At 55.2% G+C, this 57,671-nt stretch carries 45 protein-coding genes and 2 tRNA genes (2 of these 47 running past the window's edge); 31 read left to right on the forward strand and 16 right to left on the reverse strand.

Annotated elements, in window-relative coordinates; all coding sequences use genetic code 11:
- A protein-coding gene (gene glgB / locus BBPC_RS03805) for a 1,4-alpha-glucan branching protein GlgB (RefSeq protein WP_004221574.1) crosses the window boundary here: on the reverse strand, positions 1-867 show its 5' portion. It extends 1,389 nt beyond the left edge of the window; 867 of the gene's 2,256 nt are visible here — the first part of the coding sequence; the start codon lies at positions 865-867; the stop codon falls past the left edge of the window.
- 137 nt (positions 868-1,004) lie between these two features.
- Here glgB and BBPC_RS03810 point away from each other — a divergent pair, with 137 nt between their 5' ends.
- Positions 1,005-1,601: a CarD family transcriptional regulator gene (locus tag BBPC_RS03810; protein WP_004221576.1), complete on the forward strand. Its 597-nt coding sequence runs from the start codon at positions 1,005-1,007 to the stop codon at positions 1,599-1,601.
- Between the two features lie 8 nt (positions 1,602-1,609).
- The gene (ispF, locus tag BBPC_RS03815; RefSeq protein ID WP_004221578.1) at positions 1,610-2,107 is read left to right on the forward strand and encodes a 2-C-methyl-D-erythritol 2,4-cyclodiphosphate synthase; all 498 of its coding nucleotides are present in this window, start codon (positions 1,610-1,612) and stop codon (positions 2,105-2,107) included.
- Positions 2,108-2,143: 36 nt separating this feature from the next.
- On the opposite strand, the gene BBPC_RS03820 is transcribed toward ispF, so the two are convergent.
- From BBPC_RS03820 to BBPC_RS03830, 3 genes are all read right to left on the reverse strand, one after another.
- Positions 2,144-2,980 (reverse strand): metal ABC transporter permease, encoded by an 837-nt coding sequence (locus BBPC_RS03820; RefSeq protein WP_004221579.1) that lies wholly within the window; start codon positions 2,978-2,980, stop codon positions 2,144-2,146.
- A 2-nt stretch (positions 2,981-2,982) separates the two neighbouring features.
- Positions 2,983-3,876 carry an ABC transporter ATP-binding protein gene (locus BBPC_RS03825; protein ID WP_004221582.1) on the reverse strand — a complete coding sequence of 298 codons (894 nt, stop codon included), beginning with the start codon at positions 3,874-3,876 and terminating at the stop codon, positions 2,983-2,985.
- Between the two features lie 196 nt (positions 3,877-4,072).
- Entirely contained in the window at positions 4,073-5,161 is a 1,089-nt protein-coding gene (locus tag BBPC_RS03830) for a metal ABC transporter solute-binding protein, Zn/Mn family (RefSeq protein WP_004221584.1), read from the reverse strand.
- A 140-nt stretch (positions 5,162-5,301) separates the two neighbouring features.
- Between BBPC_RS03830 and BBPC_RS03835 the strand changes: the two genes are divergently transcribed.
- From BBPC_RS03835 to BBPC_RS03865, 7 genes are all read left to right on the forward strand, one after another.
- Positions 5,302-6,177, forward strand: a complete 876-nt coding sequence (locus tag BBPC_RS03835; protein WP_004221587.1) for a bifunctional methylenetetrahydrofolate dehydrogenase/methenyltetrahydrofolate cyclohydrolase — start codon at positions 5,302-5,304, stop codon at positions 6,175-6,177.
- 167 nt (positions 6,178-6,344) lie between these two features.
- Positions 6,345-7,820 carry a 30S ribosomal protein S1 gene (gene rpsA, locus BBPC_RS03840; protein WP_004221589.1) on the forward strand — a complete coding sequence of 492 codons (1,476 nt, stop codon included), beginning with the start codon at positions 6,345-6,347 and terminating at the stop codon, positions 7,818-7,820.
- Between the two features lie 91 nt (positions 7,821-7,911).
- Positions 7,912-8,574, forward strand: a complete 663-nt coding sequence (gene coaE / locus BBPC_RS03845) for a dephospho-CoA kinase (protein ID WP_152595398.1) — start codon at positions 7,912-7,914, stop codon at positions 8,572-8,574.
- Positions 8,575-8,576: 2 nt separating this feature from the next.
- Positions 8,577-10,688 carry an excinuclease ABC subunit UvrB gene (gene uvrB / locus BBPC_RS03850; RefSeq protein WP_033524002.1) on the forward strand — a complete coding sequence of 704 codons (2,112 nt, stop codon included), beginning with the start codon at positions 8,577-8,579 and terminating at the stop codon, positions 10,686-10,688.
- Between the two features lie 38 nt (positions 10,689-10,726).
- Positions 10,727-11,710: a TerC family protein gene (locus BBPC_RS03855; protein WP_003835220.1), complete on the forward strand. Its 984-nt coding sequence runs from the start codon at positions 10,727-10,729 to the stop codon at positions 11,708-11,710.
- A 172-nt stretch (positions 11,711-11,882) separates the two neighbouring features.
- Positions 11,883-13,325 carry a pyruvate kinase gene (gene pyk / locus BBPC_RS03860; RefSeq protein ID WP_022245556.1) on the forward strand — a complete coding sequence of 481 codons (1,443 nt, stop codon included), beginning with the start codon at positions 11,883-11,885 and terminating at the stop codon, positions 13,323-13,325.
- A 217-nt stretch (positions 13,326-13,542) separates the two neighbouring features.
- Positions 13,543-13,616: transfer RNA gene (locus BBPC_RS03865), tRNA-Leu, on the forward strand.
- Positions 13,617-14,656: 1,040 nt separating this feature from the next.
- Here the strand turns inward: BBPC_RS03865 and BBPC_RS03870 are convergent.
- Positions 14,657-15,664, reverse strand: coding sequence for a 3-hydroxyacyl-CoA dehydrogenase family protein (locus tag BBPC_RS03870; protein WP_047749733.1), 1,008 nt, complete (start codon positions 15,662-15,664; stop codon positions 14,657-14,659).
- A 154-nt stretch (positions 15,665-15,818) separates the two neighbouring features.
- On the reverse strand, positions 15,819-16,871 hold the full coding sequence (locus BBPC_RS03875; RefSeq protein ID WP_231857846.1) for a D-hexose-6-phosphate mutarotase: 1,053 nt from the start codon (positions 16,869-16,871) through the stop codon (positions 15,819-15,821).
- 146 nt (positions 16,872-17,017) lie between these two features.
- Here BBPC_RS03875 and BBPC_RS03880 point away from each other — a divergent pair, with 146 nt between their 5' ends.
- The 5 genes from BBPC_RS03880 to glgX all read left to right on the forward strand — a co-directional run bounded on the left by BBPC_RS03880 (position 17,018) and on the right by glgX (position 24,466).
- A complete protein-coding gene (locus tag BBPC_RS03880; protein WP_004221618.1) occupies positions 17,018-17,782 on the forward strand; it encodes an ANTAR domain-containing response regulator in 765 nt (254 codons plus the stop codon).
- Positions 17,772-20,624 (forward strand): DNA polymerase I, encoded by a 2,853-nt coding sequence (gene polA, locus BBPC_RS03885; RefSeq protein ID WP_022245003.1) that lies wholly within the window; start codon positions 17,772-17,774, stop codon positions 20,622-20,624. Before BBPC_RS03880 ends, polA begins: the two co-directional genes overlap by 11 nt.
- 64 nt (positions 20,625-20,688) lie before the next feature.
- Positions 20,689-21,594: a Nif3-like dinuclear metal center hexameric protein gene (locus tag BBPC_RS03890; protein ID WP_033524004.1), complete on the forward strand. Its 906-nt coding sequence runs from the start codon at positions 20,689-20,691 to the stop codon at positions 21,592-21,594.
- A 6-nt stretch (positions 21,595-21,600) separates the two neighbouring features.
- Positions 21,601-22,260, forward strand: a complete 660-nt coding sequence (locus BBPC_RS03895) for an NUDIX hydrolase (RefSeq protein WP_004221623.1) — start codon at positions 21,601-21,603, stop codon at positions 22,258-22,260.
- A 61-nt stretch (positions 22,261-22,321) separates the two neighbouring features.
- The gene (gene glgX / locus BBPC_RS03900) at positions 22,322-24,466 is read left to right on the forward strand and encodes a glycogen debranching protein GlgX (protein WP_022245001.1); all 2,145 of its coding nucleotides are present in this window, start codon (positions 22,322-22,324) and stop codon (positions 24,464-24,466) included.
- Between the two features lie 116 nt (positions 24,467-24,582).
- Here glgX and BBPC_RS03905 read toward each other — a convergent pair whose 3' ends face one another.
- A complete protein-coding gene (locus BBPC_RS03905) occupies positions 24,583-25,752 on the reverse strand; it encodes a hypothetical protein (protein WP_004221627.1) in 1,170 nt (389 codons plus the stop codon).
- 120 nt (positions 25,753-25,872) lie between these two features.
- Between BBPC_RS03905 and BBPC_RS03910 the strand changes: the two genes are divergently transcribed.
- The 8 genes from BBPC_RS03910 to BBPC_RS03945 all read left to right on the forward strand — a co-directional run bounded on the left by BBPC_RS03910 (position 25,873) and on the right by BBPC_RS03945 (position 32,552).
- Positions 25,873-25,949 (forward strand) — tRNA-Pro (locus BBPC_RS03910).
- A 243-nt stretch (positions 25,950-26,192) separates the two neighbouring features.
- A complete protein-coding gene (gene aroA / locus BBPC_RS03915; protein ID WP_004221628.1) occupies positions 26,193-27,533 on the forward strand; it encodes a 3-phosphoshikimate 1-carboxyvinyltransferase in 1,341 nt (446 codons plus the stop codon).
- Positions 27,534-28,263: 730 nt separating this feature from the next.
- A complete protein-coding gene (locus BBPC_RS09345; protein ID WP_004221630.1) occupies positions 28,264-29,322 on the forward strand; it encodes an IS1595 family transposase in 1,059 nt (352 codons plus the stop codon).
- 55 nt (positions 29,323-29,377) lie between these two features.
- The gene (locus BBPC_RS03925; RefSeq protein WP_004221633.1) at positions 29,378-29,557 is read left to right on the forward strand and encodes a type II toxin-antitoxin system RelB/DinJ family antitoxin; all 180 of its coding nucleotides are present in this window, start codon (positions 29,378-29,380) and stop codon (positions 29,555-29,557) included.
- Entirely contained in the window at positions 29,547-30,656 is a 1,110-nt protein-coding gene (locus BBPC_RS10020) for a DNA methyltransferase (protein WP_004221636.1), read from the forward strand. The genes BBPC_RS03925 and BBPC_RS10020 overlap by 11 nt, the downstream gene beginning before the upstream one ends.
- Positions 30,653-31,585: a hypothetical protein gene (locus tag BBPC_RS03935; RefSeq protein WP_004221638.1), complete on the forward strand. Its 933-nt coding sequence runs from the start codon at positions 30,653-30,655 to the stop codon at positions 31,583-31,585. The genes BBPC_RS10020 and BBPC_RS03935 overlap by 4 nt, the downstream gene beginning before the upstream one ends.
- Before the next feature lie 141 nt (positions 31,586-31,726).
- Complete coding sequence (locus BBPC_RS03940; RefSeq protein ID WP_080550617.1) at positions 31,727-32,095, forward strand: GNAT family N-acetyltransferase; 369 nt, start codon at positions 31,727-31,729, stop codon at positions 32,093-32,095.
- Positions 32,096-32,126: 31 nt separating this feature from the next.
- A complete protein-coding gene (locus BBPC_RS03945) occupies positions 32,127-32,552 on the forward strand; it encodes a GNAT family N-acetyltransferase (protein WP_004221642.1) in 426 nt (141 codons plus the stop codon).
- 727 nt (positions 32,553-33,279) lie between these two features.
- On the opposite strand, the gene tet(W) is transcribed toward BBPC_RS03945, so the two are convergent.
- From tet(W) to BBPC_RS03975, 6 genes are all read right to left on the reverse strand, one after another.
- Complete coding sequence (tet(W), locus tag BBPC_RS03950; RefSeq protein WP_033524005.1) at positions 33,280-35,199, reverse strand: tetracycline resistance ribosomal protection protein Tet(W); 1,920 nt, start codon at positions 35,197-35,199, stop codon at positions 33,280-33,282.
- Between the two features lie 393 nt (positions 35,200-35,592).
- On the reverse strand, positions 35,593-36,936 hold the full coding sequence (locus BBPC_RS03955; protein WP_004221652.1) for a plasmid recombination protein: 1,344 nt from the start codon (positions 36,934-36,936) through the stop codon (positions 35,593-35,595).
- A gap of 453 nt (positions 36,937-37,389) precedes the next feature.
- Positions 37,390-38,544 carry a helicase RepA family protein gene (locus BBPC_RS03960; protein ID WP_033524006.1) on the reverse strand — a complete coding sequence of 385 codons (1,155 nt, stop codon included), beginning with the start codon at positions 38,542-38,544 and terminating at the stop codon, positions 37,390-37,392.
- Between the two features lie 7 nt (positions 38,545-38,551).
- Complete coding sequence (locus BBPC_RS03965; RefSeq protein WP_004221657.1) at positions 38,552-38,872, reverse strand: plasmid mobilization protein; 321 nt, start codon at positions 38,870-38,872, stop codon at positions 38,552-38,554.
- A 2-nt stretch (positions 38,873-38,874) separates the two neighbouring features.
- Positions 38,875-39,951 carry a site-specific integrase gene (locus BBPC_RS03970; protein ID WP_004221659.1) on the reverse strand — a complete coding sequence of 359 codons (1,077 nt, stop codon included), beginning with the start codon at positions 39,949-39,951 and terminating at the stop codon, positions 38,875-38,877.
- 3 nt (positions 39,952-39,954) lie between these two features.
- On the reverse strand, positions 39,955-40,155 hold the full coding sequence (locus BBPC_RS03975; protein WP_033524007.1) for a MerR family transcriptional regulator: 201 nt from the start codon (positions 40,153-40,155) through the stop codon (positions 39,955-39,957).
- A gap of 191 nt (positions 40,156-40,346) precedes the next feature.
- On the opposite strand from BBPC_RS03975, the gene BBPC_RS03980 reads away from it, so the two are divergent.
- The gene (locus BBPC_RS03980; RefSeq protein WP_004221664.1) at positions 40,347-40,880 is read left to right on the forward strand and encodes a helix-turn-helix domain-containing protein; all 534 of its coding nucleotides are present in this window, start codon (positions 40,347-40,349) and stop codon (positions 40,878-40,880) included.
- Positions 40,881-41,075: 195 nt separating this feature from the next.
- Here the strand turns inward: BBPC_RS03980 and guaA are convergent, their stop codons facing one another.
- Positions 41,076-42,638, reverse strand: a complete 1,563-nt coding sequence (gene guaA, locus BBPC_RS03985) for a glutamine-hydrolyzing GMP synthase (RefSeq protein WP_004221667.1) — start codon at positions 42,636-42,638, stop codon at positions 41,076-41,078.
- A gap of 456 nt (positions 42,639-43,094) precedes the next feature.
- On the opposite strand from guaA, the gene BBPC_RS03990 reads away from it, so the two are divergent.
- The 4 genes from BBPC_RS03990 to BBPC_RS04005 all read left to right on the forward strand — a co-directional run bounded on the left by BBPC_RS03990 (position 43,095) and on the right by BBPC_RS04005 (position 50,872).
- Complete coding sequence (locus BBPC_RS03990; protein WP_004221672.1) at positions 43,095-45,572, forward strand: phosphoketolase; 2,478 nt, start codon at positions 43,095-43,097, stop codon at positions 45,570-45,572.
- A gap of 197 nt (positions 45,573-45,769) precedes the next feature.
- Entirely contained in the window at positions 45,770-47,440 is a 1,671-nt protein-coding gene (gene pta, locus BBPC_RS03995; protein ID WP_004221673.1) for a phosphate acetyltransferase, read from the forward strand.
- 88 nt (positions 47,441-47,528) lie between these two features.
- On the forward strand, positions 47,529-48,758 hold the full coding sequence (locus BBPC_RS04000) for an acetate/propionate family kinase (protein ID WP_004221674.1): 1,230 nt from the start codon (positions 47,529-47,531) through the stop codon (positions 48,756-48,758).
- A 278-nt stretch (positions 48,759-49,036) separates the two neighbouring features.
- A complete protein-coding gene (locus tag BBPC_RS04005) occupies positions 49,037-50,872 on the forward strand; it encodes an acyltransferase family protein (RefSeq protein WP_004221675.1) in 1,836 nt (611 codons plus the stop codon).
- Positions 50,873-50,982: 110 nt separating this feature from the next.
- On the opposite strand, the gene BBPC_RS04010 is transcribed toward BBPC_RS04005, so the two are convergent.
- Both BBPC_RS04010 and BBPC_RS04015 read right to left on the reverse strand, forming a co-directional pair.
- Positions 50,983-52,374 (reverse strand): nucleobase:cation symporter-2 family protein, encoded by a 1,392-nt coding sequence (locus tag BBPC_RS04010; RefSeq protein ID WP_004221677.1) that lies wholly within the window; start codon positions 52,372-52,374, stop codon positions 50,983-50,985.
- Between the two features lie 57 nt (positions 52,375-52,431).
- Positions 52,432-53,013 carry a xanthine phosphoribosyltransferase gene (locus BBPC_RS04015; protein ID WP_004221678.1) on the reverse strand — a complete coding sequence of 194 codons (582 nt, stop codon included), beginning with the start codon at positions 53,011-53,013 and terminating at the stop codon, positions 52,432-52,434.
- A gap of 190 nt (positions 53,014-53,203) precedes the next feature.
- Here BBPC_RS04015 and BBPC_RS04020 point away from each other — a divergent pair, with 190 nt between their 5' ends.
- The 4 genes from BBPC_RS04020 to BBPC_RS04035 form a co-directional block, all read left to right on the forward strand.
- A complete protein-coding gene (locus BBPC_RS04020; protein ID WP_047749737.1) occupies positions 53,204-55,861 on the forward strand; it encodes an ATP-dependent helicase in 2,658 nt (885 codons plus the stop codon).
- Between the two features lie 120 nt (positions 55,862-55,981).
- Positions 55,982-56,380 carry a DUF4418 family protein gene (locus tag BBPC_RS04025; protein ID WP_004221683.1) on the forward strand — a complete coding sequence of 133 codons (399 nt, stop codon included), beginning with the start codon at positions 55,982-55,984 and terminating at the stop codon, positions 56,378-56,380.
- A gap of 6 nt (positions 56,381-56,386) precedes the next feature.
- Entirely contained in the window at positions 56,387-57,601 is a 1,215-nt protein-coding gene (locus BBPC_RS04030; protein WP_004221685.1) for an ABC transporter permease, read from the forward strand.
- A protein-coding gene (locus tag BBPC_RS04035; protein WP_004221687.1) for an ABC transporter ATP-binding protein crosses the window boundary here: on the forward strand, positions 57,598-57,671 show its 5' end (the start). The gene runs 766 nt beyond the window's last position; only the first 74 of its 840 coding nucleotides appear in the window; the start codon lies at positions 57,598-57,600; its stop codon lies beyond the right edge, outside the window. The genes BBPC_RS04030 and BBPC_RS04035 overlap by 4 nt, the downstream gene beginning before the upstream one ends.

The following is a 57,671-nucleotide window of genomic DNA, read 5'->3' on the forward strand; positions in this document are numbered from 1 at the left end:
CACGTCCTTGCGCCAGCTGGAGGCGTTCACCTCATAGATGCTGACCGGTCCGTTATGCGGGTCGCTGGCCGCGCGTTCGGCCATCCAATCGGCATCATCCCATTCATGGGTGGATTCGACCACGATGGATCCGGTGCGCGGCGGAATCTCGTGGGAGCGCTCCATCGGATCGGCCTTCATGGTCCATTCGTTATTGGCGTTGAGGATTTCATACTTGTAGATTTCGCCGGCCTCAATGCCTGGGATGAACAGTTCCCAAATGCCGGAAGAACCAAGTTCGCGCATGGCGTGGGTACGTCCGTTCCAGCCATTGAAATCGCCGACCACGCGCACGGCATGCGCGTTTGGCGCCCATACGGTGAACGCGGTGCCAACCACCTGCTCGCCATCTACGCCTTCAGAAGAACCCATCGGATCGTCATAGCGGAGCACATGTGCGCCAAGTGCCTCCCACAGGCGCTCGTGACGGCCTTCGCCGAATAGATACATGTCCATCTCGCCGATGGTCGGCAGATAACGATAGGGATCGTCAGACACCACAACGGAACCGTCTTCATACTCCGTGCGAATACGGTAATCTGGCACGCCGTACCCCTCTTCTGCTGCGGCGGCGGGAACGAGTGCCATGAAGACGCCATTGTATTCATGGATTGCGAGCGTTTGACCTTGTTCAGTGATAATCGTCACGGATTTTGCCAACGGACGCAAGACTCGGATCGTGACGACATCCGCATGCTTGCCGGAACCGAGGTGCCCGCCGAGCACCTCGTGAGGATTGTAGAACGTACCGTTGCTTACTGCATCCAGTGTGCCCTGGGGAACAGGAACAGCAACGACATCTTCATTGATCTTGGATTCTGTAGCCATGGCAAAAGTGTAAGCATGAAACGGAAGAAAAGTGGCCCGTGTCGCGCCTATTTTTCCGTTTTTCAAGTGTTTTTGGCCAAGTCCACCCCTGATGGCACAATAATTCGGGTTTTGTGTAAGCTTTTCACGGAGGATTCATGGGTTACAAGGTCGGCGACATGGTCGTCTATCCACGTCACGGCGCTGCGAAGGTGGAGGCCATCACCGAACGGACAGTCAAGGGAATCACCCGCGAATATCTGCAGCTGTCGGTGCTTTCGTCTGACGGTCTGGTCATCAACGTTCCTGTTGATAATGCCAAAAAGGTTGGTGTGCGAGATATCGTCGACGCCAACGAAGTGGCCAAGGTGTTCGAGATTCTGCGCACTCCGATCATTGAGAAGGAGATGAACTGGTCTCGTCGCTACAAGCTGAATGTCGAGAAGATCGCCACCGGCGATGTCAATAAAATTGCGGAAGTGGTGCGTGACCTTGCGCAGCGTGATGTTGACGAACATGGTCTGTCGGCTGGTGAGAAGCGCATGCTTACCAAGGCCCGTAGCATTCTGACTTCCGAGATTTCGCTGTCCGAACACCTTGATGAAGCCGAGGCCCAGCGTTTGCTGGACGTGAACCTTGGGTATGAGCCGGCCCAGCCCGGCGATGAGGAGCATCATACCGAGGCTCCCGAGGAGGCTGCCATGGATACGCTGGCCCGAGTTGAGGCCGAAAGCAAGAAGTCCAAGAAGAGGTAAGGCGTTTCATGCGTATCGGTCAGGGTTTTGACGCTCATCGATTCGCATCTCACGATGCAGGCAAGCCGTTATGGCTTGCCTGTTTGCGTTGGGAGGGCGATGGCATCGAGGGCGATTCGGATGGCGATGTCGCCGCTCATGCGTTGATTGACGCATTGCTTTCCGCGGCCGGTCTTGGTGATATCGGCACCTTGTTCGGTGTCGGCTCGCAGTCCGATGGCGCGGGCAAGCATGGCGCCGAAATGTTGCGGACCACGGTCGATTATCTGAACGAACGTGGTATGAAGCCAGTGAGTGCCAGCGTGGTCGTGATCGCCAATCGGCCGAAAATCGGAAAACACAGGGAAGAAGCCGAACGAGCGTTGTCTGAAGCCATAGGTTGTGAGGTGTCCATGACCGCCACCACAACGGATGGCATGGGATTCACTGGTTCGGGCGAAGGCGTCGCCGCGATTGCCGATGCTTTGGTGGAACCTGTTGATCCATCGACTCGTCAGGCAGTCTGATTTCGCCCGCTGACGGCTTTCCGATACTTCTTTCTGCTACTTTCTTTTGAAGGATTCAATAGCCTTCGCAACCGCCCAAAACAACGTCGAAATTGTCACGATGATGAAGCTCGGGGGAGCGGGGAACATGGCGGAAATCACGAGCCCTCCCCAAATCGAAATCAGGCAGATCACCGTGGCGACGACCATCGCCTTGAATGGTGAGCGGGCGATGATGTTGGCGGTGGCGGCGGGGGTGATCGCCAACGCGAAGATCAGCAATGTGCCGACTGCGGGAACGGCAATGGTAATGACGCCGGCCATAATTGTCATAAAGCAAATGTTCATGAAACCGACGGGCACGCCTTTTGCCTGTGCCACCTGCTCGTCAAGCGAACTGAACAATAGCGGGCGGTAGATCACTGCCAGAACAGCCAAAAGCAGCACGTCGAAAATCGCGAAACCAATGATCTGACCGTCGGTGATCGTCAGAATCGAGCCGAACAGAATCGACTGCATCTGCTGCGAAGCCGAGCTTGACATGCGTGCGAAAAAGAGACCAAGGCCGGTGGCGAAAGCGAGTACGGTTCCAGTGGCGATCTCACGCTGTGAAGCCTTCTTGCCAAGCGCGCCGATCACCAGTGCTCCGCCGAGAGCGAACACGCCAAGACCTGCGGAAACAGGCAGGCCGAGCAATACGGCTCCGGTGGCACCTGGCAGTCCGATATGTGCCAAGGCGTGGGCTGCGAATGTGGAATGTCTGGCGATGGTGAAATAACCCATCACGCCGGCTGCCAATGCGATGCACAGGCCGGCGAGAAACGCGTTCGTCATGAATGGGGCGTTGAGCGTGGAAACCCAATCCGGGTCGAAAGCGAATACGGTACCGTCCATGCTCAGTCCTCCTGCGTGGTGTGGCTGTGATGGTGAAATTGCGCGATTTCTTCTGGAGCATGCGCATCGATGCTCATGTTTTCAGACTCGTCCTCGCTTGGCGTCACGAACATATCTCCTTGCGGAGTGGTGACCACCTGTACGGTCGTGCCATATAAATGCGTGAGTAGATGGGAATCCAGCACCTCGTTCATGCCTGCATAGTGTGGATGTCCGTCAAGCAGATAGACGGCTCCAGTGAGGATGGGCAGAAGCATATTAAGGTCGTGCGCCACCACTTGGATGGTCATGCCGAGTTCGCGGTTGAGTTTGGCGAGTACGTGCACAGTGGCGCGTTGACTCGCCAGATCAAGGTTGGCGAGAGGCTCGTCCAGCATCAGCAGTTTCGGGTCATCCACGAGCGCCTGCGCGATGGCGACCCTTTGGCGCAGTCCGCCCGAAAGTTCGGATAGGCGATAATTCGCTTTGTCTTGTAACTCGACGAAGTCCATGGCCTTGCGGGCTTTCTCGCGAAGTGTTTTGGTGACGGGATGAATGCCGAATCGAGTTCCCGTCAAGCCGAGAAGCACCGACTGTTCCGCGGTGATGTTCGATTCGATGTCGGATGCGTAGCTTTGCGGCACGTAGCCGATGCGCCGGTTTGCGGAGCCTGCAGGCTGTCCGAGTACCTTGATGCTGCCGTGCGCGGTTGGAATCAATCCCAGCTCGGCCTTCATCATGGTGGTTTTGCCCGCGCCGTTGGTACCGACGATTGCGGTTACCGAGCCTTGCGGAATGCTGAACGTGCCGTGTTGCCAGATGACGTGACCGCCTCGTTTGACGCAGGCGTCGTCGAATTCAATGCAGGCAGGTGTCTCGTCGTGCATGGCTTCTCCTTGATTTGAATGCACGTACATACTCGCAAATAGTGTTGACAATCATTCTCAATAAGGATTGTCGTTGAAACCGTCGTAACGATCAGACGAGAGGCTTTGCGTAAAAAGCAAAACGTCAGGCAAACAAAAAAGACCATCCCGCATTCAGTTGGACGCAGGATGGTCTTGGCAAAAGCGATTACCGATCGATTGTTCGGCAATCGCTTTTGCCGAACAATCATTTCACCGGATTTGGTTGCGGCGCATCGTTCGATCCGTTCGTTGTCTGATCGTTGTCTTGCGTCGAGGAATCTGCGGTTGATTCCAAGGAATCCGCGTTTTCCGACGTGCTGTCGGAACTTGTTGCATCCTGATCGTCAGCATCGAATTGTTCATCGAACATATCGGTCAACGACAGGATAAGAGCGCGGATCCACGATGTCAGGCTGGTGTAATCGGAGGGCATCTGTTCGCTGATATCAAGCACGGGAACGTCGGATTTGTAAGCAATGCCGGTCAGCGTGTTCGTGGCGTCGCTTGTGGATTGTGTGTCGTTGATCAGCACCTCGACTTTATGCTTTTCCAGCAATTCCTGAAATTCCTGAAGATCGGTGGGGGTTGGCTCGGAATTCGTGCTGGACGATTGCAGATACCCCTCCGGCGTGTTGTCGGTGAACCCCATGTCGCTGAGCAGATAGTAGGCCACCGGTTCGGTGGCGGCGTAGGAGACGTTCTTATGCGAGTCGCTGAACGCCTTCATGTCCTTTTCTATTTTCTTCTCCCGCCTGTTCCACGCGGTGAGTTTGTTGTTGAAATATTTCTTTTGCGCGGGCATGATGCGGCTATATGTGTCGGCCAATTCCTTGGCCATGGCGTTTCGGGCGTCACTGGAGAACCATAAATGCGGATTGTCTCCCTCGACGGCGCCCACCATTTGTGCTGCGGAAACGGAAACCATGGTCTTACTGAGGTTCTTGGTGGCCCAAGTGTCATAGCCGGCACCATTGGACACTACGACCTGTGCCTGCTGAAGTTTGTCGATATCGTCGGTTTTCGGCTCGAAATCATGCGCATTGACATCGGTTGAAGAGAGAACCGACGTGACCTTCACATGGACGCCACCGATCTGCTCGGCAAGAGAACCCCATTGATTGACCGAGGCGACCACTTCGATTGGAGTGATCTGTTCGGTTGGGGTTTCGGAGTCGGCGGAGGCGTCATTCTCCTGCGAAGTTGACCCTCCGGAACATGCTGCCGTGCCGAACGCCACGCAAAGCGCGATTCCCGCAGCGAAAGCGCGTAACAAAGAACGTTTGTGCAAGCGCATGTCGATTGCCCTCTTCCTGAACCGCCCTAATCGTGTTCATCTCATAAATACGTGTGCGACTTACGACTGAAACCAAGATAGCCTACGATACATGCAAATGCCAATACAACAATGAGACAACGAAAAGGGGAGTGGCCGGCATGGCGGTGAAAATCGATGGAAAGATGGTGTCCGCGCAGATCAAAGCGAATCTCGCCGAGCGAGTCGCAGCGCTGAAAGAGCAGGGGGTTAACCCCGGTCTTGGAACTATCCTGGTTGGTTCCGATGCCGGATCCGTCAAATATGTTGCCGGAAAGCATGCCGATTGCGCTGAAATCGGTGTGAACTCCATTAAGAAGGAGTTGCCTGCCGACGCAACATTCGAACAAATCGCCGAAGTCGTACAGGAGCTTAACGCCGATCCTGCCTGCACCGGCTACATCGTGCAGTTGCCGTTGCCGAAGGGCATCGACGAGAACGCCATCATCGATCTGATCGACCCCAAGAAAGACGCCGATGGTATGCACCCATATAATCTTGGCGAACTCGTGTTGCATGCGCGCGGCGAGATCACTACTCCGCTGCCATGCACTCCGCGAGGCGTGATCGAACTGCTCAAAGCCTACGACATTGACCTGGACGGCAAAGAGGTCTGCGTGCTCGGCCGAGGCATCACCATCGGCCGCACTATTGGTCTCATGCTGACTCGCAAGGCGGTGAATGCCACGGTCACGCTGTGCCATACCGGCACCAAGGACGTGCGCAAGCATATGCGTGAGGCCGATATCATCGTTGCGGCCATGGGCTCCGCCGGTTTCGTCAAGCCGGAAGATATCAAGGAAGGCGCGGTGTTGGTCGATGTCGGTGTTTCTCGCGTGTTCGACGAGGGGGTCGGCCGTTATCGCGTGAAGGGCGATGTCGATAAAGCCTGTTATGAGAAGGCCTTGGCATACACGCCGAATCCAGGCGGTGTAGGCCCTATGACCCGCGCCATGCTGCTGGAAAACGTGGTCGAGATGGCCGAGCGTCAGCTGTAATTGCGCTCTGTGTGTGAAAATATGAAGTAATTTCGGGCGTGTCGCGGGTTGCGGCACGCCTTTTTTGTGCATGGTCCCATGTAAACTTATGCCTTGCGTGTGTTATATCGCACGCACATAATTGAAGACCGATTTTATCCACCCACTATTTGTAAGAAACCAAATTAATGGCAGAGAACAATAACGAAGTCGCCAAGGTCGCCATCAACGACATCGGCACCGAAGAGGACTTCATCAAGGCAGTCGATTCCACCATCAAGAACTTCGATGATGGTGATCTGGTCGAAGGTACCGTCGTCAAGGTCGATCACGACGAGGTCCTGCTCGACATCGGCTACAAGACTGAGGGTGTCATCCCCTCCCGTGAGCTTTCCATCAAGAAGGACGTTGATCCGGACGAAGTCGTCGAGGTCGGCGACACCATTGAGGCCCTTGTCGTCACTAAGGAAGACAAGGAAGGCCGTCTGATTCTGTCCAAGAAGCGTGCACAGTACGAGCGCGCTTGGGGAGACATCGAGAAGATCAAGGAAGCCGATGGCGTTGTCGAAGGCACCGTCATCGAAGCTGTCAAGGGTGGCCTCATCGTCGACATCGGTCTGCGCGGCTTCCTGCCGGCATCCTTGGTCGAAATGCGTCGCGTCCGCGACCTGTCCCCGTACATTGGCCAGACCATCAAGGCCAAGATCCTCGAGCTCGACAAGAACCGCAACAATGTGGTGCTCTCCCGTCGTCAGTACCTCGAAGAGACCCAGTCCGAAGTGCGCGAAACCTTCCTGTCCCAGCTCAAGAAGGGCCAGATTCGCGAAGGCGTCGTGTCCTCCATCGTCAACTTCGGTGCATTCGTTGATCTGGGCGGCGTTGACGGCCTGATCCACGTTTCCGAGCTGTCTTGGAAGCACATCGACCACCCGTCCGAGGTTGTCAAGGTCGGCGACAAGGTTACCGTCGAGGTGCTCGACGTTGACCTCGATCGTGAGCGCATCTCCCTGTCTCTCAAGGCTACCCAGGAAGATCCGTGGCAGCGCTTCGCTCGCACCCACGTTCCTGGCCAGATCGTCAAGGGCAAGGTCACCAAGATCGTCCAGTTCGGTGTCTTCATCTCCGTCGAAGACGGCATCGAAGGCCTCGTGCACATCTCCGAGCTGGCCAACCGCCACGTGGAGAACCCGGAGACCGTCGTCAAGCCGGGCGAAGAAGTCTTCGTCAAGGTGATTGACGTTGATCTCGATCGTCGCCGCATCTCCCTGTCCCTCAAGCAGGCCAACGACTCCGTCGATCCGGCTTCCGAGGACTTCGATCCGGCTCTGTACGGCATGCCGGCAGAGTACGACGAGCAGGGCAACTACAAGTATCCGGAAGGCTTCGACCCGGCAACCAACGAGTGGATCGCTGGTTACGAGAAGCAGCGTGAGGAGTGGGAGTCCCAGTACGCCACCGCTCACGATCTGTGGGAGCAGCATAAGGAATTTGTGGCCAAGGAGCTCGAGAACGCTGAAGCTTCCGCCGCTGAAGATGGCCAGGCTCCGAAGGAAGAGAAGGTCGAAGAGGTGTCTTCCAACTACTCCTCCGAGAACACTTCCGCCGGCACCCTCGCCGACTCCGACCAGCTCGCCGCTCTGCGCGACCAGCTGCTCGGCAAGTGATTGTATCCTGAGCTAGGATCCAATCCAGCTCAGGCTAGATTTTAGAAAAGACCCCGTTCCTGATTCAGGTTCGGGGTCTTTTCGTATGTGCATGGCAAGCGCGCATGCGAAGCGCATTACAATGGCGGTTGTGGTGATTCGAATAGGATTGACCGGCGGCATAGCAGCTGGCAAAAGCACGGTATCCGCAAGACTGCGTGAGCTTGGTGCAGTACTTGTCGATTATGATCTGCTTGCGCGTCAAGTGGTGGAACCAGGCAGCATCGGCCTTCAGCGTATAGTGGAATGTTTCGGCTCCGATGCTTTGACCGATCGAGGCGAGCTCAATCGAGCGTGGATGGCAGAGCATGTGTTTTCCGGCGCTGATGCGGAACGAAAACGCAAGATGCTGGACGAAATCGAGCATCCACTGATTTATGAACTTGCAGTGCAACTCGAACATGAGGCTGTTGAAGTTGATTGCCAAGCAGTAGTGGTGCATGACATACCGTTACTCGCCGAAGTAATTGACAGCATTCCTTTTGAATTCGACCATATCGTAACTGTTGAAGCGCCTGAACAGGTGAGGGTCAGCAGAATGATGTCAACGCGAGGCATGAGCGAAAGCCAGGCATGGAATCGTGTGAACCATCAATCCAGCGTGGAACAGCGTCTTGCCATTGCCGATGAGATCATCGATTCCACACAGTCATTGGAACAAATGTTCGAGCATATTGATATGCTAATGCAACAATGGCGCACGGAAGCGAGGTAGGTATGGGATTCAATATTGAACGCACGAACAAGCCGTTTGTGGTCAAATCGCCATATAAGCCGAGCGGCGACCAGCCTAAAGCGATTGAAGAGCTTGCGGAACGCATTGAAAACGGTGAGAACGATGTGGTGCTCATGGGCGCTACCGGAACTGGCAAAACTGCCACCACGGCATGGCTTATTGAACGTCTGCAACGCCCGACGTTGATCATCGAACCGAATAAAACGTTGGCAGCGCAGCTGTGCGCCGAGTTCCGTGAACTCATGCCAGACAATGCGGTGAGCTATTTCGTTTCGTACTACGACTACTACCAGCCGGAAGCCTATATTCCGCAAACCGATACGTATATCGAAAAGGATTCCAACATCAATGACGACGTGGAACGGCTTCGCCATGCGGCCACGGCGAACCTGCTGACGCGTCGTGATTGCGTGGTCGTGGCAACGGTTTCCTGTATTTACGGCCTTGGTACGCCGGAAGAATATGCCGGGCGTATGCTGTTTCTCGAGGAAGGCCAGCAGATCGACCGTGACGACTTGCTGCGCACTTTCGTCGCCATGCAGTACAAGCGCAACGATATCGCCTTCACCAGAGGTACTTTCCGTGTGCGCGGCGATACCGTCGAAATCATTCCCGTATATGAGGAACTGGCCATCCGTATTGAATTCTTCGGTGATGAAATCGACCGTATTTCAACCCTGCATCCACTTACCGGAGATGTGATCGGGCGTCAATCGCAAGTCCATATTTTCCCCGCATCGCACTATGTGGCAGGGCCGCAACGTATGGAGCGAGCGTTGTCTACCATTCAGCAGGAACTTGATCAACGTACCGCTGAACTACGCAAACAAGGCAAGGAACTTGAGGCGCAGCGTCTTACCATGCGTACCACATACGATTTGGAGATGCTTTCCCAGGTCGGCGTATGTTCCGGAGTGGAAAACTACTCAAGACATTTCGATGGCCGTGAGCCGGGCACGCCGCCGCATACGTTATTGGATTTCTTCCCTGACGATTTCCTACTCGTCATTGACGAATCGCATGTTACCGTGCCGCAGATCGGCGCCATGTACGAAGGCGATGCCAGTCGCAAACGCACGTTGGTCGAACATGGCTTCCGTCTGCCTTCGGCGATGGACAACCGACCGCTCAAATGGCCGGAATTCCTTGAGCGCGTCGGCCAGACGGTCTACCTTTCCGCCACTCCTGGCGATTATGAGCTTGGCTTGAGTGACGGTGTGGTCGAACAGATTATTCGACCGACAGGATTGGTCGATCCGCAAATCGATGTGCGCCCGGTTGACGGGCAGATCGATGATCTGCTTGCTGAAATCAAGGATCGTGTGGCACGTAACGAACGCGCGTTGGTGACCACGCTGACCAAGAAGATGGCTGAGGATCTTACTGATTATCTGCTGGAGCGTGGCATCAAAGTCGAATACCTGCACTCCGATGTGGACACCCTGCGACGTGTCGAATTGTTGCGTGAATTGCGTGAGGGCAAGATCGATGTCATCGTCGGCATCAATCTATTGCGTGAGGGTCTTGATTTGCCGGAAGTATCGTTGGTTGCGATCCTTGACGCAGACAAGGAAGGTTTCCTGCGTTCCTATCGTTCCCTCATCCAGACGATTGGTCGTGCCGCGAGAAATGTGTCCGGCACCGTCATCATGTATGCGGATGACATCACCGAAGCCATGCACAAGGCCATCGACGAGACCAATCGCCGTCGTGATATCCAGATTGCCTACAATAAGGAACATGGCATCGATCCGAAGCCGCTCATCAAGAAGATCTCCGATGTCAACGACATGCTTGCCAAGGAGGACGTCGACACCCAGACATTGCTCGGTACCGGCTACCGTAATGAAGGCAAAGCCGGCAACTCGCATCTTGGCGTGCCTGCTACCAGCAAGGAGGAATCTGACAGACGGCATGAGGAGATTCTCAAGGCCGGATTGCCCGCGCAGGATCTAGCTGATCTCATTCGACAACTGTCCGAGCAGATGCGTGCCGCCGCCGAACAACTGCAATTCGAGCTTGCGGCTCGTTTGCGTGACGAGATCCGCGACCTGAAAAAGGAACTTCGGCAGATGACGGAGGCGAGCAAATAGTTCCGACCGGTCATACGGCATCCGTACCATAGTGGATTATGGCTGAAACACCACTTGTTTTTGAAATCGCCACGTTCGCGGTGCTTGCCGTCTTCTTCGTGGTTGACTTGTTTATCATCGGACGTAAGCCCCATGTGCCCTCCACCAAGGAATGCGTGCAGCATATCGCGTTCTTTGTAGTCATGGCGTTGATCTTCGGCGGACTTATGTGGTTCTTCGCAGGTTCGAAGCCGGCCATCGAATTTTATTCGGGCTGGCTTACGGAATATTCGCTGAGTATTGACAATCTATTCGTCTTCGTCATCATTATGTCGAATTTTGCGGTGCCAAAACAGCTGCAGAAATTCGTGCTGTCCATCGGCATCACGATCGCATTGGTGTTGCGCGGCGTGTTCATCCTCATCGGCGCGGCCATTATCTCCCGCTTCACCTGGGTGTTCTTCCTGTTCGGCGCATTTCTTATCGTCACCGCCATCAAGTTGGTCACTGGGGGAGACGAAGATGAGGAATATCATGAGAATGGCTTGATTCGTGCATTGCGCAAGGTGATCAAGATCACCGATGAGTATGACGGAGAAAAGTTGCGTACCGTCAAAAACGGTGCCAAGTATTGGACTCCGATGCTGATCGTCTTTCTGACCATCGGCACCACCGATGTGATGTTTGCCTTTGACTCCATTCCTGCGATTTTCGGTTTGACGAAGGATCCGTTCATTGTGTTCACGTCCAATGTGTTCGCATTGCTCGGCTTGCAGCAGCTGTACTTCCTGCTTGGCGAGCTGCTCGACAAGCTGGTGTATCTGCCTCTTGGACTTTCCGTGGTGCTGGGCTTCATTGGAGTCAAGCTCATTATGGAGGCATTGCACGGCAATTCGTTGCCGTTCATCAATGGCGGTCAACCGATCGCTTGGGTGCCTGAAGTGCCTACATGGCTGTCTTTGGCGGTGATCGTTGTGGCGATTGGTGGTGCCGCATTGGCCAGCGTACTGAAGATGCGTGCCATCGAAGCAAAGGAAAAGTGACGATTTGAGAAACCGCATGGAAACATGCGGTTTCTTTTTATCAAAAAAATGTGAGCGCTCACAACACGCCTCGTTTCAGGGTGGAAGTGAGCGCTTTTTGCTAGTAGACTGGTCGGTTGGAAACAGGGTCGTCAGATCCAAAATCAATATCAACAAGAATAGGCAGGCATTCATGCGTAAAGCCAAGATCGTAGATACCATCGGTCCAGCTACCGAGTCCCTGGAAGGCATCACCAGCCTTGTCGAAGCAGGTATGGACGTCGCTCGTCTGAACCGCTCCCACGGCACTCCGGAAGACCACCTCAAGGTCTACAACAACCTCCGCGCCGCCGCCAAGGCCACCGGCCGCAACGTCGCAGCCCTGGTTGATCTGCAGGGTCCGAAGATCCGTTGCGGTTGGTTCAAGAAGAACGCCGACGGTGAAGACAAGGTCCAGCTGACCGAAGGCCAGGAGTTCGTCATCACCACCGACGACATCGAGGGCGACGAGCATATCACTTCCACCACGTTCAAGGGCCTGCCGGGCGATTGCCATGCTGGCGATCCGATTCTCATCGATGACGGCAAGGTTCGTCTTGAGGTCACCAAGGTCGAAGGCAACAACGTGTACACCAAGGTCGTCGTTGCCGGGCCGGTTTCCAGCCACAAGGGCATCAACTTGCCGGGCGTTGCCGTGTCTCTGCCGGCTTTGACCGAGAAGGATGAAGCCGATCTGCGTTGGGCTATCCGCACTGGCGCCGACATCATCGCCATGTCCTTCGTGCGTTTCGCCACCGACATCGACCGCGCCCACGAGATCATGGACGAGGAAGGCCGTCGCATCCCGGTCGTCGCAAAGATCGAGAAGCCGCAGGCTCTTGAGAACCTTGAAGAGATCGTCAAGGCCTTCGACGGTATCATGGTTGCTCGTGGCGACATGGCCGTTGAGTGCCCGCTCGAAGAGGTGCCGCTGGCTACCAAGCGCTGCATCGAGCTCGCTCGCCAGTACGCCAAGCCGGTCATCGTGGCCACCGAAGTGCTCGGCTCCATGGTCAACTCCCCGGTCCCGACCCGTGCAGAGGCATCCGACTGCGCCAACGCCATCCTTGACGGCGCCGACGCTACCATGACCTCCAATGAGACCGCCGTCGGCAAGTACCCGGCAGTCACCGTGAGCACCATGAGCCGTATCTCCTCCTTCGCCACCGAGCACGGTTTCGACCGTATCCCGGAGCTGAAGAACCTGGATATGTCTTCCACCGGCGCCGTGTCTTCCGCAGCTGTGGATCTGGCTGACAAGCTGAACGCCAAGGCCATCGTTGCCTACACCCAGACCGGTTCCACCGTGCACCGCGTGTCCCGCGAACGCCCGGCCACCCCGATCTACGGCATCACCAACAACGAGCACACCTATCACTGGCTGGCTCTGTCTTGGGGTACCGAGTCCTTCCTGCTCGATGAGGATTACCACGACAAGTCCCGCAAGGACCTGATGATCTTCACCGATAAGATCCTGAAGGATGCTGGCAAGGTCACCGATGGCGACAAGATCGTTGTGCTGAGCTCCGCCCAGGGCGAGCACCAGCCGGGCCGCACCGATTCCATCTACGTCCACACCGTTGGAGCTTGCGACTGAGATGTGTTTCGGTCAGTGACTGGCTGATTAGCGAATAGGAGGGCTTTCGTCCGTTTGGATGGAAGCCCTCTTATTGTTTTCGGATGATGTTGATTTGTTGCCGATTTACAGATTGCGATAGGTTGCGATCAAAGTGTTGCACATGGTGCGAAACGCCGACCGCTCAAGGACTTTGCGAAATCATTTTTCTGTGTTAAGATAATCAAGTTGTGCGAAAGCCCCTGTATCCCAATTGGTAGAGGAGACAGCCTCAAAATCTGTACAGTGTGGGTTCGAGTCCCACCGGGGGCACCGGATTAATGAACAGCCGCGGTTGGAAATTTCCAACCGCGGCTTTTGTCATACGTTCCCCGTACGCAGGGCCAGTTGGTACCGTCTTCTTTGATTCAGATGGCGAGCCGGTCGCCGGTGTTGCCGGCGCGCCGCCGGTAACACCGAGGATGTGCGAACTTCTCCCAGATGCTGTAAGACTGCGACGGCCCCGGCATTGTTGCTGGATTGGCATGGTCTTCGACGTGCGCCTCTTGTCTGCGATGTCTTTCGTTTATTCTTATAAGTGAGGTTTTTGTTTCGCTTCGCTGTCCAAGCGACACGGAACTGAAAGTTTCAATAAAGGAAGACATCTGTCGCAGGCTTCTGCCGGTTGTCCGGCGTGAGACAGAAAGCTAATGATCCGAGAGCCGATCGAAGCGCTCTGGTAGCGATTCCACGCCAATGGCGTGGATGTGTCCCGCCGTGGATTTAGGTCTCTCTTACTTACGAGGATGCCCAGACACATCCACTTTTTTGGCGCCGGATGTGCGGCAGTTCCGACGGATGCTTGACATTCGGGGGAGGTTCCATCGCGGGAACGCGTGGTTTGTTTGGCTCAATTAAGCAGCTTTCGGGAGTTCGGAGCCTGTCAAGGCCACTGTGCACAGATTCACTCCGAACTATGGCATCGTCGCTACGGTGACATTCACCGATAATCCTGAAGTATTCCATATTGAATTTCTGCAAGGCATTCAGTGGCTCCCTCCGGTTTTACTTCAATCAATCACAATGCCAAAATGCCCTACTGCGGAGGATTCTTTCAAGGAGGATTTGAATAGGCAGATTGAGAGTTGGCATGACGATTGGATTACTGCAGGCGAACCGTGGGGCTAATCCGGCCAAACGCAAATGCTGTATGTCTGGGTCGCCGATACGGTGAGTCGGCAGCCAGAACAATATATGGTTTATATATTGCGTGAAAATATGTAGGTTTTGTGATTGCGGTTACGATTGCGGGCGGGTAGTCGTTTCCCTGTCCGCAATCGTAACCGCAATCGTCGTATCGATATGTCGGAGTGTTACTCGGACTTGCAGTCAGCGTCCTCAACAGCAGCGTCCTCCGCCAGCTGTTGCATGAGCTGTTCGTCGCGCTCGCGGATAATGCGTTGTCCGTCTTCGCCTTGCCATTCGTAGAAACCACGGCCGGTTTTTGTGCCAAGGTTCCCATCCTGCACTTTCCAAGCCAGCAGAAGGCTCGGTTCGGTGCCGTTATCCATGTCTTTGAACAGGTAGGTGCTGATGTTGTAGAACGTGTCCAGTCCGCCCAAATCGGCGCTGGCCACGGGGCCGACGAGATTCCAGCGTCGTCCCAAACTGTAACGAACCACAGTGTCGACGGTTTCCGCGTCGGCGATGCCTTCATTGATGATGTTGAACGCCTCGCGCAACAGCGCCAGTTGCATACGGTTGCCCACGAATCCCAAAGATTCCTTTTTGATTTTCGCAGGCTTTTTGCCGATGCTTGCCATCAAATCGAAGGTCGTATCAACCACTTCCGGCGCAGTGTCTTTGCCGGGCACCACTTCGACTAGCGGCATCAGATGCGCAGGATTCCAGAAATGAGCCACCACAAAGCGTTCCGGGTGCTTCAGCACAGATTGGATTGCGGTTGGGCCCAATCCGGAAGTGTTTGTCGCAAAGATCGCATCGACCGGCGCGTACTGCTCAATCTGCTGCCATACGGATTGCTTGACATCAAGCTTTTCAACAATGGATTCGATAATGAAATCCGCGTCGGAGACACCATTTTCATAGTCGGTGTATGTCGAAATGCGGGAGAGCACATCGTCAACGGTATCTTCGGCGCGCAGCAACCCGGCTTGGGCGAATTCCTCGGCATCGGCGCGGATATGTTCCATGCCACGCTTAAGAAGCTCTTCGCTGCAGTCCACCAATTTCACCGGGTATCCGGCGACCGCAAATTGCAACGCTGTGGCATGCCCCATGGTGCCTGAGCCGATATTGGCGACCGTTCGTATGGATTCCAAGGTTTTTGGTTCTATGGTTTGTACCGTGGCATCTGTCATCGCAACCTCGCAATCCTCGTATGGCGCTTCCATGCTTCCACTACGAGCGAGCCTAGTCGCCAATCTGGGAATTATATGAAAGCGCCATGTTCGGTGTCGATGCCTTGCGGTCGGCGTGCTTTACTGACAGTGCTTTACTGACGGTGCCTTACTTTCAGTGCCTTACCGACAGCGTCTGCTGCAAAATATGTGATTCATGCGGGGGAACGACGACCGCGCAATCGCGATTGTTGACCGCTTCCACGCAGACGAAGCCGCGCCATTCGCCCTCATCCAAATCGCCGATGGCGTTTCCGGCTTGTTCTCCCGGATTCCACACCACGGTCTGCGCCGCACCCTGCTTGGAAACAACGACGGTGCGTTTCAGCACAGGATCGCGCAGCTCAAGCGTGTGAGCCGAATAGTAGATGCGGTCAACCATGCCTTGGAAGGTCACAGGTTCATTACCTTGGCTGCAACGGGGATCGCCGTCCAATACGGTATCGAGATAATCGGTGCCCTCCAGCCCGCACACCTGCGACTGTTCGGCGTCGCCGACCTGCAGATACGTATGCAGTGCCTCTTCGTAAGACAATGGCTCGTCTCCATCGTTATATACGGTAAGCGACATCGTCAACTCACAGCCGACTTCAATGGTGTAAACGGCATGAAATTGAGGATTCGGTCCAGAAACAAACTGGGAAAGTATATCTGCGTTGATCTCGCTGGAATCCAATGTATAGCGCAACAAGGCATCGGAAGAACCTTCCTTGTCATAATGCCAGAAGCTATTGCGGGCAAAACCATGCTTGGGCTTCTTCGAAGCCACATGCCCGCCTTCGAAACCGGAATTGAACCAAGGGAAAATAATCGGAACACCGCCGCGGATGGCAGTTCCTTCCTTAAGATGAATCGCCTTTGGCCGCCAAACCACAGCCTGTTCGCCGGCAGGTGCCCAGGAAAGCACATGCGCACCGTAATCGCTGACTGATGCCGTTGCGTCTTCGTTGACAATATCTCTGATAGTGAAAGTGCTACTCATACGACCAGTATAAACAAGACGACGTTGAAGCGGGATTGTGGAAAGAAGGACTTTGCAGGATTGCGGAATTTCTTGGATTTTTCGGCTTTGCACGTGAAGGAAAAAGAGGATTGCGGCAACACGCGCTTGTAGGCTTCTGCTAGTATCATCCATGAAAGTACAAGGAAGATAGCCGGTTCGTTCCAACTTGCGTGATGGAGGGTGAATCAAGGCTGTGAAAAGCTGAAGATTTCCAGAATCCGAACGATTGCAAGTAACGGCATCGAATCAGTCCAGGACCAGGTTGGGGTTTGTGAGACCGGCTTTGGGTGTGACAGTGGAAAGAGACCGACATGTCTGCAGAAAAGACCACGGAACCGGACGAAGTGCTCACCGACGATGAACTTCAGGCTGCCGCAGCGCCTGAGCAGTCCATCGAGGAAGATGACAAACCTCGCAAGCGTACCGTCGTCGTGGCCGAAGACGAATCCGTGAACCGTATGGATTTGGTTGCCATGCTGGAAGATAGTGGCTACGAGGTTGTGGGCGAAGCCGCTAACGGTGAGGAAGCAGTCGAATTGACCCGCAAGTTCCGTCCAAGCGTGGTATGCATGGACGTCAAGATGCCTCGTATGGATGGCATCGAAGCGGCGGGCATCATCTGTGATGAGAATATCGCTCCGGTCGTTATGCTTACGGCATTCTCCCAGTCCGATCTGGTCAAGAAGGCCACGGGTGCAGGTGCCATGGCATACGTCACCAAGCCGTATGAGGAATCCAAGCTGCTTCCGGCTCTGGAAGTGGCCATGGGCCGTTTCGCCGAAATCAACGATCTGCTCGACAATGTGGAGCGCAGCGAATCCAAGCTGCACGAAACCGAAGAGCAGCTGAAGAAGGCGGAAGAGCAGCTGAAGAAGGCTGAGGAAACCCTCGAGGAACGTAAGCTTGTCGACCGTGCCAAGGGCCTGCTGATGGATAAGGCTGACTTCTCCGAGCAGGGCGCGTTCCGTTGGATTCAGAAGACCTCCATGGACCAGCGCATCCCGAAGAAGCGTCTGGCTATGGCCATCATCGCCAAGTACGGTGATCAGAAGTCGGAAGCAGAGGATGAGCGCTAACACAGCAACTGTGGAAGGCACTACGCGCGGGACGCTATTGGTCGTTGACGGCCATTCCTTGGCGTTCCGCGCTTTTTTTGCCTTGCCCGTAGAGAATTTCAGTACATCCGCAGGTCAGGCGACCAACGCCGTCTGGGGCTTCGCCACCATGCTGTCGCAGGTGATCGACGCGGAACATCCGGATCATCTTGCCGTCGCTTTCGATGTCAAAGGCGGTACCTTCCGCAATACGATGCTGCCGCAGTACAAAGGCACGCGAGATGCGGCTCCAGAAGATCTATTGACCCAGCTGCCGTTGATTCAACGGATGCTGACGGCCCTTGGCGTCACATTCATCGAAAAACCTGGATACGAGGGCGATGATGTGATCGGCACGTTGGCAAGCATGGGAGACAAAGCAGGCTATCGCACGCTGGTGCTATCCGGCGATCGTGACGCGTTCCAGCTCATCAACGACAACATCACAGTGTTGTATCCGGGGCATCATTTCAAAGATTTGAAGCACATGACTCCCGACGCGGTGGTGGAGAAATACCACGTCACGCCGGAGCAATATCCGGATCTTGCCGCGCTTCGTGGCGAAACCGCCGACAACATCCCCGGCGTTCCCGGCGTGGGCGATGGATTCGCGGCCAAATGGATCAACCTGTATGGCGGACTTGACCAGATTATCGAGCATGCCGACGAAATCGGCGGCAAAAAAGGCGAGGCGTTGCGGGCCAATATCGATCAGGTCAAACTGAATCGTTCCGTGAATGCCTTGGTGCGTGACCTTGACCTTGGCGTGTCCATCGAGGATTTGACTTTCGGTCAGGTGGACGCCAACCAGCTCAACCAACTGTTCACCAGACTTGAATTCGGCATACGCACCAAAAACCGTGTGCTGAGAACATTCAATGCGGGGAAGCCCACCAACGATCCCGTGCAGCAAGACGAGTCCGGCAAGCTCGAAATACCTCAGTATGAAACGGTTGACTCGCCGGAAGCATTGGAAGCATGGGTACGAGACAATCTGCCGATGCCGAACGGGCATCTGCATGACGAACGTGAAATCGCGCCGAAGACGACTCCCTCCGGCTTCGCCATTGATCATACGAAGCAGTGTGCGCAGTCCGTGGCGCATTCGTGGGTGTTGCAGGTGGAAGGCGAAAGCAAGCCGGGGAACGCGGCCTATGCGTCGCTGATGATCGCTGCACATGATAAAGCGATTCGTACCAATCGTGTTGACCGTGACATGGCGTCCCAGCTGCAAACGGTACTTGACGAACACCACCAATCCATGGTGGTGCATGGGTATAAGGAACAATCCCACCTGCTGGAAAGCGTCGGTGTGGCGTTGCCGAAGCCGCTGTTCGACACCAAGCTTGCCGGGTATCTGGTCCATCCCGATTTCCATGCCGACACGCTGGAACAGGCGGCGGCGCATTTCCTTGACCTGCATATCGAGGAACAGTCCGAGGGTGCGACGCAAGGCACGCTTGATTTCGACGAGCCGGACGATAGTGCGCAGCGGAATGACAACCAGCTTCCGCGTCATACTGCGATTGTTGGTTTGTTAGCGCGTAAACTGGCGGATTCATTGGATCAGCGTGAGCAGTTCTCATTGCTTGAATCTGTGGAGATTCCAGTATCCCGCGTGCTGTACGGCATGGAGCATGCCGGTGCGCAAGTCGATATGAACAGGCTGATGAGCATGCGCGAACAGCTTGCCGCCGACGCGAATTACGCGCAGGAAACGGCATGGCAGTATGCGGGCGAGCGCGTGAATCTGCAAAGTCCTAAGCAGTTGCAGAAGATTCTGTTTGAGGATATGGGTTTGAAGCCTACGAAGAAGACTAAGACTGGTTCGTATACTACGAATGCGGCTGCTTTGCAGGTGTTGCGTGATCGTTCGTGTGGTAATGATAGGGCTTGTCAGTTTCTTGATGCGTTGTTGTTGCATCGTGAGAAGAATAAGCTTAAGCAGATTGTGCAGACGTTGATTGATGCGACGAACAGGTCTGATGGTCGTATTCATACGACGTTTGAGCAGACTGTGGCTGCGACTGGTCGGTTGAGTTCGGTTGATCCGAATTTGCAGAATATTCCGAATCGTGATCCTGCTGGTCGTGAGATTCGTTCGGCTTTTGTGCCCGGTGAGGGTTTTGAGTCGTTGTTGAGTTCGGATTATTCTCAGGTCGAGTTACGTATCATGGCCGACCTTTCCGGCGATGAGGCGTTGATTGAGGCGTTCCGTTCCGGTAGGGACTTCCATAAGTATGTGGCGAGTTTGGTGTATGGCGTTCCTGTGGATGAGATTACGCCTGATCAGCGCAGTCATGTTAAGGCGATGAGCTATGGCTTGGCTTATGGATTGAGCACGTATGGGCTTTCGCAGCAGCTTGGCATTAAGCCGGGTGAGGCCGAGTCATTGAAGCGGCAGTATTTTGCGACGTTCGGCAAGGTCCATGAGTATTTGGAGTCGTTGGTTTCTTCGGCTCGTGAAAAGGGATATACGGAGACGATTTATGGTCGTCGTAGGTATTTTCCGGGCTTGAAGTCGCCGAATCGTGCGGTGCGTGATGCTGCGGAGCGTGCCGCGTTGAATGCGCCTATTCAGGGTTCTGCTGCGGACATTATGAAGATTGCCATGATTCGGGCTGATGATGCGTTGCGTGAGGCTGGTCTTGCCAGTCGGATTATTTTGCAGATTCATGATGAACTTGTGGTGGAGGTTGCGCCGGGTGAGGCGGAGCGTGTCACTGCGTTGGTGAAGGATGCCATGGAGCATGCGGTCGATATGGCGGTTCCGTTGGATGTTTCCACGGGTATTGGTTCGGATTGGCAGCTTGCCGCGCACTGATACGGTACTGGGTTTCGTGTGTGTTGCGGATGTGCGTGGTCGAGCAATGGCATAAGGAGGAATGATGGCAACGCTGAAGCAGGTTGTGGATGTGCTGGAAACGTTGTATCCGCTTCGCTATGCGGAGCAGTGGGATGAGCCTGGTCTTATCGTGGGTGATTTGCGTCAGCCTGTGCGCGGTATCGCTTTTGCGGCTGATCCCTCTATGGCGGTGGTTGATCAGGCGATTGCCGGTGGTGTTGATTTGCTGGTTTGCCATCATCCGTTGTTCTTCCGTTCCGTTCATGCGGTGTCGGGATTGGGTTTCCGTGGTGAGATTGTGCGTAAGCTCAATCTTGCCGGATGTGCGTTGTGGGTGGGGCATACGAATGCCGATGCGGCGTATCGTGGCGTCGGCATGGCTGCGGCTGACATGTTCGGTTTGGTGGATCAGCGTCCGCTGGTGCCCATCGATGATCCGGATGCCGAGCATCCGGTCGGTTTGGGGCGTGTGGGGCGTCTTGCCGAACCTGTGGCGTTGCGTGATTTCGCCAGTCGAGTAGCTGGCGCGCTGCCGTACACCGAGCTTGGCGTGCAGGTTTGCGGCGATCTGGACGTTCCGGTCAGCACGGTGGCGGTGCTTCCGGGTTCCGGTGATTCCTTGTTCGATGAGGTGCGTGCGGCCGGTGCCGACGTGTATGTGACCAGTGATCTGCGGCATCATCCGGTGACGGACGCCATAGAGCAGGCCCGCTATGAGGCTTCCATGCGTGCTTCCGGCGTTGCCATGGGCCATGGTGACGGGCGTGTGCGTCCGGCGTTCGTCAACACTCCGCACAGCGCTATCGAATCCATGTGGTTCCAGTATGCGATGGAAGACGTTCCCCATGCGGTTGCGGAAGCGACCGGCGACATTCCTGCCGTGCGTTGGATTTCCATGAATACCGATCCATGGAATATGGTATTTCCTTCGAGCGGGCAGGAACGGTGACGCGTCATGTGTGACGAGGCGGTAGACGGAACCCAGGTGGACGTATTGCTGGATGAATCCAGCGATGGCGTGGACATGTCCGGTATGGTCACGGTGCTTGACAGCAGGCATGTGTATCAGGGTGCGATTTTCGGCGTCGACGACCTGCGGATCGCATTGCCGATGCGTGACGGAGGGCAAACGGTGATTCGCCGTCAGGTGATGCGTCACGCGCCTTGCGTGGTCATGCTGGTGCATGATTGCGCGAATGACCTGTATCTGATCGAACGGGAATACCGTATCGGCTGCGACGCCTTCGCCTACGGTCTGCCGGCTGGACTCATCGACGGGGGAGAGGACGTGGAGGAGGCCGCGCTGCGGGAGCTTCGTGAGGAAACCGGTGTGGAGCCCGCCGGGCGTGACGGTGTCGAATTCGACCATGTGGGGCAGTTTTACTCGTCCGAAGGCATGACCGACGAGCTTGCCAACATCATGGTGCTTCACCTGCATGCATGGCATCCCGTCGAACGTCATTTCGACGGCGATGAGCACGTCGAATCGGCGTGGGTCTCCTGGCAGCGGCTGCGCGGCACCCGTATTACGGCCTCCAATTCCATGATCGCTATTCTTCACGAGCAAATTCGACGAAACCGGCAAAATACAGGCAAGAGTTCTTTCGAATCGTAAAAATAATCGCCGAACAACACGAAATTGCGATTTGGGGGCTGAAACGTGAGATACTTGAATCATGCAAATCAGACCCGGATCGATGTATCCACTCGGCGCAAGCTATGACGGCGCCGGCGTGAATTTTGCCCTCTTTTCCCAAGTGGCACAAAAAGTCGAGCTTTGCCTTTTCGATGAGGAAGACAACGAAACTCGAATCGAAATGACCGAGCAGAACTCTTATGTCTGGCACAACTATCTGCCCGGAATCCAACCGGGGCAACGTTACGGCTATCGCGTGTACGGGCCATACGACCCGACGCAAGGCCTGCGCTGCAACCCGAACAAACTGCTGCTTGACCCCTACGCTAAAGCCATCGAAGGCAACATCGACGGCGATGAGAGCCTCTACTCGTACTGGTTCAGAAGCCCCGATGACGTTACCAGCATGAACACGCTCGACTCGGCCGCCCATACCATGAAAGCGGCCGTGGTGAACCCCTATTTCGACTGGGGCAACGACCAGCATCCGAACATCTCATATCACGATTCCGTGATTTACGAAGCCCACGTACGCGGCATGACCAACCTCAACATGGACGTGCCGCCGGACATTCGCGGAACCTATGCGGGTCTGGCGTACCCCTCGGTAATCGAATACCTGAAGAAGCTGGGCGTCACGGCCATCGAGCTCATGCCCATCCACCAGTTCGTCAATGACAGCTTCCTTCAGGAAAAAGGCCTGAGCAACTACTGGGGATACAACACCATCGGCTTCTTCGCCCCGCACAACGCGTATTCCAGCTCCGGACAGCGCGGCGAACAGGTCAACGAATTCAAATCCATGGTCAAGGCATACCATCATGCCGGCATGGAAGTCATCCTCGACGTGGTGTACAACCACACCGCCGAAGGCAACAACCGTGGACCGACCCTCAGCTTCAAGGGCATCGACAACGGCGCCTACTACCGTCTGGTCGACAACGACCGCAGACACTACTTCGACACCACAGGCACCGGCAACTCGCTGCTGATGCGCTCGCCGCACGCCCTGCAGCTCATCACCGACAGCCTGCGCTACTGGGTCACCGAAATGCACGTCGACGGATTCCGATTCGATCTTGCCGCCACATTGGCCCGTCAGTTCCAGGAAGTCGACAAACTGTCGGCCTTCTTCGACATCGTCGAACAGGATCCGGTGATCTCCCGCGTCAAGCTGATCGCGGAACCGTGGGATCTCGGCTCTGGCGGCTATCAGGTGGGCGGCTTCCCGTCCAGCTGGTCCGAATGGAACGGCCGCTACCGCGATTGCGTGCGCGACTTCTGGCGCTCGCAGCCGTCCACGTTGCCGGAATTCGCCAGCCGATTCATGGGCAGTTCCGACCTGTATCAGGTCAATGGCCGCCGACCGGTCGCATCCGTGAACTTCATCACCGCGCACGACGGCTTCACCATGAACGATCTGGTGAGCTACAACGAGAAGCATAATGAGGCCAACGGCGAAGGCAATCGCGACGGCGAAAGCAACAACCGTTCTTGGAACTGCGGTGTCGAAGGTCCTACGACCATCAAGGATGTTAACGAGCTTCGTCAACAGCAGATGCGCAACATGTTCGCCACGTTGCTGCTCAGCCAAGGCATTCCGATGATCTGCGGCGGCGACGAAGTGGCGCGCACCCAGCAGGGCAACAACAACGCCTACTGCCAGGACAATGCGATCTCCTGGACGAACTGGGATCTGGACGAGGATCAAAAGGACCTGCTCGAATTCGTATCGAAGCTGATCCATTTGAGGCTTGAGCATCCTGTGCTGCATCGCCGCCGCTTCTTCTCCGGTCGCGAGCAGGGAGACGACAGCACTGCGATTCCGCAGGTCGAATGGATGGATCATACCGGCTCCATTATGGATATGGACGACTGGTCAAACACACACGCCTTCACTGTGATGATCTATCTGAACGGTTCCGATATTCCGGAAACCGACTGGTACGGCAATCAGATGGTCGACAATGATTTCATTCTGATTTTCAACGCGCATTACGAGCCGATCATGTTCACCCTGCCCGATGAGCAATATGGCAAGAAATGGCGCTTAATTGTCGACACGCATAATCCAAAGGGGCCAGAACTCAATTATGAGGCCGGTTTTGCGATTACTGCGCAATCAAGAAGCTTCCTGCTGTTGATGAGCGACAAGAAGCCGTCCAACAAGCACTACAACTTCTGACGGCGCACTCGCGTTATGCCGTCAGAATCCAGTGGGGTGGAGTCGTCGCCAATGCGATGGCTCCACCCCACTGGTATGTATATGTTGAAATCCGGCGGTTGCCGGTCAGCCTTGCATCAGACTTGTGCGGCGAGCCTCGAAACTGTGTCGGGAACAGTTTCGCTGACTTCCGCAAGATCCTCGACGGAGCGTGGTCTCTCAGATTGCGCCAGTATCAGCTGCGTCTGCACGCGATCCGCTTCGATGGCGGCGATTTGACGCGAGAAAATGATGAACCAGCCAAGGAACATCATGCCGGCCAACGCCTCCACATTCGTCAGCGTGTTATGCCCGCTCAGCCATTGGAATCCGGCATAAGCCCCAATCGCAATCGCAAGATCGGAAACCACGTATACGACCTTTGAGAGTTGCGGGGCAAGCCAAGGCAGGGCAATCATCAGCACGCTCATCAAACATGGTAGGCCGCGGGCGAACACGTTGTGCAAAATCGGATGCGGTGTGTAACGGAACATGCCGATACCTACGAAAGCGATGCCGGCCAACGTCAACATGATTGACAGCAGCAGAATCCTCGTACGAAAATGCTTCGGCGTCTCATTGATGGCATTGGAATCCAGATACTGCAATTGCAGACGATACGTGGTGATGAGCTCGGAAACGGCGAAATAGCTGATGATCACAATGCAGATGCCCGCGAGCGTCAGCGTCGAATTGAACATACGCGCGGCGAACGTCGTACGGTCGCCCAATTGAGAGAAATTATTGTTGTACCAGTACGGATCGTCGGACGTCAATCCTGCGATACTCACGCCAGACACCACGAAAAACGGCAGTAGGGAAGCGATCGTTTTGGCATTCATAAGTTCCGCCTGCACGAAAGTGATATAGCCTACAACGCCTGCGATAGCCGCGCATAGGATCGGCAGATAGCCTTTCAGCGTGCGGATGCCCATCATGTTGTTGACGATGGACAACATCATGAACGATGTGACGAAAATGGTCGAAGCATACACCATGGAAAGCGCGAGGATCTCGAAAATACGACGGACCGGAATAGCCCAACCATGTTTGAGTGTCAGCGAACGTGATTTTCGTGCGTAACCCAAACTGAATGAAACGACTCCGCATCCTGCCACGATTCCCGCGCAGACGGTGAACAGACGCTGCGTGACACGCCAGATGGCCGGGGCGAACTGCATGTATGCGTTCATGACGAACCAGGCGATAACGGCGCATGTCACAAAGGAGATGATGCCTGACGATTCGGCCTGCTGGTGACGTCCCATGCCACTCTCCCTTCCGAAATGCTATTGTAAGCCTGTCGTTGTCCAACCATACGCTATAATAGAAACTCGTGTTCACTTGATGCGATTCCGTGAGGCGGATTCGCGGGGTGTGAACGTGAACGGGCTGTAGCGCAGTTTGGTAGCGCGTCTGCTTTGGGAGCAGAATGTCGCAGGTTCAAATCCTGTCAGCCCGACCAAAACCGTTGGAAACAAAGGTGTTTCAGACGGTTTGAAAAATCCTTTCCCCGGTTTCCGGTACAAACACGACGATCGTGGGAATTCCTCGTGGCATTTTGTGATATTCGCATAGTTCTGTCTGCCTGGGTTTTCAAACGGAAATGGTATGGATGGCATTTGATTGTCGAGTTCGAGCAAGATACGGGTGCTGTATGGCGAGATTGAAACGTTGTTTTCCACGGGTTTTGGATACGATAAGCCCTATGAACGCATCTCAAGAGAATCTTTGGCCGGCGCCGTTTGCCGGCAAGACGCTCGACGCCACCGTTGTGGTGCCGGGCAGCAAATCCCTGTCGAACCGCTATCTCATTCTTGCGGCTCTCGGGCATCGTCCCGTGCGACTGGTCGGCCTGTTGCGTTCGCGCGACACCGAGCTGATGATGGACGCATTGCGCGCGTTGGGAGTGCGCTGCGAAATCGATGAGCAGGTCGACACCACGGTTACGGTGGTGCCGCCATCCGACGGCCGGTTCCACGGTGGTACGAAGGTGTTCTGCGGTCTTGCGGGAACAGTGATGCGCTTTGTGCCTGGTCTTGCCATGTTCGCGGATGGTCCTGTGGATTTCGACGGTGACGAGCAGGCGTACGCGCGTCCGATGAAGCCCGTGTTGGACGGTCTTGAACAGTTGGGGGCATGCATCGAATACCACGGCGAGGAAGGGCGCCTGCCATTTACAATCACTCCACCTCAAACGGTGAGCCAGTGCGCCGAGCCGAGCGTAGTCAGCATTGATTCTTCGGGATCCTCGCAGTTTATTTCGGGACTATTGCTCATCGGCTCTCGAGTGCCAGGCGGTTTGGAACTGCATCACACGGGGGAGAAGACACCGAGTTTACCGCATATTCGCATGACTGTGGCCGATCTGCAAGGTTCCGGCGTGCGCGCCAACGCAGACGAACACGCCCGCGTATGGACCGTGCAGCCGGGAGCCGTGCAGTTGCCCGAAACCGTGACGGTAGAACCTGACCTGTCGAATGCCGCCCCGTTCCTCGGCGCCGCGCTCATCGCCGGCGGAACCGTTCGCGTGCCTCACTGGCCGGAATCCACCACCCAGCCGGGCGGCCTGCTTCCCGGATACTTGGAACATATGGGCGCTGAAATCAGCTTCCCCGTGATCGACGGCGTCCGGTACTGCGAAGTGACCGGCAGCAGCCATATCAACGGCTTGGGTGATTTCGACCTGACTGCGGCCGGCGAGATTGCGCCATCGCTGGCCGCAATCCTGGTCTTCGCCGACAAGCCTACGCGCATGCTGGGCATCGGCCACTTGCGCGGCCACGAGACGAACCGTCTGGAAGCATTGGTCAACGAAATCACCAGAGTCGGGGGAGAAGCCCGTGAGCTGGCCGACGGTCTGGAGATCGTGCCAGTGCCGGCAACGAATCTCAAGCCCGCCAAAATGGAAACCTACGCGGACCATCGCATGGCGACGTTCGCCGCAATGCTTGGTCTGAGCATCAACGGCATCCAAGTCAAGAACATCGCGACCACCGCGAAAACGCTTCCCGATTTCGCGAATATGTGGACCAACATGCTTGCCTAGCAAGGATTGTCAGAGATAATCCGCAAATAATCCACGATATTGAAAACGGTACGGAAATGTCCTTCCTCCGCAAAAACGGAGGAAGGACATTCTACGTTTGCACAGGATCGTAATCATTCTGCGGATGCCGCTATGTCAAGCCACGATGGTTCTTAGCTTTCCTGACACGGCTTGGCCTTGTCCGGCCCAACATGGCAAAGGTAGTGGCGCTCGCAAACGTCATAATGCCTACGAAAAACACGGAACCAATGGAAACCTGACACCGTACGTAAAGAGGTAAGCAGCGACGAGGCATCCGACACCTTGAGAGGTGTTATCTGGCTCGAGCCTAGAAGGCGGAAAGCATGATGAAGCCCCCGGAAGTTTCGCACTTTCGGGGGCTTCATCATATTGATTGCGATTTTGCGTTCAGTAACGAATCAGCTTGGAATCACTCCCACTCACTTGTTCGAACTGGGAGAGGCATTTTGCGCCCCCTCTGAGCAAAAATTTTTCAACTTTTTTGAAAATAAAAAAAGCCGCCTGTTTTAAATTTGAGGTCAACAGATGGCGGGTAGAAATTTTCATATTTATGATGTATAATATGTGATATTAAAGATTGATAAATCAGAATTCGTAGGTGCGATTGATGAAAATTATTGAAGTTAAAGAAAATAAAAAACAAGGCTCTGTTAGACCAAGGTTGACTTTTTGACTTGTATTGTAGTTGCTGAGTAGCTACAATAGTGGTATGAGAACGGGCAAGGTGGCGCGTATAGCCGATAGGGTCAGGAAGGAACTGGGCGAACTGACGCCGCAGGAGCGCGACCTTGCTGTCAAGGCGTTACGCGCCGCCCTGTACGAGGGGTTCGCGTTGGACGCGGCGACGAGCGACCCGAACCAGATGGAGGCGTGCGTGCGCTGCGGCAGCATCCGCATCATCCGCAAAGGGCGTGGACGTGACGGCTCCCAGCGTTGGAAGTGCATGAACTGCAACAGGACGTTCGGCGTTCGCACGAACCGGGTGATGGGCATGAGCAAGCTCAAAGCGGGCGTATGGATGCGGTTCCTCGAATGCTTCGTGGATTGCCTGAGCTTGCGCAAGTGCGCCCAGCGTTGCGGAGTATGCCTGAAGACCGCGTTCCTCATGCGCCAGCGCGTCATCGAGTGCATCCGCCGATACACGCCCGTACTGCGTTCCGAGGCAGGCATGTCCGTCCAGTTGGACGAGACGTACTTCCGTGAGAGCTTCAAAGGCAACCACACGAAGTCCGCCGTGTTCGTCATGCCCCGCAAGGCACACAAGCGCACCAAGGCATTAAGGAAGCGCGGTCTGTCGAAGGAGCAGATATGCGTGGCGACCGGAGTGGATGACGCAGGCCGGTCGTTCCTGACCGTATGCGGGCGCGGCATCATCTCCAAGGATCGCGCCATGAGCGCGTTGAAAGTCCACATCGGACGCGGCACCGACGTGCTGACCGACGGTGCGCCCGCCTACGTGAAACCGCTGGCCGAACTGGGCGCGAACCTCACGCAAGCCTCCGCCGACGGTCACGCGATCAACAGGGTGAACACGCTGCACGCCCGTTTGGAGGATTTCATGTTCGGCTTCCACGGCGTGTCCACGAAGTACCTGCAAGCCTACTTGGACTGGTTCCAATGGCTCGTCGCTTTTACCGATGGGTTCGGCGAGACCGACGACGACCGATTGCTTGCCCGCCAGCTCGGCAACGGCCTGTACCGCATCCGCCGTCGCGACTACCAGCGTATGATGCCGCCGTACATGGAGTACTGGCAAAAAGCCGCATGACATCGTGCATACGATGTACAGTCAGAACATCGAAACATAGGACAAGGAGGCGCGTATGGCGAGCATACCCACCACGACCATGAGGATAGAACCCCAGCTCAAAGAGGAATCCAGCCAAGTGCTCGAAGACCTGGGACTCACCCTTTCCGGCGCGGTCACCATCTTTCTCAAGGCCGTGGTCAGGGAACAGGGGCTCCCGTTCGAGGTCAAGAAGGAAACCTCGAATGGCAGATAAGGTCATCCGCATCAAAGACCTCCGTCCTCAAGACGTGCGTGGCGACCGATATACGCTGCATCGCGGAAACGTACTCGATGCGTATCCGGATTGGGAGGCCCCTGACCTGATAGTCAGCGATGGGGCCTATGGCGTGCGAGGATTCCGAGGTGATACCGTGAGTGCAGATGGACTCGTGGACTGGTATGCGCCCCATGTGGCCCAATGGTCGAAACGGGCGAAACCTTCGACCTCGCTGTGGTTCTGGAACACCGAGGTCGGCTGGGCCACGGTGCATCCGCTGTTGGAGGCGAACGGCTGGGAGTACGTGCAACTGGTCACTTGGGACAAGGGGCTGTCGCATATCGCGGGCAACGTGAACGGCAACACCATTCGACAATTCCCCGTGGTCACCGAGGTTTCCGCCCTGTACCGGCGCAAGCTGACGCTTCCTGCGGAAGACGGCAACGTGCTTGGAGTGCAGCAATGGCTACGGGCTGAATGGCAACGCTCAGGACTGCCCCTCTACCGTGCGAACGAGGCGTGCGGGGTGAAGAACGCTGCAACCCGCAAGTATCTCACCGCTGACTGGCTGTGGTATTGGCCGCCCGGAGAGATGGTCGAGCGCATGGCCGAGTATACGAAGGCCAACGGCAAACCCACGAATCGCCCCTACTTTTCCGTCGACGGGCACACCGAGATCACCGCCGAACGATGGGACTCCCTCCGCGCCGTATGGAATCACGTCAACGGGTTGACCAACGTGTGGTCACGCCCACCGCTTCACGACGGAGAACGCCTCAAGGGGACCCTGCAACGCAGCGCGCCACGAGTCTACAAACCCTCCAAACAATCAGCGGCGCATCTCAACCAGAAGCCTCTGGATTTCATGGACCGTCAGATTCACGCCGCATCCAATAAGGGGGATGTGGTCTGGGAGCCATTCGGCGGGCTGGCGTCCGCATCCGTCGCTGCCGTGCTCACCGGTCGCATCGCCTATACGGCGGAAATCGACGAGGAATTCCAGAACCTGGCCCTTGGACGATTGGCGGAAGCCGAAGACGAGTACGACACGAAAAACGCAAATGACACGATGACCCTCGAAAGAAGGCAGGCATGACCGATTACGACGGCAAGGACCGACCTGAACACTACGAGCTTCCCGACGGGGACGAACGGACCGAACTCCGCAACGGCATAGTCCGAGCATTGTATGCCCTTCCAATGCACTTCACATCGCCCATCAACGTCGAAGGCATCGAGGTCAATGACCTATTCTCAATCAATACACTGCTCGGCGGCACCATCGAGGCCCAGACCGTCATGCTGTTGAACTCCCTGCGCAGTATATGGGACCCGCAAGGCAAATGGGCGGACAAAGAATTCCGACGCTATCCCGAATCCTTCCCGGACGTAAGGCTTGTAGGCTCCAACAAGGATGATTCGCCGCTCATCGGCATCGAACTGAAAGGGTGGTATCTGCTTTCCAAGGAATCCGAGCCATCTCTACGATACAAGGCATCAGCCGACGCAGTGACTGAATGGGACTTAATCTGCTGTGTTCCTTGGGGATTGTCCAACGTTCTCAGCGGCAAGCCCGTGGTCTACGAACCCTACGTCGAACAGGCGAAATTCGCCTCCGACATGCGCACTTACTACTGGAATCATCGCAGAGGAGACAACTCCAAACGAGACTGTGGCATCCATCATCCGGAAACCACCCCGTATCCCAAACCGGGAACGCAATATGTTGATGTTCCCAATCAAGACGGAGGAGGCAACTTTGGGCGTATCGCCAGAGTGGATGGTCTCATGGCGAATTGGGTGGACGAATCCATGGACACGCTCATGGCGGGTATCGAAGCGAAGTACTGGGTGTCGTTCTTCAAGCTATTCTCAGAAGGCAGGCCAAAAGAGGAAATCGAAGCGGAATTGAGCAACATCGCTCGCAAGGTGCGTCAGGCTGGCCGGCCCGACCACAAGGCGTCCATGCTGGAAGAGCAGCTACTCGCACATTTGAGCGCCATCGTCGATCTGTCCCTGAAGTAGACTGACATTTACCCGCTTGTTTGCTTTTCAACATAGTTAAACAAGCGGGTTTTTGTCATATATCCTCTTAGGTCAACCTTGGTCTAACAGAGCCAAAAACAATATCTTGATTTGCTCCTATTAGCAGATGAGCAGGAAGATATGGTTGACCGTTATCTTGATAACGGCAAGATGTATGTACTTGATGATAATGGGGTCAAGTGTGAGTGTGTCATAACCGATAAAGAAAATGACATACTTGAAATCAAGAACATTGCGACGGTTCCAGAATATCAAGGGAAAGGTTATGCAAGAGCCTTAATTGAGTTTATTGTTAATAATTACAGAGAGCAATATGCCATTCTGCAAGTGGGAACGGGCGATAGCCCACTGACAATACCATTTTATGAAAAGTGTGGTTTTGTCCGTTCGCATATCATATCAAATTTCTTTATAGATAATTATGACCACCCAATCTATGAGAGTGGAATACAGTTGGTAGATATGGTGTATTTGCAAAGACCGTTATAATTTAAATTCAAGTTTATGGAGAGTCACCGTTATGATTAGAGAATTTAAAAGGGATGATATAAATAAAGTTGCAGATATATGGTTGGATACAAATATAAAGGCACATAATTTTATCCCCGCCGAATACTGGAAAAGCAATTTCAAATCAGCAAAAGAAGCGCTGTTACTAGCAGAGGTTTATGTGTATGAGTATGATACAGAAATACAGGGTTTTATAGGGTTAAATGATGAATATGTTGAGGGCATTTTTGTTTCTGGTGAAATGCAATCGCAGGGTATAGGTAAAATTCTGCTGAATTATGCAAAGGATAAAAGGAATAAGTTGCACTTGAACGTATACCAAAAGAACGCACGGGCAATATCTTTTTATAAGAGAGAAGGATTTGAGATTCAGCATAGTGGCTTAGATGAGGCTACCGGAGAAAAAGATTATGTAATGACATGGCAACACAAATAGAAATTCCAGTTTATCGAACTAAAACATAAGACCGCTTACATCGTGTAGGCGGTCTTATGTCGTGGCAAGATTATTTGATTTTGAGCTTTCTTTTCTTGGCAGAAAGCACTTTGCAGAGAACATCATCGACGGCGTCGGTGTATCTGCCTTGTTCAATCAATTTGTTTTTTTTTAGATTTATAAGGAAAGCAACAATTTCGTTTCTTTCTTTTGTACTTAAATATATATGGTATTTTTTCTGTTTTCATACTATCCACCTCGCTGTTTTATCTGATTTGATGATATATTAAAGAGAAAATTTTATCAAATATGCAAAAAGGCTTCTGCCCAAAACAGGGCAAAAGCCTTAAAAATTATGCGATTTTTAGGTTTAGTTGCAAGCCAAGGGGGACTATTCCATCTGTTGCAAAATCGGTTGCCCGAAAAGTACCAAGTCCCGAAACCCGCATAAATACTGGGTTTTTCGGCACATCTAAACCAAGGGGAACTACTCCCACTCGCAAAATGAAACTTAATTCTAAACGCTTTTGTTTGGGGAATTTGATACCATTTGATTTTTCCTGATACCTATTATCCTTATCCTATGGGCTTGCCGAACTTTTGCTATCATTTGGCTATCAAGGAAATGGCTATCAACGGTAAAATTAGATTGGTTTCTCTGGTGGTTTACAACTACATTTTACCACGAAAGACAGGGAAATGCAATAACCTTCCTCGCTGTGGTGTATCAAGTGATCTTACTGAACATATGGCGCACCTTGTCCAGGCGGCTGTTTGGACGGCGGGGCTGGATGACTGGCTTGCCGACAGCGGCCTGATACCCTTTCAGTTCTGTAAGGCATACGCTCTGCCCGTTGGTGTAAAAGGCCAGATCAGTACGGTATGCCTGTATACAGCGGGCGGGAATCTCGCCAGTAAAGACAACTTCATCCTTTTTTACCTGGACCGTTTCGATGGTGGCACAGTATTTCGGTGCATCATGATAAGCCCTGGAAAGATATTCCCGGGGCGCATAGAGGGTGAAGGAGAGATAAGGTTCCAGCAGTTGCGTCCCTGATTCCTTCAATGCCTGTTCCAATACAATCGGGGCCAATGAGCGGAAGTCCGCCGGCGTGCTGACCGGACTGTAATAAAGCCCGTATTCAAAGCAAATCTTACAGTCCGTTACGTTCCAGCCGAACAAGCCCTGCTCCAGCCCGTAACGGATACCATCCCTGACAGCGTTTTGAAAACTCTGGTTCAAGTATCCCAGCGAAACCCGGCTCTCGTATTGTACACCGGAGCCAAGCGGGAGTGGTGTAACAGACAGTCCGATGGATGCCCAAAACGGGTTGGGCGGCACCTCGATATGGATGGTGTGGCTGGCTGCTTTGAGCGGCCGCTCCATATAAATGACGGTGGGTTCCTTTACCACTGTTTCAAGCTTGTATTTTTCCGACAGCAAAGCGGAAACAACCTCCAACTGCACCCGGCCCAAAAAAGAAAGAATGATCTCATGGGTGATGGAATCCACCTCGCAGCGCAAAAGCGGGTCAGTATCCGCAAGTTGCGTAAGAGCGTCCAGCAGCCGTTCTCTTTGCGCTGCCGTTTTCGGCGCAATCGACGTCCGCAGCATGGGGAGGGGGTCCTCACGCCACCTTTTACGAGGGAGCCGGGTTGGGTCCCCTAATACATCGTTTAACCTCACGCTGTCGCTGGGAAGGATAACAATTTCACCCGGATAAGCGGTGTCTGTCCGAACAATTTCCCCTTTGGATGGAATACGCATCTCTGTGATTTTCAGCTTTTCTCTCCCGGCCAGGGCCACCGTATCCCGCAGGCGCAGCGTTCCGCTGTATAGCCGCAGATAGATGAGCCGCTGGTCACAATCTGTATACTCCACCTTGAAAACGCTGCCGCATAGGGCGGCGCTCCCCTGTTCCCCAATCGGTTGGAACAGCCCTGTCACCGCATCCATCAACGGTTGAATGCCAAGGCCCTTTTTGGCGCTGCCATAATAGACCGGGAACAGGGAGGCGTCTTGAACCCGCCGCTGTTCCTCCCGCACAAGTTTTTCCCGGCTGATTGGTTCTCCTGCGATATACTTTTCCAATAATTTATCGTTATTTTCGATGACCGCATCCCATGCTTCTATGTCGGTATTTTCCTCCAGGACTATTTCCGGGGACAGCGACACCGTCTGCTTGATGATAATATCGGCGGAGAGCTTATCCCGAACAGACTGAACCACGCTCTGCAAATCAACGCCAGCCTGGTCGATCTTGTTGATAAAGATAACGGTGGGAATGTTCATTTTCCGCAGGGCATGGAACAGAATACGGGTCTGGGCCTGCACGCCATCTTTAGCGGAGATCACCAAGATGGCCCCATCTAAAACAGCCAAAGAGCGGTACACCTCCGCCAAAAAATCCATGTGGCCGGGCGTATCCACAATGTTGACTTTACATCTGTGCCACTGGAAGGAAGTGACTGCCGCTTGAATGGTAATCCCACGCTGCCGCTCCAAAAGCATGGTGTCCGTCCTCGTTGTCCCTTTTTCGACGCTCCCCGGTTCTGAAATGGCTCCGCTGGCATATAGCAGGCTCTCCGTCAAGGTTGTCTTTCCAGCGTCTACATGGGCAAGAATCCCGATATTGATAATGTTCATGTCTATCCTCCATACAAGGCCCAAATGGGCGCAAAAATCCCCAGCGGCTAATACTTTTACCGCTGGGGATCATGACTTCGGACAAACAGAAGTATGACGGCTTACATGAGCCGCTGTCCGTCACGATATTTACTAAAAAGGCAAAAGTATTCTTAAATTGGGTACAAAAACTAAGCCCCTGCAAGGGGCAATCATTTTTGCGCCCATTATCAAATTTTATTTAAGAATACCTTGCCGCATATTTGGTAGACTCCTCAAATCAGGATAATAGTAGTATATCATAGTACGAATAGTAGTATATCATAGTACGCTCTAAAAAGCAAGAAATTATTTTACCCGATTCCCCAAATAAATCAGGAGGGCATTCACTGGAACACCCTCCGGTTTTGGTGATTATCGTGCGCCTACCCTTGTTTTTTGCCTTGCGGCCCGTTTCCGTTCCTTTTCGGCCTGTTCCTGCTGGTAAGCGGCCTCTAATATTCTGTCCGCCTGTTCCGTGCCAATGGCCCGCCTGACCCGCTCATAGTCTCTGACCTTTCCCTTTAGGCTGTCTCGCTCGGCGCAGACCTCGTAAATCCTTTCTGACAAGGAACTGTTTTTGCTGACCTCCCGGCCATAGTCCGCTTGCAGCCGCTCAAATTTGGATTTGAGGTCACAGTAGGCCCGATAGACAGACCGTAGCACCTTGACGATCTTCGCCCATAAGGGCTTGGCCTTTTTCTCCCGGTAGGCCCTGGCTGATTCCAGCGGCCCCGCTTCTGGCAAGACCTGTTCCGGGTCGCTGGAAAATTCCTCCGCCAGCTTCTCCATGCCTTTCAGCATGGGGGCCACATCGTTTAGTTTGGCCTTGGCCTGGGCCGCTTTCTTTTCGGCAGCTGTCGCCTCCCTGTTCCTTCGGTCAACCTCGGCCTGGGCCAGCACAGCCGCCTCTTGAAGCTGTGCCAACCGCTCCTGTTCACACTTCACCTTGAACTGCGTGACCGTCAGATGTTCCTCGGAACTGCCACGCTCTCCACGCTCCAAATCCGTGTAGCCAGCGGAGCGCATCTGCTGAAAGAAATCATCCTGCAAGACGCTGTACGACTTTCTCAGAACAGGCTTGCCCTTTGCTGTTCGTAATGGCTCCCCGGTGGCCTCGTCTACTGCGGGCTGGGACGCCCACTTTTTGCTCATGCTGACCTGCATAACGGTTTCCTTGACCTTGCCCACCAGGGATTTGTCCTTGCACCGCTTTGTCCATCGTATCTCCTTCTTCACCACCGGGATATAGACCACATGAAGGTGGTAGTGGTACACATCCTCCCCCAGCGCCTCGGACATGGCCCGGTTGCGCTCGTCAGCGTGCATGACCGCCGACAAAATATACTGCTCTCCACCTACGATTTTGATTGCGGATTTGTAAGCGTCGGTGTAAAATTGTTTTGCGAAGTCATAGCCGCCGTGATTGTAGAAGTAGGCGGAGTTCACATCAAAGACCAACTCACCGTATCGAAATGCGTCCGCCTTAATGCCACGGGTGGAGATCACACCATCGGCCTCCATTTGGGAGAACATCTCCTGATACCCTGCAGATGGGGCCTTGAAATGGACATTGAGCGGCGTCCGCTCTGGTACAATGTCCTGGTTGACATAGGAATCCTTCTCACGCTCGTTGTGCTGCTGGGTGTTGCCGATCTTGGTTTCGGTCAGCCTCATATTTCTTGCGTTGGTACGGTCAATACCGTCGCCTCTCGCCATAGGCAAAAATCCTCCTGTTTCAGATGTTTGGTTGTTGAAAATGGACGGGGGTTCGGGGGAGTCACTTCCTGCGGGAAGTGTAATAACCCACTATGACACTTTCGCCCCGTTGGTGCGAAAGTGCCGTGGGCTCTCCCGAGGGGGTGCGGGGGCTTTGCCCCCGGCAACTGCGGTTGCCTCCCCCAGCAGGGCCGCCCTTTGAAAAGGGCACCCTGCACCCCGCCTAAACTTTTCCACTCGCCGTTGGGCAGGTGGAAAGGCTGTGCCTTTCCACCACCCGGCAAGTGTCCTCCGTGGGCCAAATGTCAAGGGGTTCGGGTTGTATTGCCTTGCGGCAATCTCCACCCGTAGGTATGCCCCCTTGACATTTGACCCCGCTCCCCCGTGACAGCCGTGACGACCGTGACGATGTTTTAGACACCGCCCCCGCTCTCAAAAAAGCCGTCACGGTCGTCACGCTTGGGGAGGCTCCAGCGTCAAGCTGATACTTCTCCCGGCGTGGGTACGGGTGTTCTCATAATGGATGTGATACTCTGCCGCCAGTTTCCCGGCCCGGACGTTCAGCCGCATAGCCAAGGCGTTAGGCTTCATATCCACTTGCAGGACCGCTGCCAACTCCGTGGCTGTACCGCTCCAGGACGGCCTCTCCGCCGTAATAAAAGCGGCTACGGCCTCCAGCACCGGGTCGGGGGGTTCTACCCACAACTCCGTTTCCATCCGCTCCAGTGTCCATGTTAGGTGTTCCTTGTCCTTGGTGAGATAGAGCCGCTGGTCTTGCTGGTCACGTCCTACCACATCCAGGGTGGCGGTGTCGTCTGTCCGCTTCTCCTTCTGAAGAAGAAAGGCCCCATCCGCCGCCCCCGACAGGCCGTTGGTGCCAGAGATCATATCAAACTTGTCGTCGGCCTGCTGTTTGCGAGTGTGATGTACCAGCAGGAGACAGACGCCGCAAGCGTCAGCGAGGCGTTTCAGCTTTCCCACCACCTCATAATCGTTGGCGTAGCTGTATTTATCCCCGCCAGCCTCCCGGATTTTCTGGAGGGTGTCAATGATAATCAGCTTGGTGTCGGGGTGTTCCTGCACGAACCGCTTTAGCTGTTCCTCCAGCCCAGCGCCAACCTGTTTGGCACAGATGGAAAAGAGGAGGTCGTTGGTGCCGTCCATGCCGAACATCCGGTAAAGCCGCTCCTGCAAGCGGCGGTGATCGTCCTCCAGCGCCAGATAGAGGACAGTCCCCTTGTGAACGGGATAGTCCCACAGGGGGAGGCCCATGCTGACGTGGTAGGCAAGCTGGGCCATCAGGAACGACTTGCCCACCTTGGGTGCTCCCGCAAAGAGGTACGTCCCCGGATAGAGCAGACCGTCAATGACGGGCGGTCTGCTCTGATAGACGTTCTCGTACAACTCGTTCATGGAAATCGTGGGGAGATACGCCGGGTCATTCATGCGCTGCATTTTCCGCAGCAGTTCCGCATAATTTTTTTCAGGGGGATTGTTTTCTGTCGTTTCCTCTGTTATACTTGCGGTGGGTGTTTGTGAAATGGGCTGTTCCCCGTCTGCGCCAACAGACGGAACCGGGACAGTCCCTTTCGTTTCCTTGGAATCCATCAATCTATCAAACCTCCTTCATGCCGCCCATGATAGCGGCGATCATCTGAATGGTGTCCAGCAGTTCATCGTCCACGCCAGCCCCGTCCTCGGCCCGCCGCAGTTCGTCCAGAACGGCGGCAAGCTGGTCACGCAGGGCCTTGTAGACCTTGGGATTACCCTGTACCACTACTTCCCGGCACAGGAGGCGTCTTGTGATGTAGTCCTGCTTTGTCAGGCCGGAGAGCCGCACAGCGGCCTCGATCTGTTCATCTTCCTCCGGGGACACCCGGAAGGCCACGGTCTTGTTCCTCCAGCGATTTTTGTTGTCTCGGTTTTTCAGTGACATGGTTACGTTCCCATCCTTTCAAAGTCCAGCTTGTCCGCCATCTCCGTCTGCCTTGTAGGAAACAGATGGGCGTAGCGGTAGGTGATGTCGATACTCTCATGCCCCACCCGGTCAGCGATTGCCAGGGCGGTGAAGCCCATATCAATCAGCAGGGAAATGTGTGAATGTCGGAGGTCGTGAATCCTGATCCGCTTCACTCCCGCCGCTTTCGCACCTCTGTCCATTTCATGGTGGAGATAGTGCTTGCTGACAGAGAAAATCCGTTCATTTGCCCCGGTGCTGTAAAACATCTTTAAGTAGTCCTCCATCTCTCCACAGAGGAATTTGGGCATCTTAATGACACGGTTGCTCTTTTTCGTCTTGGGGGTGGTAATCACGTCCTTGCCCTTGAGCCGCTGATAGGATTTGCTGATGGACACTGTACCCGCCTCAAAGTCGAAGTCTGTTGGGGTGAGGGCCAGCAGTTCCCCCTCCCGGATACCGCACCAGTAGAGCATTTCAAAGGCGTAGTAGGAGAGGGGCTTGTCCATCATGGCGTCGGCAAACTTCAAATACTCGTCCTTCGTCCAGAACAGCATTTCACGCCGTTCCTCCACACCCATGTTCCCGGCCTTGGCCGCAGGATTGACCTGGAGGCCGTAGTAGCGGACAGCATGGTTAAAGAGGGCGCTCAACTGATTGTGGACGGTTTTGAGATAGGTGGGGGAATAGGGCTTTCCTTTGGCGTCTGTCAACTCCCGGATCGCGTTCTGCCAATCCATCACATCCTTGGCGGTGATTTCCGACAGTTTCCGCTTTCCAAAATACGGCAGGATTTTCTTCTGGATAATGCTCTCTTTTGTCAGCCAGGTGTTCAGCTTCAGCTTGGGCTTCATGTCCTTTTCATAGAGCTGGGCGAAGCTCTCAAAGGTCATGTTCACATCGGCCTGCTTCTGCATCAGGAACTCCCGCTCCCACGTCTGGGCCTCCTTTTTGGTGGCAAAGCCACGCTTCAACTTCTGTTGGCGCTCTCCCTTCCAGTCCGTATAGCGGAACTGGACGTACCAAGTGCCGTTGGCCTTGTTCTTAAACGCCGCCATAGGTTAATCACTCCTTTCACTCTGACCCCTTGTGCCATAAAATTTTTCGTGGAAGAATTTGCGGTCGATCCGGCCTGAAATGGTAATACAGCCCGTCTTTTTCAACTCCGCATTCATGGAACGAATCAGCTTATAGGCATAGGGGACAGAAACCCCTAATTCCTCCGCTACCTCGTCCACCCGCATGAACATGGTGCTTGCCATTGTGAGCTCACCTCCTTTCATGGCTCGAAAACTAAGCCTTTATGCTTAATCTATTATAACTAAGCAAATTTGCTTTGTCAAGTGGCTTGCGGAATAATTTTTAACTTTTTTGTTTAAGATACTCTTGACTGTTACTAAGCGAATATGTTATACTACTTTCGACAGAAACCACCAGATAGGAGTTGGCATTTATGGCAATAGGAGAGCGCATCCATTTTTTCCGCACCCTCCGGGGTATGACACAGAAGTATCTTGGTATGGCGGTGGGCTTTCCAGAGCGTTCCGCCGATGTTCGTCTGGCACAGTACGAAACAGGCACCCGGACGCCGAAGGCCGACTTGACCGCTGCCCTGGCGCATACATTAGATGTATCGCCCCAGGCGTTGAGCGTCCCGGACATAGACAACTACATAGGTTTGGCCCATACGCTGTTCGCCTTGGAGGATGTTTACAGTCTGAAAGTGGTAGAGGCGGATGGACGTGCCTGCCTGCAAGCAGATATTTTTCAGGGAGGCCGTCAAGCCAGTGAGCTGAACAAAATCTTGATTGCGTGGCGGGAACAGGCGGCGAAGCTGGAGGCCGGGGAGATCACCAAGGAGGACTATGACCGCTGGCGCTACAACTACCCGAAGTACGACACCACCCAGCGGTGGGCCAAAGTCCCCTCGAAGGAATTAAGCGATGCTCTGATAAAAGGATTGAAGAAACAGAGAAAAGACAAATAACAAAAAAGGTCTTGCCGACTGGTGAAAGTCAGCAAGACCTTTTTCTTAGGATATGGAGGATTTACCCGCAAACCACCCGTTATACGGGAGTGAACAAAGTAAATCCGGTTTTGGTATCTGCTATCAATTTGCTATCAAATGCCCCGTTTCCGCTTTAAGACCCCAGTGTTTTCAAGGCTTTGCTGGTTTTGTCAGTTATTCCCACTCGATGGTTGCCGGCGGCTTGGAGGTGCAGTCGAGCACCACACGGTTGATCTGACGGCATTCATTGGTGATACGCGTCGAAATCGTGGCAAGCACATCGTACGGAATGCGAGACCAGTCTGCGGTCATGGCGTCTTCGGAGGAAACCGGACGAAGCACGATTGGCGAACCGTAGGTACGCTCGTCGCCCTGCACACCCACGGAATGCACATCGGCAAGGAGCACGACCGGGCACTGCCAGATATCGCGGTCAAGACCGGCCTTGGAAAGCTCCTCGCGAGCGATGGCGTCGGCCTCGCGAAGCAGATCCAGACGCTCCTTGGTGATCTCGCCGATGATGCGGATGCCGAGGCCCGGGCCAGGGAACGGCTGACGCCAGACGATTTCGTCCGGCAATCCAAGCTCGGTACCGATGGCACGAACCTCATCCTTGAACAAGGTACGCAGTGGCTCGACGAGCTGGAACTTGATGTCGTCCGGCAGGCCACCCACATTGTGGTGCGACTTGATGTTGGCTGCGCCGTCGCCACCGCCGGATTCCACAACATCCGGGTAGAGGGTGCCCTGAACAAGGAACTTGACTTCCTTGCCGGAAGCACCCGCCTCTTCGATGACCTGGCGCTGAGCCTTCTCGAACGTGCGAATGAACTTTTCGCCGATGATCTTGCGCTTCTTCTCCGGCTCGCTCACACCCTTCAGGGCGGTGAGGAAGTCTTCGGAGGCGTCCACGGCGATGAGCTTGATGCCGGTCGCCTCGACGAAATCATGCTTGACCTGCTCGGCCTCGCCCTTGCGCAGCAGACCGTGGTCCACGAACACGCAGGTGAGCTGATCGCCGATGGCCTTGTGCACGAGAGCCGCCGCGACTGCGGAATCAACGCCGCCGGACAGGCCGCAGATCACCTGTGCGTCGCCGACCTTCTCGCGGATCTTCGCGACCTGATCCTCGATGATGCTGGAGGCATCCCAGTTGTTGCCGAGCCCTGCGCACTTGTGCAGGAAGGTCTCGATGAGCTGCTGGCCCATCGGGGTGTGCTTGACTTCAGGATGCCACTGCACGCCGTACAGTTTGCGGGATTCGTCCTGCATGGCGGCAACGGGCGCGCCCTCGGTATGCGCCAGCACTTCAAAGCCCTCCGGCGCGGTCTTGACGGCCACGCCATGGCTCATCCACGTGTTCTGATCGGCGGGGGAGCCGTCGAGCAGACCTTCCGACTTGTCGATGAAGGTCTCGGTCTTGCCATATTCGCCAAGGGCGGCCTTGTCGACATTCGCGCCCAAGGCATAGGCCATGGCCTGGAAGCCGTAGCAGATGCCCAGTACGGGAACGCCGGCCTCGAACAGTTTCTTGTCCACACGCGGCGCGCCCGGTTCGAACACCGAAGCCGGACCACCGGAAAGGATGATGGCCTGCGGATCCTTGGCCAGCATCTCGTCGACCGGCATGGAATGCGGCACAAGCTCCGAATAAACATTGGCTTCACGCACGCGACGTGCGATCAGCTGGGCGTACTGGGCTCCGAAATCAACAACGAGCACAGGACCTGCAGCCATAACACTCTCCCTTTTGATATGAGGTATGAAGAAGCAACAATACTAACTGTTCTATTGTGGCGACGCGAGCAGACATTGGAAACGCTGTGAACAGAAAGTGAACAAACCTCACAATTGCTTACTACGCATGGTTCAACACGCCGCATGCAAGTATTGCAAAACGAACGTGAAAAAGGTGTGAGGATGGCTTGATATCGTTGATATTGAGCCGTTTATCAATCTTTTTGATAGCATGTGAAGTATTCACAAATCTCCCGATAAAAGCTCTCATTTTCTAACAGAAACGACACACTTGCGCACACAGTCGCAAAAAAACAGCAAAAAGTCGCACCTCGCTCGTAATATGCTCAAGTGATTGGGAATGAATCGTTCCGCGGAACCGCAAGGTTTTGCGAGATTCAGGACCGAATGAAAATAAACAATCGCACAACACAGTGCAGGAGTACAGGAGTACACATGACGAGTCCTGTTATTGGCACCCCTTGGAAGAAGCTGAACGCTCCGGTTTCCGAGGAAGCTATCGAAGGCGTGGATAAGTACTGGCGTGCAGCCAACTACCTCTCCATCGGCCAGATCTATCTGCGTAGCAACCCGCTGATGAAGGAGCCTTTCACCCGCGAAGACGTCAAGCACCGTCTGGTCGGTCACTGGGGCACCACCCCGGGCCTGAACTTCCTCATCGGCCACATCAACCGTCTCATCGCTGATCACCAGCAGAACACTGTGATCATCATGGGCCCGGGCCACGGCGGCCCGGCTGGTACCGCTCAGTCCTACCTGGACGGCACCTACACTGAGACCTTCCCGAAGATCACCAAGGACGAAGCTGGTCTGCAGAAGTTCTTCCGCCAGTTCTCCTACCCGGGCGGCATTCCGTCCCACTACGCTCCGGAGACTCCGGGCTCCATCCACGAAGGTGGCGAGCTGGGTTACGCCCTGTCTCACGCCTACGGTGCTGTGATGAACAACCCGAGCCTGTTCGTTCCGGCCATCGTCGGCGACGGCGAAGCTGAGACCGGCCCGCTGGCCACCGGCTGGCAGTCCAACAAGCTCGTCAACCCGCGCACCGATGGTATCGTGCTGCCGATCCTGCACCTCAACGGCTACAAGATCGCCAACCCGACCATCCTGTCCCGCATCTCCGACGAAGAGCTCCACGAGTTCTTCCACGGCATGGGCTATGAGCCGTACGAGTTCGTCGCTGGCTTCGACAACGAGGATCACCTGTCGATCCACCGTCGTTTCGCCGAGCTGTTCGAGACCGTCTTCGACGAGATCTGCGACATCAAGGCCGCAGCCCAGACCGACGACATGACTCGTCCGTTCTACCCGATGATCATCTTCCGCACCCCGAAGGGCTGGACCTGCCCGAAGTTCATCGACGGCAAGAAGACCGAAGGCTCCTGGCGTTCCCACCAGGTCCCGCTGGCTTCCGCCCGCGATACCGAGGCTCACTTCGAAGTCCTCAAGAACTGGCTCGAGTCCTACAAGCCGGAAGAACTGTTCGACGAGAACGGTGCCGTGAAGCCGGAAGTCACCGCCTTCATGCCGACCGGCGAACTGCGCATCGGTGCCAACCCGAATGCCAACGGTGGTGTGATCCGCGAAGAGCTGAACCTGCCGGCCCTCGAAGACTACGAGGTCAAGGAAGTCGCCGAGTACGGCCACGGCTGGGGCCAGCTCGAAGCCACCCGTCGTCTGGGCGTCTACACTCGCGACATCATCAAGAACAACCCGGACTCCTTCCGCATCTTCGGACCGGACGAGACCGCTTCCAACCGTCTGCAGGCCGCTTACGACGTCACCAACAAGCAGTGGGACGCCGGCTACCTGTCCTCCCAGGTTGACGAGCACATGGCTGTCACCGGCCAGGTCACTGAGCAGCTCTCCGAGCACCAGATGGAAGGCTTCCTCGAGGCCTACCTGCTCACCGGTCGTCACGGCATCTGGAGCTCCTACGAGTCCTTCGTGCACGTGATCGACTCCATGCTGAACCAGCACGCCAAGTGGCTCGAGGCTACCGTCCGCGAGATCCCGTGGCGCAAGCCGATCTCCTCCATGAACCTGCTCGTCTCCTCCCACGTGTGGCGTCAGGATCACAACGGCTTCTCCCACCAGGATCCGGGTGTCACCTCCGTCCTGCTGAACAAGTGCTTCAACAACGATCACGTGATCGGCATCTACTTCCCGGTGGATTCCAACATGCTGCTCGCTGTGGCTGAGAAGTGCTACAAGTCCACCAACATGATCAACGCGATCATTGCTGGTAAGCAGCCGGCCGCTACCTGGCTGACCCTGGACGAAGCTCGCGCTGAGCTCGAGAAGGGCGCTGCCGAGTGGGAGTGGGCTTCCACCGCCAAGTCCAACGGCGAAGCCCAGATCGTGCTCGCCTCCGCTGGCGACGTTCCGGCTCAGGAGATCATGGCTGCTGCCGACAAGCTCAACGAGCTCGGCATCAAGTTCAAGGTCGTCAACGTTGTGGATCTGGTCAAGCTGCAGTCCACCAAGGAGAACGATCAGGCTATCTCCGACGCTGACTTCGCTGACCTGTTCACCGAAGACAAGCCGGTCCTGTTCGCTTACCACTCCTACGCTCGCGACGTGCGTGGTCTGATCTACGATCGCCCGAACCACGACAACTTCAACGTCCACGGCTACGAGGAGCAGGGCTCCACCACCACCCCGTACGACATGGTTCGCGTGAACAACATCGACCGCTACGAGCTCGTTGCCGAAGCTCTGCGCATGATTGATGCTGACAAGTACGCCGACAAGATCAACGAACTCGAAGCCTTCCGTCAGGAAGCCTTCCAGTTCGCAGTCGACAACGGCTACGATCACCCGGATTACACCGATTGGGTCTACTCCGGCGTCAACACCACCAAGCAGGGTGCTGTCTCCGCTACCGCCGCAACCGCTGGCGATAACGAGTGAGTCTAGCCTCTATAGGCTGATCGCTTGAAGAAAACCCCAGAGGATTCGTCCTCTGGGGTTTTCTGTTTACTCTTCACCGTCTGTTCGCAACACCGTTTCATGAGATGCGTGTCTGTTACCGTTCACGCATTACAATGGCACATGGTGCGAAACAGCGCAGTCACACACCTTAAAAACAACGAATAGGAGCAGACATCGTGAGTCTAACCAGCGTCACCATTATCAGCCCTGAAGCAGCAAACGGCCGCAACGTCGTGGCCCTTGGCGTCACCAAGGCATTCGCAGCTGCCAAGAAGACGGCCGTGTTCCGTCCGGCGGTTTGTCGCAAGGAAACCTTCACCGACGTTCTTCTTGAAGCAAGCAACTCGGGGCTGAGCCGTGAACAATCCGTCGGTGTTTGCCCGAAGCGTGCACGCACCGACAAGGAAGGCTCCCGGGCCGATATCGTGGCCGCCTACACGGAAGCCATCGAAACCGCCCAGCCCGAAGCCGTGGTTGTTGTCGGAACGGACAAATCCGCCATCAACGACCCGTCCATCTTTGCGTTCAATGCTGACGTAGCCGCTGATCTCAAGTCCGTCGTGCTTCTTGCCGTATGCACCATCAACCGCACTCCAGAACAGGTCCTGGGCACTGTCGAGGCGTCGAAGACCATCATCGAGAATGCAGGCAGCAAGGTCGCCGGCGTGTTCATCACCGGATGCAAAGACGAACAGGTGGAACCCCTCAAGGAGGAGTTCGCAGCTTACGAGGTGCCGGTGTGGACGTTACCCGCCGTTGATTTTGACGAGGAAGACGCCGTGACCAAAGCCACGGAGGCATTCGAGGCGAATGTCAACGCCGAAGAGCTTATCGCCGCTGTCGAGGCTCCATTCGAGGCGCCGACCACGCCATACGCATTCCAGTACAGTCTGCTGGGCAAGGCCAAGGCGGACAAGAAAACCATCGTGCTTCCGGAAGGATCCGAAGACCGCATCATCAAGGCGGCCGACTATCTGCTTGAGCGTGATATCGTCGATCTGATCATCGTCGGAGACAGGGAAGGCATTCTCGCCCGCGGCGAGGAGCTTGGTCTCAAATCCCTTGAAAAGGCGCAGTTCCAGGCCAAGGACGACGAGGAAGTGCTCGCTCCGATGGTCGCCAAGCTGTGCGAACTGCGCGCCAAGAAGGGCATGACCGAGGAACAGGCTCGCAAGCAGCTCGCCGACGACAGCTACTTCGGCACCATGCTTGTGGTGCTCGGCAAGGCTGACGGTCTGGTTTCCGGATCCATCAACTCCACGGCCAACACCGTACGTCCGGCCCTGCAGGTCATTAAGACCAAGCCGGGAACTTCCCTCGTGTCCGGTGCGTTTCTCATGTGCTTCAAGGACCATGTCGCAGTGTTCTCCGATTGCGCCATCAACCTGAACCCGTCCGCTGAGCAGCTTGCGGAAATCGCCATCCAGTCCGCCGAAACGGCAAAGGCGTTCGGCCTCGATCCGAAGGTCGGCATGCTGTCGTATTCCACGCTGGGATCCGGCAAGGGACCGGACGTCGATCTCGTGGAGGAAGCAACCGCACTCGTGAAGGAGAAGGCTCCGGACCTCGCGGTCGTCGGTTCCATCCAGTTCGACGCGGCTTGGTCGCCGACCGTTGCAGCCACCAAGGCCAAGGGCAACGATGTGGCTGGCCATGTCAATGTGTTCGTGTTCCCGGATCTGTGCGCGGGCAACATCGGGTACAAGGCCGTCCAGCGTTCCTCCGGCGCGGTGGCCGTCGGTCCGGTGCTGCAGGGCCTGAACCGACCGGTCAACGACCTGAGCCGAGGCGCAACCGTGCAGGACATCATCAACACGGTTGCCCTGACCGCCATCGAAGCCCAGTAAAACGCTATTTTGTAGCAAGCAAAGAGTAATCTAAAGTTTGGAAAGTCGCGCAAGCGGCACATCGATTAACACATGGAGGATGCCCACAATGGCGAAAACCGTCCTTGTCATCAATTCCGGTTCCAGCTCTATCAAGTATCAGCTGGTTGATCTTGAAACCGGTGAAGGTATTGCTTCCGGCCTGGTCGAGAAGATCGGCGAGCCGGTTGACGGCCACTACAAGCACGAGTTCAACGGCGAGAAGCATGAGTTGGAAGAGCCGATCCACGATCACGAGCAGGGTCTGAAGCGCGTGCTCGGCTTCTTCAACGAGTTCGGCCCGAAGCTGGACGAGGCCGGCATCGTGGCTGTTGGTCACCGCGTGGTGCAGGGTGGTTCCATCTTCCCGAACCCGGCTCTGGTCACCGACAAGACCATCAACCAGGTCAAGGACCTCGCCGTGCTCGCGCCGCTGCACAACGGTCCGGAAGCCAAGGGTGCTGAAGTCATGCGCGCGCTCCTGCCGGACGTCCCGCAGATCTTCGTGTTCGATTCCTCCTTCTTCTTCCAGCTGCCGAAGGCCGCAAGCACCTACGCGCTGAACAAGGAAATCGCCGACCAGTACCACATCCGCCGTTACGGCGCCCACGGCACCTCCCACGAGTTCATCTCCTCCGTGGTGCCGAGCGTCATCGGTAAGCCGGCTGAAGGCCTCAAGCAGATCGTGCTGCATATCGGCAACGGCGCTTCCGCCTCCGCCGAAGTTTCCGGCAAGCCGGTCGAGACCTCCATGGGCCTGACCCCGCTCGAAGGCCTCATGATGGGTGGCCGTACCGGCGATATCGATCCGGCCGTCGTCTTCCACCTGATCCGCAACGCCCACATGAACGTGGACGAGCTCGACGCTCTGTTCAACAAGCGTTCCGGCATGATGGGCATGACCGGCTTCGGCGACCTCCGTGAGGTTCACCGTCTGGTCGCCGAAGGCAACGAGGACGCCAAGCTGGCTCTCGATGTCTACGTGCACCGCATCGTCGGCTACATCGGCAACTACACCGCTCAGATGGGCGGCGTAGACGTGATCACCTTCACCGCAGGCGTCGGCGAGAACGATGACGTGGTCCGCAAGATGGTGTGCGACAAGCTCGCCCCGTTCGGCGTCAAGCTGGACGAAGAGAAGAACGCCACCCGTTCCAAGGAACCGCGCATCATCTCCACCCCGGATTCCAAGATCACCATCTGCGTCATTCCGACCAACGAGGAGCTGGCAATCGCCCGCAAGTCCGCGGCAATCGCAGAAGCAGGCGAAGACACTTACGGCAACGTCTTCTCCAAGTGAGCGAGGAGATCCCGCAGTCAAATGATTGACGGGACCGTATGAAGAGGACCGTACGTTCCATTGGAATCAAATCCAATGCCAATGGGACGTACGGTCCTTTCTTTTTCGAATAATCCTTATGTTTCACCGCTTTTAAGGTTTCGATCGCCGAACGTTTCCAATCGTCCCAGACAATGACTTTCCATATCTGTTCATGGTCCGCATAATGGGGGAGGGGCTGGTAGTACGATACGAAACGTTGTGCCTAACGCGCATACGTCGCATGTTGAGAGAAGCGGTTGATTGTTGTGGTAAGACGTCGTTTTGTCGGTCTGAATGGCCTCAAGGGCATCGCCTTGATCGCGATAGTGTTGTATCACTGCGACCAGGGCACTCTGCGGGGCGGATTCCTAGGTGTTGACATATTCTTCACCATTTCAGGTTTTCTGATTTTCTCGTCGTTGCTGAATCATATTGATTCCGGCAAGGGAATAGGTTTCAAGGAATATTACCTCAAGCGTCTGCGCAGAATATACCCGGCGTTGATTCTGATGATTCCCGTCACCGTATCGTTGGCATGGTTCATCAACCAAGACATGTTGGTGGACATTAACAACCAGATAGTGACGGCTATGCTGGGTTGTTACAACTGGTATGCCATCGGCAGTGGCGCCAGCTATTTCTCGCAGATGAATCCAGACATGTTCCGTCATCTGTGGTTCATGTCGGTGCTGATGCAGTTCTATCTGTTGGCTCCTTTGCTGATCTACCTGCTTCGAAAAATTCTGGTACGTTGGGTGCCGGTGGCGGTACTTGCCGGACTTGCCGTGTGCAGTGCGCTTTCCATGGGATTGCAGTATCACCCGGGAACCGATCCAACCAGAGTGTATTTCGGTTCGGACACACATGCCATGGGACTTTGGCTAGGTGCCATGCTGGCATGGCTGCTGATGATCATACGGCGTGGCAACGGTCGTCCGGAAGAAACGGCGATCATGGAACGCGCTCGTCTGGTCTGGAGCAAGATCGGCCCTGCGGCGGCTTTTGTGGCATTACTGATTCTGTTATGGATGATGCAGCACGTTGAGCAGGGTCCTGCTGCCTTCTATGGAGGGATTTTCGCGGCTTCGCTACTTTCAGTGGTTCTGGTCGCCGGTTCCATTCCTTTCGGATCTTGGATGCAGGATCTGCTGGTGTTCAAACCATTTGATGTGGCCGGCCGATATTCATACGGCATTTACCTGTGGCATTGGCCTTTATGGTTGTTCACCAAGGCGATGTTCCCCCAGTGGGGTGCTCGGCATCTGGGATGGATGCTGCTAATCACACTCGCTCTTACCGCATGTTGTACCGCCATGTCGTGGAAGTTGGTAGAACAGCCCGTCGCCCGTGGCGGATTTATCGCCATGATTCGCCCGCTGCCAGAAAACGGAATGTGGGATGTAACCAGATGCTGGATTACGATCGCCGTGGTATTGAGTACATGCTTGATGTCCGGATACGCGGTAGCCAACGCACCAAAGCAGACCAGTGTGGAACGCGCGTTGGAAGAGAATGCGAAAATGCTGAAAGAGCAGCAGGGCATGCACCTCGACTTCGATAGGAAGCATCCGCCAGCGCCCAAGAAACCCGCATACACCATGCCTGACGGGCAGCAGATGGTCGCATTCGGTGACTCGGTGATGCTTGCCTCCAGTAAAGGTTTGCAATCCGTTTTTCCCGGAATCACTGTTGATGCGGAAACCTCACGTTCGATGACCAAGGCATTGGGACTTATAGACCAAGCCAAAAGCCAGCCGGAAGGATTGCGCCAATGGGTGCTGGTCGGCTTGGCTACGAATTCAGCGGTGACCGATGGCCAACTCAATGACATACTGAACGACATTGGACCGGATCATGTGCTTGTGCTGATTAATGCGCATGCCCCCGTGTCTTGGGTCCCCGGAACGAACGACGCGTTGAGCAACTTCGCGGCTGCCCATTCCGACAACGTTGTTCTCGTTGACTGGGACGCTACGATTTCGGCGCATCCTGATGAGCTTGCCGGAGATGGTATTCACCCTGGCATGTCCAATACGCTGTACGCCCAGGCTGTCAAGGATGCAATTGCGAACTGGATCAAGCAAGGGCACTGAAACATCCTTCTTGCGAATCGCGGCAAAGCAGTTTTGCGATGAATATGAGGAATCCCCCTGACTCGTTTGAGCAGGGGGATTCCTCATAACCTTTTAGGATCTGAACGGACTCAGTCTTCCTGATGCTGCGGAGCCGACAGAAAATGCTCTTCACTCGGCAGCAGAGCATTCAACAGCACGGCCACAACGAACGCCACGGCGATGCAATTGGATGCGAAGATGGACTGGAACAGCGGCGGGAAGTTGACGAAAATGTCGCCGACCTGCGTGAAACCGATACCGATGGTGAGACTCAACGCCGCAATGGTGATGTTGCGCTGCGTATAGCCGGCCTCGGAAATCATCTGGAAGCCAGACAGGATGATGTTACCGAACATCATGATGGTGCAGCCACCAAGCACGGCCTGCGGCAGGGAATTGAACACTTCCGCCACGGCAGGCACGAAGCTGGCTATCACCAGAATCAGACCACCGGAAAGAATCACCTTACGGTTGACGACCTTGGTCATGGCGACCAAGCCGATATTCTGTGCGAACGACGTCAACGGCAAGCAGCCGAACAGGCCGGAGACGGAGGAGATGAGACCGTCGCCTGCAATGGCGCCCGCAGTCTCCTTATCGGTAGGCTGACGGTCGAGACCAACCTTGGTGAGCGCAGCGGTATCACCCAGCACCTCAACGGAAGACACGACATACAGCAGGGCGAAGGAGATGATCGCGCCCGGATCGAATTCAAGCTGGAACGGCATGAAATGCGGCACGGACACAACCTGCAGATTCGCGAAACCAGAGAAATCGACCTTGCCCATGAAAATCGCGACAACATAGCCGACAACCAAGCCGAACAGCACGGAAAGCTGCTTGGCAGTACCCTTCATCAGCAGCTGGAACGCCAAGCAGGCGACCAGCGAAATCAGACCGAGCGTGAGATTCTGCCAGCTTCCGAAATCCTCAGCGCCGGAACCGCCGCCGAAACTGGTGGCACCAACGGAAAGCAGTGAGAAACCAATCGACGTAACCACAATCGCGGATACGATCGGCGGCACGAAGCGACGCCAATACTTGGCCGTCAAACCAAGCACAACCTCCAACAGGCCACCAAGCACAACCGCGCCGGCGACCGCGCCGTAGCCTTGGTTCTGGGCGATCGACATGGCAGCAGCCACATAGGTGAAGGAAATGCCAGTGACCATCGGCAGGCGGGAGCCGATCAGCCACACGCCATACAGCTGAAGGCAGGTGCCCAGACCTGCCACCAGCAGACCGGCCTGAATAATCGTGGCAGACTGCTCGGCACTCATGTTGGCGGCGGAAGCCACCAAGAAAATCGGAGCCAGATTGGCCACGAACATCGCCATGACATGCTGCAGGCCGAACGGGATGCCCTTCCAGAACGAAACAGGCGCGTCCAAGCTGCTAAGCGCTTCAAAGGAAACGCCCTTCTTCTCGTTCGTGTTGTCTTTCTTCTTCTCTTCTCTCACAATGAATCCTCTCTCATTCATGCTGCGATGAGTAACAGGTTGTAATGGTTTCTGATGCGCGCCCGTGAGATGCGACGATCAGGAGCGGAATTCGATGGTACCGGTTTCCGGATCCATCGACTCCACGATTGCCAGGGAATCAACGTCGTATCCCGCTGCGCGCAGCTCATCGCCGCCGCCCTGGAAACCCTTCTCCACCGCGATGCCGATGCCCTCGACCGTCGCTCCGGCATCATGGCACAGATTGATCAGGCCCTTCAGAGCCTTGCCGTTGGCCAGGAAGTCATCAAGCAACAGCACATGGTCGCCCTCGTTGAGATACCTCTTGGACACGATGACGGGGAATTCCTTCTGCTTGGTGAAGGAGTAGACGGTGGTGGTGTACTGGTCGCCATCGAGATTGATGGACTGCGCCTTCTTGGCGAACACCACAGGCGCATTGCCGAAATGACGCGCGGCAACACAGGCGATACCAATGCCGGAAGCTTCAATGGTCAGGATCTTGTTGATGGTTTTACCGGCAAAATGTTCCGCCCAAGCGGCACCCATGTGGTCGAACAATTCGACATCGCACTGGTGGTTGAGGAAAGCATCCACTTTCAGCACATTACCTGGCTTGACGGTACCCTGCAGGCGAATGCGCTCTTCGAGCTCCTTCATGAATCCCCTTAGATTGTTGGCCGCATAAGGCGGCGTTGATGTTGACATACGGTGAACCGCATATAAACGTTCAGCATACGCGCGTCAATTGACCATGCGAGTGTTGCGCTGACCTGCATGTGTGATAGATATGAATTTCGCAGTAATCGACTTCGAATCTTCATGGAAAGAGGAACCGGTGGAGCAGAATATGGGACCAGTCCTGTGCGATCCGCAAAGTCTGATCAAGGACCTCAATCCGCAGCAAATGGAAGCGGTGAAGTACTACGGACAAGCCCTGCTCATCGGAGCTGGTGCCGGATCCGGTAAGACCCGCGTGCTCACCAGACGCATCGCATGGCTGCTGGCACATGGTTTTTGGGCGAGCAGCATTCTCGCCATCACCTTTACGAACAAGGCCGCGGCCGAAATGCGCGAACGCCTTGCGTCCCTCGTAGGGCCTGAAGCCGAACACATGTGGATCTCCACTTTCCATTCCGCGTGCGTGCGCATCCTCCGACGTGACGGCAAGGAAATCGGTCTTACCTCAGGATTTTCCATTTATGACACGGCTGATTGCGAACGCTTGGTCAAGCTCATCAGCGGCGATTTGAACATCGATACGAAGCGGTATACGCCGCGCATGCTATTGGGCAAGATCTCGGATTGCAAGAATTCGTTGATTTCATGGCAGGACCAGCTGAAAAGCGTGAACTGCGACTACAAGCCAGGCCAGCGCGGATATCAGGTTTCGGCCGGCGACGTCGACGAGCTGGTCGCCGTGATGTATGCGGAGTACCAGTACCGTCTGGCCATGGCGAATGCCGTGGATTTTGACGATCTGATCATGCGCACCGTCGAATTGTTCCAGCGTTGCCCACAGGTGAGCGAATATTACCGGCATAAGTTCCGTTATATTTTCGTGGACGAGTATCAGGACACCAACCATGCGCAATATGTGCTCGTACGTGAGCTTTCCGGCATTGATTCGGGAGAACAGCCCGATCCACATATGCGAGGAGCAGGCCGTGTCGGACCGTCTTGGATTACGGTGGTGGGCGATTCCGACCAGTCGATTTATGCGTTCCGAGGCGCGGATATTCGTAATATTCAGGATTTCGAGCAGGATTTCCCTAACGCGAAAACCATCATGCTCGAACAGAATTATCGTTCGACGCAGACCATTCTCGACGCAGCCAATGCGGTGATCGCAAGAAATGAAAATCGTAAGCCGAAAAAACTGTGGACGGCACTTGGCGAAGGCGACAAAATCGTCGGATACGCGGCCGACAACGCGCAACAGGAAGCCGGATGGATCGCCAACGAAATCGCACGAATCCACAACGAGGAAGGCGTGGCGTATCGCGACATCGCCATCATGTATCGAGCCAACGCGCAATCACGCTCGCTCGAAGAGGCCATGATCAATGCCAACCTGCCGTATCAGCTCGTCGGCGGCACCAAATTCTACGAACGCAGGGAAATCAAGGATGCGCTCGCGTATTTGCAGGCCATCGTGAATCCTGCGGACAATGTGAACGTTCGACGTATCCTCAATGTGCCGAAGCGCGGACTGGGCGTTCGTGCGGAAGGACTCGTTGCCTCGTATGCTGATGCCCATGGCACCACTTTTTTCGAAGCGATTGAACATATGGAACAGATCGAAGGCATGTCCACGCGCACGACGAAACCGTTGAGTGCGTTCCGAGACATGATGCATGAGCTTGCGGCTTTTGCGAAGGACCATGACACGAAGCCATCCGAAGTGGTTGCCGAAGTGCTTGCCAAGAGTGGGATTTTGGAAGAGCTGCAGCGCTCCGAGGATCCGCAGGACGCTTCCCGCGTCGATAATCTTTCCCAGCTGCAATCAGTGGCGGCGGAATTCGAGCAGAACACGCCAGACGCCACATTGGCGGGATTTTTGGAAACCACCGCGTTGGTGGCCGATTCCGACCAATTGCCAGGGGAGAACGAAGATTCCGGCAAGGTGACGATGATGACCCTGCATACCGCAAAGGGTCTGGAATACCCGTATGTGTTCCTGACCGGCATGGAGCAAGGCACATTCCCACACCAGCGTGCCATGGAAGACACCAGCGAACTGGCAGAGGAGCGCCGTCTCGCCTACGTGGGCATCACTCGCGCGAAGCGACGCCTGTATGTGACACGCGCGGCCGTACGCGCGCAATGGGGGCAAGCCAGCGACATGATGCCCAGTCAGTTCCTCGATGAGATTCCAGACGAACTGATTGATTGGAAAAGACGCGAAGCCGGCGTCGAACGCATGCGTGCCAGCTGGCAGGATGACGACGACGAGTTCGGCGGCTGGGACGATGATGACGATTTCGGATCGATGTCATTCGGCGGTTCCTCGTATGGAAAGTCGGATTATGGTTCCTCATACGGTTCCGGCTCGCGGTGGTCTCGTTCCTCATACGGATCGTCTTCATATGGGGCAGGGCGCTCGCAGTACGGCGGCCCGGCTACGCAGGGCTCATCATCCTCGTATGGTTCCACATCTCGGCGCTCGTGCGGAGGATCGGGAACCGGTTCCTCATATGGCTCGTATGGTTCGTATGGCTCCGGCAAGTCAGGAGGGAAATCGGGCAAGGTCACCACGCGACGTGTCAAGCCGAAAAACAAGCCTGTGGATTTAACCAAATCCTCATCCGCAAGCCCGGCCGGTAGCCATAATGATCTGAACATTGCAGACGTGCATGTCGGCGACAAGCTTACGCATGATCATTTCGGGTTGGGTACGGTCATTGAAACGCAGGACAAGGGCATGAATTCGGTCATTACCGTTGATTTTGGCAATGGTGAGGTCAAGCGTCTGCTGTTGCGTATGGCACCCATTGAAATGCTATGACGGAGATGAAGAACGGATGAAATCTCCTCTGTAGCACGAAAAGGAGGAAAAAACAAGACTTTCTTTTTCAAAGAGACCCTGCAATAATCGGCGGTGTTTGTCTTTTTTTGAGAGGAAGCTATGAATAAGAAACTGTACGCAGGCATTTCGCAGATCGTGCTCGGCATCTTGATCGCCATCGCGCCGCAGACCTTCGCTCACGTATGCGCGGTCAAAGAAACGCCGATGGCATGTCATTACACGGCTCAGGCCGCGCTCGGCATCGGCATCGTGATCGTGGCGCTTGGCATTGTCGGCCTGTTCGTATCCGATCAGACCCGCGCCGGTCTTGACCTCGCCAATGCGGTGCTCGGCGTGCTGACCATCGCCGTGCCGACCGTGCTCATCGGCGTGTGCAAGGGTGCCATGATGCGCTGCCATATGGTCACCTTGCCGACGCTGATCGTGCTCGGCGTGCTGCTGGCTGTACTTGCGGCAATCGCGGCATATCTCGATCTCAAGCCGGCGAAGCGCGCCTGACCCAATATGACGCAACACATCACCCTTGGCGGGTTGCCCCTGGTCAATCTCAAACGCAAACCGTTTCGTACCGCGGCGCTCACCATCGTTGTCGCCATGCTTACCGTGGCCTTCTATGGTGGTTCACTGCTGTCCATGAACCTTGAAGCCGGCTTGAACAGCATGCAGGAACGTATGGGCGCCGATCTCATGGTCACGCCGCAAAACACCAAAAACGAAGCCGAAGCGTTGCTGACCAACGGATCGGCAAGCACGTTCTACTTCACCAACGAGATCACCGACGAAGTGGCAAAAGCCGACGGCATCGACGAAATCACGGAACAAACATATATCTCATCGTTGGCCGCCGCATGCTGCGACGAGAAAGTCCAGATCATCGGATTCAACCCCGATACCGACTTCGTGATCACCCCTTGGATCGCATCGCAGTTCGACGGCACGCTCCAGCGCGGCCAGATCGTTGCAGGAGCCAGCATCAGCGTGTCGGGCAACAACACGGTCAAACTCTATGGGCACGAATTCCCCGTGGCGGCGCAACTCGCCAATACCGGCACGTCGCTCGACAATTCCGTGTTCGTGAACATGCAGACCGTTCCCGACGTGGTCGGATATTCCGCCAAGGTGGGGCATGCCGCCATTCCGGAAGAATATGCCGACAAAGCCGTTTCCGCCGTGCTCATCAAGGTCAAGGACGGTTACTCCGCCCAGCAGGTCGCTTCGAACATCACCAAAACAACAGGAATCAAAAGCCTCGGATACGTGTATCCGGGGGGCATCACAGCCACAACGAAATCCAATCTGAACGTGATCATTCGCTACGTGACCCTTTTCGTCGCGGTGTTCTGGGTCATGGGGCTGATCGTGCTGCTTGCTGTGTTCTCGTCCGCCATGAACGAACGCAAACGTGAATTCGCCGCGTATCGCATTCTTGGTGCCAATCGTTCCACTTTGGTCGGCATCATCGTGAAGGAATCGGCCATGATCGGAGCTTTGGGCGGTGTGATAGGCATTGCGGTCGCGTCGCTGGCGATTTTCCCGTTCAGCACGCTTATCGGACGGCAGCTGCAGTTGCCGTATCTGCAAACCAACATGTGGAATGTGTTGGCATTGATCGCAGTGAGTTTCGTGTTCGCGGTGCTTACCGGACTGCTCGCCTCCGTGACGACGGCGGTGAAACTTTCCGCTCCCGAAACCTATCTGACTTTGAGAGAAGGTGAATGATGGCGGAAAACACGGTTCTCGAAGTACAAGAGCTCACTCGCGAGTTCACCCGTCGCGGCAAACCGTTCGC

It is taken from the genome of Bifidobacterium pseudocatenulatum DSM 20438 = JCM 1200 = LMG 10505 (assembly GCF_001025215.1).
GTDB lineage: Bacteria > Actinomycetota > Actinomycetes > Actinomycetales > Bifidobacteriaceae > Bifidobacterium > Bifidobacterium pseudocatenulatum.

Bases quoted from the DNA above. Each gene is read 5' to 3' on its own strand.
- BBPC_RS03810 (WP_004221576.1), top strand. From the start codon at position 1,005: ATGGGTTACAAGGTCGGCGACATGGTCGTCTATCCACGTCACGGCGCT.
- ispF (WP_004221578.1), top strand. From the start codon at position 1,610: ATGCGTATCGGTCAGGGTTTTGACGCTCATCGATTCGCATCTCACGAT.
- BBPC_RS03820 (WP_004221579.1), bottom strand. From the start codon at position 2,980: ATGGACGGTACCGTATTCGCTTTCGACCCGGATTGGGTTTCCACGCTC.
- BBPC_RS03825 (WP_004221582.1), bottom strand. From the start codon at position 3,876: ATGTACGTGCATTCAAATCAAGGAGAAGCCATGCACGACGAGACACCT.
- BBPC_RS03830 (WP_004221584.1), bottom strand. From the start codon at position 5,161: ATGCGCTTGCACAAACGTTCTTTGTTACGCGCTTTCGCTGCGGGAATC.
- BBPC_RS03835 (WP_004221587.1), top strand. From the start codon at position 5,302: ATGGCGGTGAAAATCGATGGAAAGATGGTGTCCGCGCAGATCAAAGCG.
- rpsA (WP_004221589.1), top strand. From the start codon at position 6,345: ATGGCAGAGAACAATAACGAAGTCGCCAAGGTCGCCATCAACGACATC.
- coaE (WP_152595398.1), top strand. From the start codon at position 7,912: ATGGCAAGCGCGCATGCGAAGCGCATTACAATGGCGGTTGTGGTGATT.
- uvrB (WP_033524002.1), top strand. From the start codon at position 8,577: ATGGGATTCAATATTGAACGCACGAACAAGCCGTTTGTGGTCAAATCG.
- BBPC_RS03855 (WP_003835220.1), top strand. From the start codon at position 10,727: ATGGCTGAAACACCACTTGTTTTTGAAATCGCCACGTTCGCGGTGCTT.
- pyk (WP_022245556.1), top strand. From the start codon at position 11,883: ATGCGTAAAGCCAAGATCGTAGATACCATCGGTCCAGCTACCGAGTCC.
- BBPC_RS03870 (WP_047749733.1), bottom strand. From the start codon at position 15,664: ATGACAGATGCCACGGTACAAACCATAGAACCAAAAACCTTGGAATCC.
- BBPC_RS03880 (WP_004221618.1), top strand. From the start codon at position 17,018: ATGTCTGCAGAAAAGACCACGGAACCGGACGAAGTGCTCACCGACGAT.
- polA (WP_022245003.1), top strand. From the start codon at position 17,772: ATGAGCGCTAACACAGCAACTGTGGAAGGCACTACGCGCGGGACGCTA.
- BBPC_RS03890 (WP_033524004.1), top strand. From the start codon at position 20,689: ATGGCAACGCTGAAGCAGGTTGTGGATGTGCTGGAAACGTTGTATCCG.
- BBPC_RS03895 (WP_004221623.1), top strand. From the start codon at position 21,601: ATGTGTGACGAGGCGGTAGACGGAACCCAGGTGGACGTATTGCTGGAT.
- glgX (WP_022245001.1), top strand. From the start codon at position 22,322: ATGCAAATCAGACCCGGATCGATGTATCCACTCGGCGCAAGCTATGAC.
- BBPC_RS03905 (WP_004221627.1), bottom strand. From the start codon at position 25,752: ATGGGACGTCACCAGCAGGCCGAATCGTCAGGCATCATCTCCTTTGTG.
- aroA (WP_004221628.1), top strand. From the start codon at position 26,193: ATGAACGCATCTCAAGAGAATCTTTGGCCGGCGCCGTTTGCCGGCAAG.
- BBPC_RS09345 (WP_004221630.1), top strand. From the start codon at position 28,264: ATGAGAACGGGCAAGGTGGCGCGTATAGCCGATAGGGTCAGGAAGGAA.
- BBPC_RS03925 (WP_004221633.1), top strand. From the start codon at position 29,378: ATGGCGAGCATACCCACCACGACCATGAGGATAGAACCCCAGCTCAAA.
- BBPC_RS10020 (WP_004221636.1), top strand. From the start codon at position 29,547: ATGGCAGATAAGGTCATCCGCATCAAAGACCTCCGTCCTCAAGACGTG.
- BBPC_RS03935 (WP_004221638.1), top strand. From the start codon at position 30,653: ATGACCGATTACGACGGCAAGGACCGACCTGAACACTACGAGCTTCCC.
- BBPC_RS03940 (WP_080550617.1), top strand. From the start codon at position 31,727: ATGGTTGACCGTTATCTTGATAACGGCAAGATGTATGTACTTGATGAT.
- BBPC_RS03945 (WP_004221642.1), top strand. From the start codon at position 32,127: ATGATTAGAGAATTTAAAAGGGATGATATAAATAAAGTTGCAGATATA.
- BBPC_RS03955 (WP_004221652.1), bottom strand. From the start codon at position 36,936: ATGGCGAGAGGCGACGGTATTGACCGTACCAACGCAAGAAATATGAGG.
- BBPC_RS03960 (WP_033524006.1), bottom strand. From the start codon at position 38,544: ATGGATTCCAAGGAAACGAAAGGGACTGTCCCGGTTCCGTCTGTTGGC.
- BBPC_RS03965 (WP_004221657.1), bottom strand. From the start codon at position 38,872: ATGTCACTGAAAAACCGAGACAACAAAAATCGCTGGAGGAACAAGACC.
- BBPC_RS03970 (WP_004221659.1), bottom strand. From the start codon at position 39,951: ATGGCGGCGTTTAAGAACAAGGCCAACGGCACTTGGTACGTCCAGTTC.
- BBPC_RS03975 (WP_033524007.1), bottom strand. From the start codon at position 40,155: ATGGCAAGCACCATGTTCATGCGGGTGGACGAGGTAGCGGAGGAATTA.
- BBPC_RS03980 (WP_004221664.1), top strand. From the start codon at position 40,347: ATGGCAATAGGAGAGCGCATCCATTTTTTCCGCACCCTCCGGGGTATG.
- guaA (WP_004221667.1), bottom strand. From the start codon at position 42,638: ATGGCTGCAGGTCCTGTGCTCGTTGTTGATTTCGGAGCCCAGTACGCC.
- BBPC_RS03990 (WP_004221672.1), top strand. From the start codon at position 43,095: ATGACGAGTCCTGTTATTGGCACCCCTTGGAAGAAGCTGAACGCTCCG.
- BBPC_RS04000 (WP_004221674.1), top strand. From the start codon at position 47,529: ATGGCGAAAACCGTCCTTGTCATCAATTCCGGTTCCAGCTCTATCAAG.
- BBPC_RS04010 (WP_004221677.1), bottom strand. From the start codon at position 52,374: ATGAATGAGAGAGGATTCATTGTGAGAGAAGAGAAGAAGAAAGACAAC.
- BBPC_RS04015 (WP_004221678.1), bottom strand. From the start codon at position 53,013: ATGAAGGAGCTCGAAGAGCGCATTCGCCTGCAGGGTACCGTCAAGCCA.
- BBPC_RS04020 (WP_047749737.1), top strand. From the start codon at position 53,204: ATGGGACCAGTCCTGTGCGATCCGCAAAGTCTGATCAAGGACCTCAAT.
- BBPC_RS04025 (WP_004221683.1), top strand. From the start codon at position 55,982: ATGAATAAGAAACTGTACGCAGGCATTTCGCAGATCGTGCTCGGCATC.
- BBPC_RS04030 (WP_004221685.1), top strand. From the start codon at position 56,387: ATGACGCAACACATCACCCTTGGCGGGTTGCCCCTGGTCAATCTCAAA.